The following is a 57,671-nucleotide window of genomic DNA, read 5'->3' as shown; positions in this document are numbered from 1 at the left end:
TCGAGATCGGCCTCGACATGCGTGATGCACATCCGGTCGGCAAGGCCGATCGCCTGGGCATAGACCTGCCCGCCGCCCAGAATGCAGATTTCGTCGACGCCGGTTTCGAGCGCCAGCCTTTCGGCCGCCGTCATCGCCTCCGGCAGCGAATGGGCCATGGAGACATCAGGATGGTCTATCGCCGCCTGTCGCGAGATGACGACGTTCGGCCGTCCCGGCAGCGGCTTGCCGATCGAATCGTAGGTCTTGCGGCCCATCACCACAGGCTTGCCCAATGTCAGCGCCTTGAAGCGCTTGAGGTCGCTCGAAAGCCGCCACGGCATGTCGCCGTCGCGGCCGATAATGCCGTTGCGGGCAACGGCGGCGATAATGGTCCTGCGGATGTCGGCCATGGAATATCCTGGATCAGACGGCGATCGGCGCCTTGATGCTGGCATCGGCCTCGTAGCCGATCAGCTCGAAATCGTCGAAGGTGAAGCCGAAAATGTCCTTCACCTCAGGATTGATGCGCATGAACGGCAGCGGCTTCGGCCGGCGTGCAAGCTGCAGTTTCGCCTGGTCGAAATGGTTGTGATAGAGATGGGTGTCGCCGAGCGTGTGGACGAAATCGCCAGGCTTCAGTCCGGTCACCTGAGCCACCATCATCGTCAGCAGCGCATAGGAAGCGATATTGAACGGCACGCCGAGGAAGATATCGGCCGAGCGCTGGTAAAGCTGGCAGGAAAGCTTGCCATCAGCCACATAGAACTGGAACAGGCAATGGCAGGGCGGCAGCGCCATTTCGTCCACTTCGGCCGGATTCCAGGCCGAGACGATGTGGCGGCGCGAATTCGGATTGTTGACGATGCCTTTGACGAGATTGGCGATCTGGTCGATATGGCCGCCGTCGGGCGCTGGCCAGGAGCGCCACTGGGCGCCGTAAACAGGCCCGAGATCGCCGTTTTCATCGGCCCATTCGTCCCAGATCGAAACGCCGTTCTCCTTGAGATAGCGGATATTCGTCTCGCCCTTCAGGAACCAGAGAAGCTCGTGGATGATCGAGCGCAGATGCAGCTTCTTCGTGGTGAGGACGGGGAAGCCCTCTTCCAGGTCGAAGCGCATCTGGTAGCCGAAGACTGAGCGTGTGCCGGTGCCGGTGCGGTCGCCCCGGTCGGAGCCCTTTTCCATCACATGATTCAAGAGATCGAGATATTGCTTCATGTCGCGCTGATTCCGTTTCGGCTAATTTAAGCCTTCAGAACCGGGAAACCAATCACCGCCGGGCATTTTCCCAATGTTTCTGATGGGTCGCATAACGCTTTTATGACGTTTGCCCTTTCCTTGGGCTGAGGAAACCACTATATCACCCATGCCGGCTTTCGGGCCGGCTATGGCGATAAACGAGCGGTGTAATAAACCTATTGGACCCGGGGGCGGTACCCGGCGCCTCCACCAAAAACCGGCGGTCTCGAAGGCCGGCTTTTGATGGGGGCGAAACAGGATCGACAAGGGTGTAAAGATCGTCTTTTTGCTCGGCATTGTACCGCCGTTATCGGGCTAAAATTGTAGTTGCAAACGACAACTATGCGGAAGCTCGTCTCGCTGCTTAATCGCGGTGTGACACTTCAATCAAAGTCCTAGTGGTTCGCACCTCTAGGCGGGGTCCGAAGGCACCTGGCAACAGAAGCCTTCACCTTCTCCCTGCCGCCGAAATCATGTATGCTGCTTAAAAACGTGACTCGGCTCCGGTCTTTCCCAAGGCGCCCGGACGTGGCATACAACCTTGTGAAAAGACTCCGAACCGACGAAAGACAGGAAAAGCATGGGGCAGGATCATATCCGCTACGACATTCTGGCACAGGATGCACTTCGCGGCGTCATCCGCAAGGTATTGGCGGAAGTCGCAGCCACGGGCCGCCTGCCCGGTGATCATCACTTCTTCATCACCTTCCTCACGGGCGCGACCGGGGTGCGCATCTCCCAGCATCTGAAGTCGAAATACCCCGAGCAGATGACCATCGTCATCCAACACCAGTTCTGGGACATGAAGATCACCGAAACGCATTTTGAGATCGGCCTTTCCTTCTCCGACGTCCCGGAAAAGCTGGTCATCCCATTCAATGCGATCCGCGGCTTCTACGATCCCTCCGTCAACTTCGAGCTCGAATTCGACGTGCCTCTCGCCGATGGCGAGGAATTGCCGTCCGGTGAAATCACCGCCTATCCGGTGGATGCGGCTGGAAAGTCCGATGACGCCGCGGGCGCAAAACCCGCCGACGGCGAGGAGAAGAAACCGGGCTCCGTCGTCTCACTCGACTCCTTCCGCAAGAAACAGTGATTTAAAGGGAGGCCAAGCCTCCCTTTTTGATAGGGAATTCAGGCAAACGCATGAGCGCCGAAATCATCAATCTGCGCCAGTTCCGCAAGAAGCAGGCTCGCTCCGAAAAGGAGAAGCAGGCCGAACAGAACCGTATTTCCTTCGGCCGCGCCAAGGCCGAAAAGCAACTGACCCGCAGCCTGAACGACAAGGCCGACAAGATCCATCGCGACGGCCGGATCGAGACTGATGACGACGGCGCGTGAGGGTTTCACGCAAAGCTTGAAAAGCTGGAATGGATTCTGCGATCAGCCACTTGCGCGGTTTCCTTGAATCGATCTGCCAACCCCACGCATGATTTGACAAAACGTCCTGAGCGCGTCCTCGCGGACGCTCGGCGCTATAACCGGGATGTGAAGGCGCTCCATGATCCGCAAGCATTCGGCGACATTGCACGGCCATCGCACCAGTTTTTCGCTTGAAGATGAGTTCTGGGCCGAGCTGAAGATGATTGCCGCGGGCCGTTCGATACCGCTCGCCGCCCTGATCTCCGAAATCGACGACCACCGCCCGCCGGACAGCAACCTGTCCTCGGCGCTGCGCTTGCATGTGCTTTCCTGGCTGAAGGCGGGGGGCGACCGCCAGCCGTGACCCGGGCCTGATGCACGCTGCACAAAACCGTGGGGCGATTTTGGAAGAAAAATCAATGAAAACAAAGATCTGATACGCCTTGCATGAATCAAATTCTATGCAATCTCACTGCGCCTGAACGCCCGGCAACTGGTCAAAATTGAGCGGACCCGGCTGTGCTTGCCCGCTGCGCCGTGCCGCTTCCGCCTCGGCGGCAGCCCTCGCTTGCGCATCCGCCTTCGCTTTGGCTTCCGCCGCGCGTGCAGCCTCTGCCTCGGCAGCAGCCTTCACAGCGGCTGCTTGCTGCGCCAGTGCACGCAGCCGCTCTTCCTCCGCCTGCCGTTGTTGCTCGATCTCGGCCGCCTTGATGCGCTCGGCGTCGTTGAACCGATAGAGCGCCACCTCGCGGCGCAGCCGTTGTTTTTCGAGCACGATCGCCTGCAGCCGTTCGACCCGCCGGCGCTCGCGCTCGAAAGCGCGCAGCGACAGATAGCTGGTGATATCGGTCACATCCATCGTCTTGCCGGGTGATGGCAGCATGCCGGAAAAATTCAGCCTGAGCGCCGGCTCCGCACCAGAAAGCGCTTCGGTGCCCGGATTGAACCCGACACCCAGCGTCGCGCTGACCCGCTCTTCCGGCAGCGCGATCTGCGCATCGGCGGTGATGCGGGCGAGATCGTTGGCGACGGTGACATTCTGCACCCTCAGCGTCCCGTCGGTGATGTTGAAGGGGACGCCGAGCGGCGGCAGCTTCGCCTCGCCGTTGCTGAGCAGCGTTTCGATGATCGGATGCACCTTGCCGGCATTGATCTGCTCCTGCATCGTATCGGTCGCGGCAAGCAGCGGCGGAAGGATGGCAAGATTCAGCCCGCGTATGCTGGTATCGCCAAGCCTCAGTTCGCCCGAACCATTGAGCGAGCTGGCAATTTCGCCGATCGTCTTGCCCGAGGCCTCCATCGACAGCGACAATCCGAACTTGCCGTTGGCGATCGGCGCGCCGTCGCGCAGCCAGACGACGCCGGAAAGATCGGAATCGGCAAGCGCAAGCTTCGTCTGCAGGAAGCCGGTGCCGTTGGCATTGGTGAAGAGCAGGTTGCCGGAAAGCTTTCCACCGTCCCAGTTGCCGGCCATGTCGTTGAGCTGCAACTCGTCGCCCTTGTAGGCGACGTTGCTGGTGAAGTCCGACACCGCCGTATCCGGCAGGCCCGGCCAGAACTGCTTGGCCATCAGCTTCACGTTGACGTCGAGATCCTTGAAGATGGGCAGCCCCAGCGGCGCCGTCGTCAGCTGACCGTTGGCGGGATCGACGATCTGGCCGAACACCGCCTCGCCGAGCCAGCCGGCATCGGCCTTGGTGAGTGTCAGCCCACCGCTCGCGGTCGTCTTCGCAGCCTTCCGGTCGAAGGTCAGCGCACCTGAAAATTCGTTATCGGCCGCATGCCCCTTGAGATCCGAAAAGACGATCTTGTCGCTGTCGACGGCGGCATTGACCTGCAGGCCGAGCGGCAACCCGGTTCCGGTCTGCGGCAGGGCGATGCCGTTCATGATGAGATAGGGGTCAATATCGGCACTGTCCAGCGAAAGCCCGATCTGGCCGTTCATGAAGGTCTCCGGCCGAACATCGACCTTGCCGTTGGCGGTGAACGAGGTCCGGTCGGTCGCAAAGCTCAGGGCCGCATCGGCGGGATCATTGCCCGATGCCTTAACCTTCAGCGTCAGGCGGCCATTGGCCCCGACATCGACCGGCAGCGGGTCGAGCCCGGCCTGGCCGAACAGGATGGACGGCACGGCGTTTTCGAGCGTTGCCTCAAGGCTCGTCGTGCCATTGCCGGCCAGCGCCAAGAGGTCGGACATGCGGTAGTCGAGATTGACGCGGCTGCCGTTCGAGACACCGGCAAGTGTCACCGTCAGCGCGTTGCCCTCGTCGCCGCCGAGCGTCAGCGCGCCGCGAAGCGCCGTATTGCCGTACCACCCGGCATTGCGCACCAGCCGGTCGAGCACCGGGTGATGCGGCAGGTGCTCGCGCAGCATGGTAAAGAAGCCGCCGGGATCGGCCGATTTGAAGGTGATTTCACCCGCGCCTTTGTAGTCGAGCAATGAGCCTTCCGCTCTGCCCGTCGCCGTCAGCTCGGCGCCTGCGATATCCTTGATCGACAGCCGGTCGACGGCAAGCGCGCCATCGGCGATCGTAAAGGTGGTCTCGACATTGTCGGCACTGACGCCGAAGGCGGTGAACTTGTCGGCCTTAAGCTGGGCGGCGATCTTGTGGTCCAGCACGTTGTCGCCGGCATCCTGGCCGGTCATGAGCCCGCTCAGCGCCTGCAGCGCGTCGAGATCGAGCGTATCGCCGTTTAGCGCCACCGACAGCGTCGGCGTCTGGCCGGAAATCGCCTGGCGCTCCAGCCGGCCCTTCAGCGTCGCCGGTCCGATGGCAATCTCGAGATTTTCGAAACGCTGCAATTCATGCGTCAGGCTGACATTGGCGGAAAAGCCCGCCTGCCGCAGTTGCCGGATGGCCGGATCGACCGAGCCGGCAAGCCAGGAGGCAAGCCCGGTCGGCTGGCTGGAAGCCACCACGATCTGGCCGTTGAACGAGGCCTCACCCTGAAGCAGGAGCTTGCCCTTGCCTTCCACCTGCGTGCGCCCCGGCAGCGTGCCGGTGGCGCTGTCGATCATCCAGCCGGTGCCGGCCGGCTCGAGCTCCAACTGCACGTCACGCAACGTCGTATCACCGGCGACGATCGCCGGCAGCTTGACGCTCGCCTTGCCCGGCACCTGCGGGATCGGCACCTGCCCGACGATATCGATCAGCGAATTCAGCCGTTGGCGCGCCGAAACAGCCGCATCGCGCGTCGTCTTGCCGGCAGTGCCCTGATTGCCGATACGGTTGACGTCGATCTGTTGCCCGTCGGCGGTCAGCAGGAATTCCGGTGCATTGCCGGTATCGAGCGTCGCCTCGCCGGTTATGACATAGGGATCGTCGGTCGGGCCGATCTCCATCCGGTATTCGGGAATGCGGATGCGTTCATTGGTGAGCTCGAAGCGGCCCTTGACGCGCGGCGGCTGCTCTTTTTTGTTGGCGGGCTTGGCGCTGTTGCGGATCTCGATCGCCGCCGAAAGCTGGCCCTGATAATTCGGCTTACTGTCGACGAGCTTCAGCTCGCCGTCGAGATCGACGCTGACAGGGTGCTTGTCCGGCGAAAGCCTCGTGCGCATGCGCAGCACGCCCTTGTCGTCCGGCTGGCTGCTCGAGATCGAGAAGCCGCCGTGCTCGCCGTCAAGCGCAGCGTCGCCCTCGATGCGCCAGGGGCCGGCCAGCGACTTTGCCGACATTTCCGCATTGAGTCCGGTGATGCGACGCGAGCGGCCCGACTGGTCGTCGATGAATTCGACCTCGCCGCCGCTGACATGCACGTTTTCGAGAACGACGGTCCTTGCCGGTATTTCCGCGCGGCTGCCGCGCATCCAGTCGAGCGTGCCGTCCTTGAGCAGTCTCAAGCGCACCTTCGGATTGACGATGCGCATGTCGAAGATCAGCGCTTCGCCGGACAGGAAAGGTGCGAGCTCCGCATCCATGGAAAACTGCTCGACCTTGACGATCGGCGTGCCGTCCGCTTCCTGGCCGACGCGCACATCATGCAGCGTCACCGATGGAAACGGCAGCAGGCGCGCATCTACCGTGCCGTAGACGGTGACTTTCTTACCGATAATGCGGCTTGCCTGATCCTCGAAATTCTTGCGGAAATCCGTCCAGTCGATGAACAGCGGCGCAAGCAGCGCCACAAACAGCGCTACGACGATCACTCCCCCCAGAAAGACGAGGAACCGGCCTACCAATGCAAAGCGTCTCCATTCGGGATTCTGTTGCCGACACTAGAGCATGATGCCGAAAAGTGTGAGCGGTTTTCGGACGACATCATGCTCTAACTCTTTATTTGAGAACAGGATTCAGATTTCAGGTTGAGCTGGCCCAACATCATTCTGTTCTAGCGCTATTCATGCCGGGGGCAAGGCCCAAGTTCATGAGAATATTCCGTTTTCAGCCATGGTGGAAAATCTTGCCGGGATTGAAGATATCGTCTGGATCGAGCGCCTGTTTCACCTGTCGCATCAGATCCACCGCGCCGCCGAGCTCCTGTTCCAGAAACGCCATCTTGCCTTGCCCGATCCCGTGTTCGCCGGTGCATGTCCCGTCCAGGTCGAGCGCTCGCTGGTTGAGCCGCTGCACGAAGCTCTCAGCCCTGGCGATGTCTTCGGCACTTTTGTCGTCGAACAACAGCAGCACATGGAAGTTCCCGTCGCCGGCATGGCCGACAATCGGCCCCAACAGCCCGTGCTCCTCGATATCCGCCTGCGTTTCGGAAACACAATCGGCGAGCCTCGATATCGGAACACAAACATCGGTCGAAAGTGCGGCAAGCCCAGGCGCCAGCGCCCTTGCGGCCCAATAGGCGTCGTGGCGCGCCTTCCAGAGCTTCGTCCGTTCCTCGGCATTGGCCGTCCACAGGAATTCGCCGCCGCCGCATTCCGCCGCGATCTCGGCAAAGGCTGCCGATTGCAACGGCACCGTCTCGTCGGTGCCGTGAAATTCGAGGAACAGTGTCGGGCTTTCGGCATAGGAGAGCTTGGAATAGGCGTTGCAGGCCCGCATCTGTACCGTGTCGAGCAGCTCGATGCGCGCCACCGGAATGCCCATCTGGATCGTCATGATGACGGCATCACAAGCGGCCTTGATGCTCGGAAAGGCACAGGCCCCTCCGGCGATCTTCTGCGGAATCGCCTGCAAGCGCAGCGTTACCGAGGTCAGGATGCCGAGCGTGCCCTCGGCGCCGACGAAAAGCCGCGTCAGGTCGTAGCCGGCGGAAGATTTGCGGGCGCGCCGGGCCGTGCGGATCTCCTCGCCATTGGCGGTGACCGCGGTGACGGCAAGCACATTGTCCTTCATAGTTCCGTAGCGCACGGCATTGGTGCCGGAGGCCCGCGTCGAGGCCATGCCGCCGATCGAGGCGTTGGCGCCGGGATCGATCGGGAAGAACAGGCCGGTATCGCGCAGGTGGATGTTCAGCGCCTCGCGTGTCACACCCGGCTCGACGGTGCAGTCGAGATCTTCCGGATTGACCTCGAGCACCCGGTTCATGCGGCTGAAATCGATCGAAATACCGCCATTGGCGGCATTGACCTGGCCCTCCAGCGAGGTGCCGACACCGAAACCAATCACCGGCACCTTGTGGGTCGCACACGCCCTGACCGCCACCTTCACATCCTCGGCGCTCTCGGCGAAGAGCACACCGTCCGGGAGCTGCGGCGGGATGTAAGTGGTCGTATGGGCATGCTGTTCGCGGAAGGACTGGCCGGTCTGGAAACGCTCGCCGAAGCTCCGCTTGAGAATACCAAGCACCGCGGCAATTCCGGCCTCGTTGCGTGTGCCCGCCTTCGCGTCCTTCAGCGCCATCCCTTTGATCTCCCTGCCATTCCGCAGAAACCATATCGTGTTCCGCAGGTCAGGCTGGGTATGCGGCAAGTCAAAGCGGCTGTCCAGTTAAGATTGGCAGAAGATTTCATTCCTACTTTGTTATAGGCCGGTTGCTATAGCCAAGTCCGCAGTCCCCGCACCTCAGACAATAGGCGGATTGAGCCGCGCAAAACCCTCCTGCCTGCGATAGGGAAAATAGGGATAGGGCGCCGTGACAGTGCTTATGGCGTCGAGCCTTTCGATCTGCTCCCTCGACAGGCTCCAGCCGACCGCGTCGAGGTTCTGCCGGAGCTGTTCCTCGTTGCGGGCGCCAATGATGACGCTCGATACCGTCGGCCGGTTAAGCAGCCAGTTGATGGCGATCTGCGGCACCGTCCGGCCGGTTTCTAATGCGATGGTGTCCAGCACCTCGACGATGTCGAATAGCTTCTCGTCGTCGACAGGCGGACCGTATTGCGCCGTCTCATGCAGCCGGCTTGCCTTGGGCAGCGGCTGGCCGCGGCGGATCTTGCCGGTCAACCGTCCCCAGGCAAGCGGGCTCCAGACGAGGGCTCCCACACCCTGGTCGGCGCCAAGCGGCATCAGCTCCCATTCGTAATCGCGTCCTGCCAGCGAATAATAGGCCTGATGGGCGACATAACGCGGATAGCCGTGGCGCTCGGCGGCGGCGAGCGACTTCATCAGTTCCCAGCCGGCAAAATTGGAAACGCCGACATAACGGACCTTGCCTGCGGCGACGAGCCCGTCGAGCGTCGACAGCACCTCCTCGACCGGCGTCGAGGCATCGAAGGCGTGAAGCTGCAAGAGGTCGATATAGTCGGTTCCGAGCCTGCGCAGCGCATCCTCGGTCGCGCGGATCAGCCGCGCCCGCGACGTTCCCCAGTCCTGCGGCCCCTCGCCCATCGGCAGTGCTGTCTTCGTCGAGATCAGCACAGCGTCGCGCCGGCCGCGGATGGCCTGGCCGAGCACCTGTTCGGAGGCGCCGGCCGAATAGACGTCGGCAGTGTCGAAGAGATTGACACCGGCTTCAAGGCAGATGTCGACGAGCCGCCGCGCCTCTTCCGCATCGGTATTGCCCCAAGCGCCGAACAGGGGGCCACTGCCGCCGAATGTGCCCGCGCCGAAACTCAAGACCGGCACTCTGAGGCCGGAGGCGCCAAGATTTCTGTAGTCCATGGATCTGTCTCCTGTATTTCCTATGAGATAGACCTTGGTCGCTCGATGATATAGATTGCCTAAAAGCAAATCATTTGTGACTTGAATTCATCATGAGCCGTCAGGACATCAATCGCTCCGGCGAAATGGAAGTCTTCGTCAGCGTCGTCGAACGTGGCGGTTTTTCCGCCGCCGCTACGGCCCGGCGCATGACGCCGTCGGCTGTGAGCAAGCTCGTCGCCCGACTGGAGACACGCCTCGGCGCCCGCCTCGTCAACCGTTCGACCCGCAGGCTGCAACTGACGCCGGAAGGCTGCGCCTTCTACGAGCGCAGCATTGCCATCCTTGCCGATATCGCCGAAGCCGAACGTCAGGCCTCGACAGGCGAACAGGCCTCGGGCCGAATCCGCATCAACACCAGCGGCTCCTTCGGCAACCATGTGCTGGCGCCGCTCGTGCCTGCCTTCATGGCGCTTCATCCGGCCGTGACGCTGGATATTTCCCATACCGACAGGATAGTCGACTTGATGGAAGAACGCGCCGATGTCGCGATCCGCGCCGGCCCGTTGAAGAATTCCAGCCTGATCGCCCGCAAGCTTGGCGCCACCAGCAAGATCGTCGTCGCGTCGCCGGATTATCTATCGCGCCACGGCGAACCGCGCTCGGCTGCCGATCTCCGCCGCCATTGCCGCATCGGCTTTTCCTACGCCCGCGCCGTAGAGGGCTGGCCGCTGCGCGAGGACGGCGAAACGCTGATGATCCCGATCACCCCCGGCGTGCAGGTGGGAGACGGCGAAGCCATGCGCCACCTCGCTTTATCAGGCGCCGGCCTTGCCCGCCTTGCCGCCTTCACCGTGCGCGCCGATATCGATGCCGGGCGCCTGGTGCCGGTGCTCGAAGAGGCCAATCCCGGCGATCTCGAGGAGTTCTACGCCCTCTATATGGGCCAGGGCGGGCCACTGCCGGCGCGTGTACGCGCCCTTCGTGATTTTCTCGCCGGCCATGTGCGTTTGTGACGGTACCCCGCCCAAAACCGCGCAGTGACCCAAGAGGGAGACATACATAAAAACAATGAGTTAGCGCGGCAACATGAATCAAATTCGCATCTTAAGGCGCCGAGTAGCCAAATTTCGCAATTGACCGCTCGTCTTCCACCCGCCTATACCGGACCCGCGCCAGCCGGCTCTCGTAGCCGGCCTTTCTTCGTCATGCCGGAGCCCCTCCCATATTCAGCCTCAGGGCTTGGCGCCGGCCAGGAAAGACACGGGGATCATGTCACTCAGCGACGCAAGCCGCCTGCTGCGGGATGCCGGCCTGCCGAAATGGGCGCTGCTGCTCGCGCTTTCCTCAGCTCTTGTCGTCTTCCTCGAGCTCTTCGCCCTGCCGGCCTCGCTGCTGATCGGACCGATGGTCGCGGCAATCGCACTGGCGCTGACCGTCGGCAAGGGAAAGCTTCGCGTGCCCTTCTGGCCGCTGCAGTTCGGCCAGGTCCTCGTCGGCCTGATGATGGCGCGCACCATCACCCCTGACATTCTCGGCACCATGGCGAAGGACGCGCCGCTCTTCCTGCTGTTCATCTTCTCGGTCATCGCCATCGCCACCGGCCTCGGCTGGCTGCTGACGCGCTGGCAGGTGCTGCCGGGAACGACGGCGGTATGGGGCTCCTCGCCGGGCGGCGCCTCCGCCATGGTCATCATGTCAGAAGCCTATGGCGCCGATGGCCGTCTCGTCGCCTTCATGCAGTATCTGCGCGTCGTCTTCGTCGCCGTCGGCGCCTCGGTGATCTCGCGCCTGTGGGTGGCAGCCGACGGCGCCGAGCCGCCGCCGCTTGTCCTCTTTCCCGAGATCGACTGGCCGGACTTTGCAGCGACGATGGCTTTTGCGGCCTTTTGTGCCTATGGCGTTTGGCGCCTGCGCCTCCAGGGCGGCACGATCATCGTGCCGCTCTTTCTCGGCGCCTTGCTGCAGGGCACGGGCCTCCTGAAGATCGAGCTGCCGATGTGGCTGCTCGCCATCGCCTATGCGCTCGTCGGCTGGAGCATCGGCCTGCGTTTCACCCGCTCGATCCTCAAGCACGTGGCGCGCGCCCTGCCGAGGGTATCGGCCTGCATCGTGCTGCTGATGGCGCTCTGCGGCTGCATGGCGGTGGCGCTTCACGTCTTCGCCGGCATAGATCCGCTGACCGCCTATCTCGCTACCAGCCCCGGCGGCGCCGATTCCGTCGCTATTATCGCCGCCTCCAGCGATGTCGACGTGCCCTTCGTCATGGCGATGCAGACCGGTCGCTTCCTGGTGATCCTGATGATCGGCCCGATGCTCGCCCGTTTCATCGCGCGCCGTTCCGGCCTTGCGGAAAATCCCGCTTGATGCATATCGCACCAAAAGCGCGCAGCGGTTTTGGGATAACGACATGCATAAATCAAAGACTTAAAGCGCGTCGCATGAATCCGGATTGACGCGACGCGCTTTAGAGCGCGGCGCGGAGTTATGCGCGAGCGCTGCCCACTGACCGGGCGTCATGCCGTAGGCCTTCTTGAAATGGCGGTTGAGATGGCTCTGATCGGCAAAGCCGGTCGCCGCCGCCACATCGGAAATCTCTTCGCCCGTGCCGATCATCGCCCGCGCCCGCTGCAGCCGCCGCATCAAAAGGTAGCGATGCGGGCTGGTGGCAAAGGCCGCCCGGAAATGCCGCGACAGCGCGAAACGGTCGAGCCCCGTTACCGCTTCCAGCTCTAGGGAATGCACTGTCCTGCTCGCATGCGCCTCAAGATAATCTCGCGCCGCCTGCGCCTGCCGCCAGGCGACACCGCCGAGCGGCCGGCGCGGCATGCGCGCATGCCGTGACAGCCCGCCGGTCACCCGCGATACGAAATCGTCGACGAAAAGCTCGTCCAGTTCGCGGTCGAGTTCGCCGAGTGCTGCCAGCAGCACGCCCGCCAGCGCGGGATCGCCGATAACGGGTTCATCGACAAAAGGCAGGCCGACGCCATCGGCTTCCAGGCACTCAAGAAGCAGCGATGGCTCCAGATAGAGCATGCGGTACTGCAGCCCGTCCTCGGTCCCCGCCCCGCCGTCATGCTCCTCATCGGGATGCAGCACGATCACCTGCCCCGGCAGGCTGAAGCGCCGCTCGCCGCGATAGCGAAAGGTCTGAACCCCCTTCAGGGTCACGCCGAGTGCATAGGTATCGTGTCGGTGCGGCTCGAAGGCATTGCCTGAGAACTGCGCCGCGATGCGCTCGATGCCGGGAAAGGCCGGCGCAGCCAGGATGGCGTTGCCGGACGGTCCCGCGCACAAACGTTCAAGACCTTCGAAGACCTGCGGATGTAAATCCTGGTTCAACGCGCCCGATACTCCATAACCCGTAGTTAGGTGAAAGACCGTCCGATGTTTGATACCAAAATTGCCGTCGTCCTGCGAAACAATCTTGCCGGCTGGCAGAAGCTGAACGTTACCGCCTTCCTGATGACAGGCATCGCCGGCCGGCATCCGGAGATCATCGGCGAAGACTATAGGGACCGCGCTGGCAATCTCTACAATCCGCTATCGATCCAGCCGATCATCGTGCTCTCTGCCGACGAGGCGACGATGTCAGCCGTTCACCGCCGCGCGCTGGAGCGCGATATTGCCAGCTCGCTGTTCATCGAGGAGATGTTTGCGACCGGCCACGACGCAGCCAATCGCGCCGTCTTCGCCGAATTTGCTCCCGAAGACGCGAAGGTGGTCGGCATCGCGCTGCGCGCCGAAAAGAAGATCGTCGACAAGATCACCAAGGGTGCGACGATGCAGCATTAACAAAAACGGCCGGGCTGGGCCCGGCCGCTTCAAAGGTAGAAAATCCGGTTCAGCCCTGCGTGATCGGAGCGATCTGGATCTCGACGCGGCGGTTCTGCGCCCGGCCGGCCTCGCTCGCATTGGAGGCGACCGGCTGGGACGGGCCGAAACCGACGGCGGAGACGCGGCGCTGGTCGATGCCCTGGCCGCCGAGATAATCGGCAACCGACAGCGCACGGCGCTGCGACAGGTCCTGATTGTGCTGCAGGCTGCCGGTCGAATCCGTATGGCCATTGACGTCGATCAGCGTGCGGTTGAACTTGCGCAGCACGATCGCCACCGAATTCAGCGTCGGATAGAAGCCCGGCTTCACCGCGTCCTGGTCGACGTCGAAGGTGATGTTCGAGGGCATGTTGAGGATGATGTTGTCGCCGTTGCGTGTCACCGAAATGCCGGTGCCTTCGAGCTGCGCGCGAAGCTCGGATTCCTGCTGGTCCATGTAATTGCCGATCGCGCCGCCGGCGAGAGCGCCGACGCCTGCGCCGATCAACGCCGCATTGCGCTTGCCGTGGCCGCCGCCGCCGACAGCCACGCCGACGAGAGCGCCGCCGAGGGCGCCAAGCGCGGCGCCGCCCGCCGTATTGGAAACCTTCTGTTCACCGGTATAGGGGTCGGTCGTCGTGCAGGCACTGAGATAGCTTGCGGCAATAGCGAGAAGTACGAATTTTTTGATCATGGACAGGACGGTCTCCGTTCGACTGATCCGAGCAAATGGCAAGGATTGCGGCAAGAAAATGAAGATGTTCCCTTGATAGGGGAATTTCAGGCGCCGAAACAGAAGCGATGTTGCGGGAATGCGCAGATATCACCAGTTTTAGCGAGTAGTGCGCCTGCGCGACGGTATGGCAGAACGATAGCCTCTGCGGCCAGCGCGACAATCAGCCCTCATGGTCATGAGGCCGAAAGGCCGTCTCGAACCACGAGGGCGGATGGCTGGGTGACCGCACTCTTAGAAATTCTGGAACAACTGCCTGACCGTATCGTAGGTCGCGTTGGCGATATTCAGCGATTGCAGGCCGAGCTGTTGCTGCGTCTGCAGCGCCCTGAGCTTGCTGGACTCTTCCTCCATGTCCGCATCGACAAGCCGTCCGATGCCGGCGGTGATGTTGTCGTGGAGTTTCGTGGCGAAGTCGTTTTGCAGGTTGATGCGCTTCTCCAACGCGCCGAAGGCTGAACCGACTGTCGTCAGCTGCGTCAGTGCCGCATCGACGACACTGATCATTTCGCTGACCTGTCCTTTCGTCGTGACGTCCGAGAGCGAAATCACCACCTGCCCCGTGGTCGTGCCGTTCTTGCTCTCCATCAGCACATAATTCTGCGAGGCGCCGAGCTCGGTGGCGAAATAGGCCGATGTCAGCACGCCGTATTCGCCCGAACCGGTGGCGCGATCGTCGATCAGGTAGCGCGCGTCCTTGGAGGAGGTGCTCCCGGTCGGCGTCGTGTCGATATGGTAGCTCAGCATGCCGACCGAGATCGTGCCGTCGGCATTGCGGATGAAGGAGGCCGGGATCTGGCGCGGCTGGGTCGGCGTCGCGTTGTTGTCGAGAACCACCCAGTTGTCGCTGTTGAAAGTCGCCGCCTCGGAGACGCTGCGCAACTGCTCCTGCAACTGCTTGATCTCTTCGTTGACCTTGTTCTTGTCGATGCCATCTTCGGTCGCGGCAACCAGCTTGGCCTTGATCTCCGAGACGACATCGATGACGTTCTGAACGCCGGTATAGGCCGTTCCCATCGTCGCCGCCGCCATACCGAGCGCATCCTGGATTGCTGAAATCGCCTTGTTGTCGGTTCGCGCAGTGGTCGCGACAGACCAGTAGACGGAATTGTCTCTGGCCTCCGCGACGCGCTTGCCGGTGGTGATGTGGTTTTGCGTGACCGCCATATTGCGGTTGATATCGCGCAGCACATGAAGCGCCGCATCCACCGAGACGCGCTGGTAAATACTCACGGAACTAAACTCCAAAAACACAACAGGACGCAAACTGCACAAGAAATGAACCGTCCGCGCGGACTCTCATGTCCGGGGTCGCTGGAATTCCAGCGCGTTGCGGCCTCCAAGAAACGAAGAAGACCAGTCGGTTACTGATAACAATCATTGCCGTTTATGCTTAACAAACGACTAAACTTCAGAAGTAATTTATCTTATTTCGCAAGGTTTCATACACCATGAGGAGCGCCGCCGGATTACAGCGCCCCGCGTCTTTTCAGACCCGCAAAGGACGGTGTAGCACCTTGAATTGCTGCAAAATTTATCCTTAAATCCATTCCGATTTAAGGGGTTGTGCGGCAGTCCGGCGGCCTTCGAAATCGGATGAACGCCTTATTCGGCGGCCTGCAGCTGCTCGTCGTCGGGCGCAGCGCGCGGCCGCGTGGCGACCGACATCTCTTCGTGCAGGCGCGCCTCCTCATGGGCGTGCGGCTTGGCGAAGCGGGCAAGCAGCAGATAGGCGACCGGCGTGATGAACAGCGTCACCAGCGTCGCGAAACCGAGACCGCCGACGATCACCCAGCCGAGCGCAACGCGCGCTTCGGCGCCCGCGCCATGGGCAAAGACCAGCGGCACGCCGCCGAGGATGGTGGCGATCATCGTCATCATCACAGGGCGAAGGCGTAGCGCGCAGGCCTTCTCGATCGAGGACCGCACATCCTCGCCCCGGTCGCGGAGCTGATTGGCGAATTCGACGATCAGGATGCCGTTCTTCGCCATGACGCCGACCAGCAGCACCAGGCCGATCTGGCTGTAGATGTTGAGGCTGGAGCCGGTGATAACAAGCGCGAAGACGGCGCAGGCAACACCGAGCGGCACCGTCGACATGATGATCAGCGAGGACAGCACGCTTTCGAACTGCGCAGCCAGCACCAGGAAGATGATGACGATGGCGAAGCCGAAGGTCAGCGCCATGCCGCTCGAATTCTCTTCGAGAGTCGCCGCTTCCGCTAGCGGCAGCAAGCGAGAGCCTGGCGGCAGCAGCGGCTCGGCAAGAGCCGTCACTCGGCTGACGGCATCGCCGAGCGACATGCCGTTCCTGAGGCCGGCGGTGATCGCGACGGAGGCGAGCTGCTGCTCGCGGTTGAGCTGCGGCGCGACCGACCCTTCCTTCATCGTGGCAATGACCGACATCGGCACGATCTTTCCATCGCCGGTCTTCAGGAACACGTTCTCGAGGTCGGTCGGATCGTCGATCGGCCGCGTCGTCGAGGTCAGAAGCACGGGATAGGATTCGCCGTCGACGAAGACGTCGACCACCGAGCGCCCTTCGAGCAGCGATTGGATTGCCGTCGAAAGTCCGGTTATGTCGATGCCGAGATCCGAGGCGCGCTCGCGGTCGATTGTCACCGACACCTGCGCCTGGCTGGGCTCGTTAGTCAGGCGCGGCGTCTCGTATTGGCCAGTGGCCTCGAGCGCCTGCACCAGCTTGGCGGCCGCCGCCGTCAGCGCCTCGTGATCATTGCCGATCAGCGCCATCTGCACGCCGCTGCCTGCGCCGCGGATGCGCAGGCTGTTCGATGAGATGGCGTTGCCGCGCAGAGCCGGCACCCTTGAGGCCGCCTGGTTGATATCGCCGACGATCTCCGCCTGCGTCCTCTGGCGCTCTCCCCAGGGGGCAAGCGTCAGCACCATGAAGCCGCTGTTCAGCGAACCGCCCTGGCCGGAAATCGAGAAGACGTTGCGAATGTCGCCGCTGTCGACCAGCGGCTGCAGATATTCCTCGACGAGCTGCATCTTATCTCGTGTATATTCGAGGCTCGATCCCTGCGGCGTCGTCAGCCGCATCATCACCAACGACCGGTCCTCTTCGGGCGTCAGCTCGCTCTTGACCGTCGAGAAGGCGATGAGCGCCGCGCCGGCAAAGATCACCGAGAACAGGATGACGACGAAGGGCGCGTTGAGACAGCCGTGCAGAGCCCATTTGTAGAGATTGGCAAGCGCCCCGCCGAAGCGGCCGAGCACGCCGTGATCTTCGAGCATCGGCTTCGTCAGCATGCGCGAGGCAAGCATTGGACACAGCGTCAGCGCCACGATCGACGACAGCCCGACCGAGAAGGCGAGCACGAAGCCGAATTCGCGGAAGAGTCCACCGACCTGTCCCGGCAGGAAGGAGAGCGGAATGAACACCGCCGCCAACGTCGCCGTCGTGGCGATCACGGCGAAAAACACCTCACGCGTGCCAAGCACCGCGGCCGCGCGCGGTCCCATGCCCTCAGCGCGCCGGCGCACGATATTTTCGAGCACCACGATCGCATCGTCGACGACGAGACCGGTCGCCAGCACGATCGCGAGCAGCGTCAGGATGTTGATCGAGAAGCCGACCATATAGATCGCCGCCAGCGTGCCGATCAGCGCCACCGGCATGCTGACCGCCGGAATCAGCGTCGCCCGCCAATCGCGCAGGAAGAGATAGATGACGGCGGTGACGATGACGGCGGCGAGCACCAGCGCCAGCACCACCTCGTGGATCGCACCCTGGATGAAGACGGCGTCGTCGCTGGTGATGGCAATCGTCGTGCCCTCGGGTAGCGTCTTCGACAGCTGGTCGACGGCCGCCTTGATGCCGGTCGAGATGTTCAGCGTATTCGACTGCGCCTGGCGGATGATGCCGAGGCCGATGCCCGGTTTGCCGTTGGAGCGCAGCGCCGTTTCGCCGTCGCGCGGCCCGAGCATAACCGTCGCGACGTCGCCGAGCCTGACGCGGTCCTGGAGGATGACGTTGGAAAAATCCGCCGGCGTCTGCAGGTTGGCGGTGGCGCGCACCACGATATCCTGCGTATTGCTCTTCAGCGATCCGGCCGGCACGTCGAGTGCGGCATTGTCGAGCGCCTTCGTCAGGTCGCCGATGGTCAGCCCGCGGCTGGCGAGCGCGCCCTGGTCGACGTCGACGCGGAAGACCTTCTCCTGGTCGCCATATTCCTCGACGTCGGCAACGCCGTCGACGGAGGCGAGGCGATCGATCACCTCGTTTTCGACGAGCTGCGTCAGGTCGTCCATGTTGAGCTTGGTGGAGGTGACGGCAAGTCGCAAGATCGCCGAGGAATCCGAATCCGCCTTGACGATCTGCGGCGCGTCCGCTTCGTCGGGCAGGTTCTGGGTGATGCGGCCGATCGCGTCGCGCACGTCGTTGGCGGCGACCGCGAGATCGATCGCATCCGAGAATTCCAGCGTTACCCGGCTCTGGCCGAAGGAAGAGGTCGACGAAATCGACTTCAGGCCGCTGACGCGCGCGACCGCCCCCTCGATCACCTTGGTCAACTCCTGGTCGATCGTCTGCGGCGAAGCGCCGTCGAAGGTGGTGCGCACCGTGACGACGGGACGGTCGACATCCGGCAGTTCGCGCACCTCGACGCCGACATAGGCGGCAAGGCCGGCGACGACCATCAGCGTGTTGAACACCAGCGCCAGGATCGGCCGGCGAACGAAAAGTGCGGTGAAGCTCTGCTTGCCCGAGGCCCTGTCCTGATGAATCTCGGTCACGCTCATTGGGTGGCGACCTCCGCAGTCGCGGCGACATCGGCGCTCACACGCACAGCCCCGCCCTCACGCACACGCTGCAGGCCCTGCGTCACGATCATGTCGCCGTCCTTGAGGTCAGCTTTGACGAGCACGAAATCCGGGTTGCGCTGCACGATGCTGACCCGCACCTTGCGCGACTTGTCGTCATTGACCTGCCAGACGAATGACCCTTGTGAATCCCACTGCACGGAGACCGGATCGACCGCCGGATATTTGTCGCCGGCAAATTTCATGCTGACGCTGAAGGACATGCCGGCGCGCAACTCATCCGAACTATTGTCGATCTTGGCGCGCAGGCGAAGTGTGCGGCTTGCCGCGTCGATGCGGTTGTCGACGGCTTCGACCACGCCGGAAAAGACCTGTCCCGGCCGCGCCACCGACATCGCCTCGACCGGCTGACCGACCAACACAGTATTGGCGAAACGCTCCGGCACCCAATAATCGACGAGGATTTCCGAACGGTCGTCGAGCGTGACGATCGGGATGCTCGTCGTGACGTTGTCGCCGATATTAACCGGCACGATGCCGACGATGCCGTCGATCGGCGCGGTGATGTTGCGCCGTGCGAGATTGAGCTCGGCGGCCTGCAGTTGCAGCCGCGCGCCCTGCTCGGCAATCTCGGAATCGAAGACGTCCATGCGCGACACGCTGGACTTGATATTGTGATAGAGATTGGACTTCTCGACGGCGGCCTTGACCGCCACATCAGCCTGGCCGCGGGCGATCACCTGCTCCTCGCTGTCGAGCTTGGCGAGCACCTGCCCGGCCTTCACCCTGTCACCAGACTTGATGAGGATTTCGCGGATCGTGCCCGATGCCTGCGGCGTGACCGCCACCGAGCGGATCGCGTCCCCCGTGCCGATGGCGTTCAGCCGGTCGTTGACGACGCCCTGGACGACAGCCTGCGTCGCGACGAGAATGGCGCTGTTGCGCCCGCCGCCATTGCGGCGGTTCTGTCCCTGCCCTTGTCCGTCGCCGCGCTGCTGCCCTTGCGCCCGGGCAGGAGCGTCGGCATCCGCCGTCTCCTCAGCCTTCGGCGCGATCTTGGAAACGACGCTGTCTGGAATACCTGCACCGCGCATCGTATCGCCGGCGCCGGGCACAAAGAAAACCCACGCGGCAAAGCCGGCAACAATCACGATGAGCGACAGTATAAACTGCTTCCAAAAGGCCATTCACGTCTCCAGAGGGACTCGAGGTTGGACCTGGGTCGGTCGAAAGAGGCGCTGCGGGATCAAGATTCCCGTCTGATGCGACAATATCGCGCGTTTACAGCTTACCGGCAAGCATAAGCAGCCGGCATTACCGATTTGTAATATCAGCAAAGAATGGAAATAACCCGACCGCTCACTTTTGCTTGATCGAACACTCGCCGCTGTCTTTGACACCGCCGATTGTCGGGCGAAATATTGCACAAATCTCTGACGATGCAGATTGGATGTCTATCGGCGCATCGACCATCGCACGCCCATGACGGCCGCAATCCCCAGTATCGGCCACATCGCCCAGAACTGCCCCGTCCAGGTGAAGAGGTTGATGCCGGCAATGCCGAGCGCCACGATCGCCAGCGAGGTGATCTTGCGGTTGAACAGCGTCTGGTCGCGATTCCAGGCGAGCGCCGCGACGACGGCCAGCGCCAGCACGGGAAAGCGCGCCCAGAAAATGCCCTGCCATGACAGCAGATTGATGCAGATCAGGACAGCGGCGATGACGGCGAGCACGCCGTAGAGCCTACTCCCGCGCGGTGCCGGCCTTGCCTCGGAGATTGCCGCCGCCATAACCGCCGGCTGCGGCTGCGGACGCGCGGGGCCGGATCGTTCGGCAGGCGGCGTCTCGTCCCTGGCATCGCCGATCTTCACCGCGTAGCTCGGCACGCCTTCATCGACATTCTTCACCATCAACGGTCCGAGAAACTCGAAACCAACAGCCACCTTGTTGCGCACCTGATCGTAGACAGTGCTTGAAATGACGATGCCGCCGGCCGCAGCCGAAGCCTGCAGCCGCGCCGCAATATTGACGCCGTCACCATAGATGTCGTCGCCTTCGACGATCACGTCGCCGAGATTGATGCCGATGCGAAAGAGCATGCGCCCGTCGGCCGGACGGCGGGCGTTGAACCCCGCGAGTTCGTTCTGGGTGTCGACGGCCGCGCGCACCGCTTCGACCACGCTCGGGAAATCGGCGATCAGCCCATCGCCCCAGGTATTGATGACGCGGCCGCCATGGCTTTCGATGAGGCGCCCCATCGCTTCTCGGCAGCGCTTCAGGCTCGCAAGCGTGCCCTCCTCGTCAGCCCCCATCAGCCGCGTATAGTCCTGCACGTCAGCACAGAAGATCGTCGTCAGCTTGCGCCGCGTTTCACTCATGGTCTCTCGTCTCCGCGCCATCCGCCCCGGGAAAGATCGCTGCAAAGGCTGAAACTGGTCGAGATCAAGTGGGCGATTGCAACGGCGGTAAACTACTAAGGCTTTGTGTTTGTTGCCACCGATAATTGTTCACGTTATCGCCCGTCAGCACAACGAGTGATTATTGAACGATCTTGCGCGGGCTCGCCGTGTGTTCTCTCGCCACCGTGCTGGAACTGTCGATTTCCTGAAGCAATACGTCATAGCCCCAGAGATCGGCGAGATGCTGCAGGACGAGCTTCGTGTCATTTTCCTGAAGATAGCAGCCATTCATCATGATGTGTTGCAGCAACAGCCGGCGGTCGCCGGCGAGATCGACATCGACGATATCGATTGCCGGATCGGTCCAGCCGATATCATATTCGCGGGAGAGCTGGCGGCGGATGCGCAAGTATCCACGCTCATTATGGATCGCCGAAACCAGCACTCCCTCGGTCTGTTCAGGATCGTCGTAGAGATGGAACAGCCGCAACTGCCGGATCAGGTTCGGGCTCAGAAACTGGCTGATAAAGCTCTCGTCCCGGTAATTGGCCCAGATGTCGCGCAGGACCGCCATCGCATCGCCTCGTCCAGCGATATCGGAAAACCATGTGCGGTCCTCTTCCGTCGGCTTCGTGACGATCCGCTCGATATCCTGCATCATCGCAAAACCAAGCGCATAGGGGTTGAAGCCCGAGAACCGCCGGTCGTCGTAGCTCGGCTGGAACACGACGTTGGCGTGCGACTTCAGGAATTCGAGGAAGTTTCCGTCGCTGATCTGCCCCCGCTCGTGAAGCCGGTTCATGATCTGGTAGTGGACGAAAGTGGCGGTTCCCTCGTTCATCACCTTGGTCTGCCGCTGGGGATGGAAATATTGCGCGACGTGGCGGACGATGCGGAGGATCTCGCGCTGCCACGGCTGCAGCCGCGGCGCCGATTTTTCAAGGAAGTAAAGGATGTTGTCCTGCGGAAGACCGAGGGCGGCGCGGCGCTTTTCCAGGCCGATGTCACCCGCCTTCCGGGCCTTGCCGACCGGAACCGTGCGCCATAGGTCGTTGAACATCTGCTCCTCGTGGGCGCGGCGCTCCTGCTGCCGCTTCTCCTCCTGGCGAAGATCGATGGTGGTCTTGCCCGCGTATCGATGTACGCCGTGCGACATCAGCGCATGGGCTGCGTCGAGCGTACGCTCGACGGCCGTCTCGCCGTAACGCTCCTCACAGCGGGTGATATAACCCTTGGCGAAATCGAGGTAATCGAGGATACCCTCCGCATCGGTCCAGAGCTTGAAGAGATAGTTGTTCTTGAAGAAGTGGTTGTGGCCGAAGGCCGCATGCGCGGTGACGAGCGTCTGCATCGTCGCCGTGTTCTCTTCCATCAGGTAGGAGATGCATGGAGAGCTGTTGATGACGATTTCATAGGCAAGGTCACGCATCCCGCGGCGGTAGAAGGTTTCGTGATGCGCGAAGTGCTTGCCGAAAGACCAATGGCGGTAAAAGAGCGGCATGCCGGTGGAGGAATAGGCATCGAGCATCTGCTCCGAGGTGATGACTTCGATCTGGTTCGGATAGACGTCGAGGCCGAGTTCGTTAAGCGCGATCTCCTCGCAGGCGTCGTGGATGCGCTGGAGCGTTGCGAAATCCCAGTCGGCTCCCTGGAACAAAAGCCGCTCTCTTGGTCTCATCGTCGTGGTCATGGCGTCACCCTCGACTGTGCGTCACGTTTCTGGAAGAGATCATGGAAAACAGGGAATATTTCGCTCCGCCGGCAGACCTTGCGCATCGAAAGCGATAGCTCGGAACGGATCCCGTCATAGAGCATCCAAAGCGGTGAACGGGATATTGAGGAGTCGCCGCCCTCTTCGCCGACCTCGATATAGGCGAAATACTGGCACAGCGGCAAAATCTCGCGCAGCAGTTGCCCGGTCAGGTTTCCGTCCGAATGGGCGTTGTCGCCGTCCGAAGCCTGGGCGCCGTAGATATTCCACTCTGCCGGATCGAAACGCGCCGCGATGATCCCGCGCATCGCCGCAAGAGCGCTGGATACCAGCGTCCCGCCCGTCGCCGGACCATAGAAGAAGGTTTCCTCGTCGACCTCCTCGGCCTTGTCGGTATGACGGATGAAGACGATCTCCACTTTCTTGTATCGCTTCGACAGGAAAAGGTAGAGCAGCAGGTAGAACCGCTTCGCAAGGTCCTTCATGTGTTCCGACATGGAGCCTGAGACGTCCATCAGGCAGAACATCACGGCCTTCGCTACAGGCTTCGGCTCGTTTTCGAAGCGGCGATAGCGCACGTCGAGCGGATCGATATAGGGAATGCGCCGGCTTTTTTCCGTCAGGGATTTGAGTTTTGCCTCAAGCGTCAGGCGGCTTTCGTCGTCCTCGCATTCCTCGATCTGTCGCTGCAGGGCTTCGATCTCTTCGCGACGCGGACGGTGAAGCGCGACGCGGCGCATCATCGCGAGCCTCGTCGTGCGACCGACGGCGATGTTGGACGGCGATCCCGATACGGAATAGCCGGCCCGCGACGGAGTTTCCTCCTCGGTTTCGGTCAGACGCCGCTTGGCAAGGTCGGGCAGTTCCAGGTCATCCAGAAACACATCGAGGAATTCCTCGCGCGTCAGCACGAAACGGAAGCCGTCCTCGCCATCGCCTTCGCCTGCATCTTTTGGTTTTCCACCCTTCCTGCCCGGCGGCCGTGGAATGATATCGCCTTCGACGAAGGCCCTGTTTCCCGGCAGGATGTGATCGGCGACGCCGCCGTCGCCCCTTCGAAGGCTCGGTTCGGCCATTCCATCGATCGGCAGGCTGATCTCACCGCCGTCGAGCACATCGCGAATGTTCCGGTTTTGCAGAGAACGCTTTACCGCCTGCTGCACGGCGCCTTTCATGCGCCGAAGAAACCGTTGCCGATTTTCCAGACTTTTACCGCGCGGATTCAGCCGACGGTCGACAATGTGCATATTGGCTCCACATTAACTTGCCTGTTTGACGCGCATGTACCATTCGACGAGGCGCCGAACCTGCCTCTCCGTGTAGCCCCGCGCAGCCATGCGCGAGACGAACTCGCTGTGTTTCTTTTCTGTTTCCGAATCCTTCTTCGAACCGAAGGAAATGACCGGCAAAAGATCCTCGACCTGCGAGAACATTCGCTTCTCGATGACTTCCCGGATCTTCTCGTAGCTCGTCCATGACGGATTCTTTCCGCCGTTGGCTGCCCGCGATCTCAAGCAGAACTTGACGATTTCGTTGCGGAAATCCTTCGGATTGGCGATTCCCGCCGGCTTTTCGATTTTCGTCAGTTCCTGGTTGAGGAGCTCGCGATCGAGAAGCTGGCCGGTATCGGGATCCTTGAAGTCCACGTCTTCGATCCAGGCATCGGCATAATCCACGTAGCGGTCGAACAGATTCTGCCCGTAATCCGCATAGGACTCAAGATAGGCCTTCTGAATCTCATTGCCAATGAACTCTGCGTAACGTGGCGCAAGATCGGCCTTGATGAACTCCAGATACCGCTTCTCGACATCGTCGGAAAACTGCTCGCGGCGGATCGACTGCTCCAGCACATACATCAGATGAACCGGATCGGCGCCAATATCCGTGGTGTCGTGATTGAAGGTGGAGGCGAGCACCTTGAAGGCGAAGCGGGTCGAGATGCCGTCCATGCCTTCGTCGATGCCGGCCGCATCCCGATATTCCTGGACACTGCGGGCGCGCGGATCCGTCTCCTTCAGGCTCTCGCCGTCATAGGTACGCATCTTCGAGAAGTACGTCGAATTCTCATGTTTGCGCAGACGTGAAAGCACGGAGAAGCGGGCCAGCATTTCGAGCGTCGCGGGGGCGCATGGCGCATCGGCCAGTTCCGATCCCTCGATCAGCTTTTCGTAGATCTTCTGCTCTTCCGTGACGCGCAGGCAATAGGGCACCTTGATCACGCAAATACGGTCGATGAAGGCCTCGTTATTCTTGTTGGCCTTGAAGGTTTGCCATTCCGCTTCGTTCGAATGCGCAAGGACGATGCCGGAGAACGGTATGGCGCCGATATTCTCGGAGCCGATATAGTTCCCCTCCTGCGTCGCCGTCAGCAGCGGATGCAGCATCTTGATCGGCGCCTTGAACATCTCGACGAATTCGAGCACGCCCTGATTGGCGCGGTTGAGGCCGCCCGAATAGCTGTAGGCATCGGGATCGTTCTGGGAATAGGTCTCCAGCTTGCGGATATCCACCTTGCCGACCAGCGACGAGATATCCTGATTGTTCTCGTCTCCAGGCTCGGTCTTGGCGATGGCGATCTGGCGCAACCGCGAAGGCTGTACCCTGACGACACGGAAGCGGGAAATATCACCCCCGAAATCATCGAGCCGCTTCAGGCACCACGGGCTCATCAGTCCGCTCAGGCGTCGCAGGGGAATGCCGTATTGCTCCTGCAGGAGCGATCCCATCGTGTCCGGGTCGAACAGATTGAGCGGACTTTCGAAAACGGGGCTGATCTCGTCACCCGCCTTCAGCACATAGATCGGATGCAGCTCCATCAGCAGCTTCAGCCGCTCCGCCAGCGATGACTTGCCGCCGCCGACCGGGCCGAGCAGATAAAGGATCTGCTTGCGCTCCTCGAGCCCCTGCGCCGCGTGCCGGAAGAAGGAAACGATGCGTTCGATTGTCTCTTCCATGCCGTGGAAGCCGACAAAGGCCGGATAGATCCGGATGGTCCGGTTCATGAATATCCGACCGAGGCGCGTGTCCCTGGCGGTGTCGACCATCTGCGGTTCGCCTATCGCGGCGAGCAGGCGCTCGGTCGCATTGGCATAGGCAAGTGGTTCCTTTTTGCAAAGGTCGAGATACTCCGCGATCGACATATCGGTTTCGCGACGCGCATCATAGGTGCGGGTGAACGCATCAAATACGGATTCACTCAGCATGGGCCCTCCATTCAAGGTTAATGCCACAGGCTCTAGGTCGTCATACCAAGGAGATGGACACGACATTCCTAAGAATCAATAGTTTCGCAGGTATATTCCACGCTCACCGGCTGTTTCTGGCAATGCACAAAAACGTGCATGCACCGGTTATTTTTTTACTCTACGAAACTGTTCCTTATTGTAGTGGAGAAGGGTGCCATCGCGGTATCAGCACATTTCGCGACGTGACAGAAAGATGAAAAAGGTGTGCAATGTCGCCCGTGATTCGAGCACTGGAGAAATCGACGATTGGCAGCCAATCTGCGCAAAGTCGATGCAGGACAGCGTGTGCCGATCCGCTTCAGACATGATGGAAACGGACGCATCGCGACTATGCGCCCGTCATCGTGATCATACGCTAACCGCGCGACTCAGCCATTGAATGCCTTCTCCAGCGCGGCGACATCGATCTTGACCATGCCGAGCATCACTTCGGTTACGCGCCTGGCCCGCTCGCGGTTGCTGTCGGCGATCATTTCCGACAGCATGCGCGGCACGATCTGCCAGGAAAGACCCCAGCGGTCCTTCAGCCAGCCGCAGGCCTCCGGCGTGCCGCCATTGGCGAGAAATGCCTCCCATATCCGATCGATCTCGGCCTGGCTTTCCACAAGAATCGCGATCGAGAAGGAATGATTGAAGCTATCGAGCGGGCCGGCCTTCATCGCCAGGAAGGCCTGGTCGGCGAGCGTGAACTCGATCAGTTCGACACTGCCGGGAGGCCCGCTCGGCGTTTCCGCCGGCAAAATGGTGGTGCGACCGATCCTGGAGTCCGGGATAACAGACACATAGAATTCGACGGCTTCGCGTGCTTCCTCGGCGAACCAGAGATTTGAAACGACCTTCGGCATGAAACGGCCTCCTTGTTGACGGTGTTGATCCGGACTGCTGTCCGATGACCCAAGGACGCCCCATCGGCGCCGGTTCCGACAGGCCGCGAACCGAATTTTAGCCCCGCTCGCCCGCGTGACCACCATGGCCGCGCTCTGCGGCGGCATTGCTGCCCGCAACCCACCGCCCGGGATAGCGGCGGCTCGGGAATGAAAGCAGAACATCTTTTCTGGTCTTTCCTTCCCGAATCACTACATTACGCGCCATGAGCAATAGTTTCGACGATATGCCCTTCTTCGACGAAGAGCCGGGCGAGATGGCGCGCAAGCCGCAGCCGCCTGCCGCACCCGCCGAAAGGGCGCCCGTCGCCGGCGGCGGCATCGCGGCGCGCGCCATGGCGGCTCGCGACGGTGGCAAGCGGCCGGATTACCTCGCCGGGCTGAACCCCGAGCAGACCGAAGCCGTCGAAACGTTGGAAGGCCCCGTCCTCGTGCTGGCCGGCGCCGGCACCGGCAAGACGCGCGTACTGACGACCCGCATTGCCCATATCCTCAACACCGGCCGTGCCTTCCCCTCGCAGATCCTCGCCGTCACCTTCACCAACAAGGCGGCCCGCGAGATGAAGGAGCGCATCGCGCTGCTCGTCGGTGGCGCCGTCGAAGGCATGCCCTGGCTCGGCACCTTCCACTCGATCGGCGTCAAACTTCTGCGCCGCCACGGCGAGCTCGTCGGCCTGCGCTCCGATTTCACCATTCTCGATACCGACGACGTCGTCCGCCTGATCAAGCAGTTGATCCAGGCCGAAGGCCTCGACGACAAGCGCTGGCCGGCCAAGCAGTTCGCCGGCATGATCGACACCTGGAAGAACAAGGGTCTCGGCCCCGCCGATATCCCCGAGGGCGACGCCCGCGCCTTTGCCAATGGCCGCGGCCGCGATCTCTATTTTGCCTATCAGGCGCGCCTGACGACGCTGAACGCCTGCGACTTCGGCGACCTGCTGATGCATCCGATTGCGATCTTCCGCAAGAACCCAGATCTCTTGAAGGAATATCACGGCCGCTTCCGCTATATCCTCGTCGACGAGTATCAGGACACCAACACCGCCCAGTACATGTGGCTCAGGCTTCTCGCCCAGCGCCCCAAGGGCGAGCCGCAGAACGTCTGCTGCGTCGGCGACGACGATCAGTCGATCTATGGCTGGCGCGGCGCGGAGGTCGACAATATCCTGCGCTTCGAAAAGGATTTCCCCGGCGCCAAGGTGATTAAGCTCGAGCGCAATTACCGCTCGACCGAACATATCCTCGGCGCCGCTGCCCATCTGATCGCCCATAATGAGGGCCGCCTCGGCAAGACGCTGTTCACCGACCGCTCCGATCCCGACGACGTCAAGGTGCAGGTCCACGCCTCCTGGGATTCGGAGGAGGAAGCCCGCGCCATCGGCGAGGAGATCGAGCAGCTCCAGCGCGGCAAGCATCTGCTGAACGACATGGCGATCCTCGTGCGCGCCTCCTTCCAGATGCGCGAATTCGAAGACCGCTTCGTCACCCTCGGCCTCAACTACCGTGTCATCGGCGGCCCGCGCTTCTACGAGCGCCTGGAAATCCGCGATGCCATGGCCTATTTTCGCTTGGTCGCTCAAGCCTCCGACGACCTCGCCTTCGAACGCATCATCAACACGCCGAAGCGCGGCCTCGGCGACACGACGGTACGTGCGCTGCACGACTATGCCCGCGCCCGCGATATACCAATGCTTGCGGCGGCGGCCGACATTATCGAGACGGACGAGCTGAAGCCGAAGGCGCGAAAGGCGCTCTTCGACGTGATTCAATCTTTCCGCCGATGGCAGGAACTGCTTGAAAACACACCGCATACCGAACTTGCCGAGCAGATCCTCGAAGAGTCCGGCTATACCGACATGTGGAAGAACGACAAGAGCGCCGAAGCCCCCGGCCGCCTTGAGAACCTCAAGGAACTGATCCGCTCGATGGAAAGCTTCGAGTCGATGCGCGGCTTCCTCGAACACGTCTCGCTGGTGATGGATGCCGAGACCAACGAGAACCTCGACGCCGTGTCGATCATGACGCTGCATTCGGCCAAGGGCCTGGAATTCGACACCGTCTTCCTGCCCGGCTGGGAGGAAGGCCTCTTCCCGCACCAGCGCTCGCTGGATGAGAGCGGCCGCGCCGGCTTGGAGGAGGAACGCCGCCTCGCCTATGTCGGCATCACCCGCGCCAAGCACCGCTGCCATATCTGGTTCGTCTCCAACCGCCGCATCCATGGTCTCTGGCAATCGACCCTGCCCTCGCGTTTCCTCGATGAACTGCCGGAAACCCATGTCGAGGTCGCCGAAATGGAGCAGAGCTACGGCGGTTACGGTCGCGGCGGCTACGGCCAGTCCCGCTTCGACAAGGCCGAACCCTTCGCCAACTCCTATTCCACTCCCGGCTGGAAACGCGCCCAGGCCAACAAGACCGATGCCACGCGCGACAATTGGGGCACCCGCTCCGGCCACGCCGTCGAACGCATCGGCTACGGCGAGAGCGGCCCCAAGGGGCGCACGATCGAAGGCGAGCTGGTGGCGAAATCGACCTCATCGGAACCGTCGAGGTTCACGCTCGGCGACCGCGTGTTCCACCTGAAATTCGGCAACGGCAACATCACCGGCATCGAAGGCAACAAGCTGACGATCGAGTTCGACCGGGCCGGACAGAAGCGGGTATTGGACGGGTTCGTCGAGCGCGTTTGACCTGGCATCAACACGGCGCGAAAACCTTCACCCGAGCATCCGCATCCTTCCGAGCCCGAGAATATCGTTGATCAGGGCAATGCCGATTCCGGCGGCGACGATTCCCAATCCAATCAGGAAGAGCCGGCGAGACCGATCATATTTGACGGCAAAGAGAGAGTCGCGCGCGAGCAGATCGGCAAAGACCTTCACCTGGACGGCGATGCCGATGGTCAGAAACAGCATCGGCGGAATATCGATGCGGCTCCAGTCGTTGGGATTGGAAACCCAGACACTAATAAAATTAAGGGAGAAGCCGAGGATGATCCCGGCCGCCGTCAGCGATCCGTTGCGGAACGTCGCATCGATCTTTTCGTCTGGATCGGGCTCGGACATGGCTTCGCTCCGGCTTGCTGCTGAGGCAAGAAAGGCAGAAATCGCGGCAGGGAGCAAGATCGACCTGGCGTAGCGCTTCGAGAAGGCGGACGAAATGCCGCAGCGGCGGAGAGCTGGTATATCGCCCATCGCCCCTTCCGCAAGCCGCACCGGCGCGATCTCCTGCTATCGCACGCATGTGCTTCCGCTCGCCGGAACCCATGGGCCGCCAAAAAAAGCCAATAATTCCAATGAGACAGTTTTGGTAACCGAAAGGTTAACGTGCGTCGCCCCGCGCCGTCAATCGCACTTCTACCCTGTCAAAACGTCGCTTTGACGCTTTGCGCAAATCAGCTTAGCCCAAAGGCTGCCCGCCCATGAAAGGCAGGCTTCACGACGAACTTTTCAAAGGAGGTTCAAGTGACCAGTGTTTCATCTCTCGGCAGCACAGTGACCCAGTACCAGTCTCCACTTTCCAGCCTCGACAAGAATGGCGACGGTGTCATTTCGGCGGACGAGTTGGCCGCCGCCTCGCCGTCATCGACATCGGGCACGACGTCGACCGACAGCGACGACAGCAGCACCGATATCGTCAAGAAGATCACCGCCGATATCCTGTCGCTGATGCTGTCCATGCAGAAGACCGACGGCAGCGACGATCAGGGCGACGGCAGCGATCAGAGCGACGACGATTCCAAGGGCGTCTTCGCAGCGATGGATACGAATGGCGACGGCAAGTTGACTGAGTCCGAATTCCTCGCCGCCGATCCGAACAGCATCAAGACTTCAGGTGATAGCGATCCGCTCCTCACCAAGGTGTTGAGCGACATGCAGACGGCCCTTCAGGCCTACCGCAATACCTACGGCGCTTCCGCCGCAGCAGGTGATTCCGCAGCCGATGACGTGGCGGCGGTCTAGCTGGCCAAGATCCGGGCTCTGCCGGGGGAGCCTCGATCCATCGATGCCGCACAAAGGCGTCCTACGCAGGCAGATCGATTTGCCGGCAATTGCCACCGTCGCGGGCTGCGATCCGGAAATCATGCACGAGCCGTCCTCATCCCTCCGCTCCATTTCAACACGAGAACCGCCGCCAGCTAACGCAATGATTGCATTAGAGCATTCTGTTTCGACGACTTACTACCGCTAGTGCCAGAATTAACACTTGCGCGTCCGCGCCTGGAAATCCACTAGTTGATCCATTCAGTGTGCTTGGCGTCTTGCACTGCAATAAAGCGAAGGGATTGGCCTTGATGAAAGCGCTGCTGCTCGTCGATATTCAGAACGGCTTCTGTCCGGGCGGCAATCTGCCGGTGCCGGAGGGCGACAAGGTGGTTCCCGTCGCAAACAGACTGATCGATAGCGGCAAATACGATTTGATCGTCGCCTCGCAGGACTGGCATCCGTCTGGCCATGGCAGCTTTGCCTCCGCCCATCCGGGTGCCGCCCCCTTCGAGATGGGGGAACTGTCGGGCAAACCGCAGATGATGTGGCCCGACCACTGTATTCAGGGTACGCTTGATGCCGAACTGCATCCCGAGCTCAAATCCGAAGAGATCGACCTGATCCAGCAGAAGGGCGAGAATCCCTATATCGACAGCTATTCGGCCTTCCGCGACAATGACCGCGACGCCTCGACCGGCCTTTCCGATTTCCTCGAGGACCAGGGCGTCACCGACCTAGACGTCTGCGGACTGGCAACCGACTATTGCGTCAAATTCTCTGCGCTCGACGCGCTGGAGATGATGCCTGGTGTCCGCGTGCGCTTCATCAAGGATGCAAGCCGCGGCATCACCCCCGAAGGCGTCGCCGCCGCCATCGAGGAAATGCGGGCGCATGGCATCGCGATCATCGACAGCGCCAAGGTCCTAGCCGGCTAGTTTAGCTCGGATAACGCCCGAAAAAATCGCATCGAATGTCGGATCGGTGCAAGTCAATCCGTCCTTGGCTCTGAACGCACCAACAATGGGAGTTGAGAGATGAGAAAGTTAGTTGCTGCCGCCTTCGTGAGTTTGGACGGCGTCATGCAGGCGCCCGGTGGGCCGCGGGAGGATCCGACCGGCGGCTTCACTCAGGGCGGCTGGACCGTCAACTATTGGGACGAGCCGATGGGCCAGTTCATGGGCGGGATCTTTACCGATCCCTTCGAACTGCTGCTCGGCCGCAAGACCTACGAAATCTTCGCCGCGCACTGGCCCTTCGTCGGGAAAGACGATCCGATCGGCAAAGTCTTCAACGCCGTGACCAAATATGTCGCGACCACTTCCGCAGAGCCGCTCACCTGGGCAAATTCCGTCGCCCTGCGCGGCGATGCAGCTGCCGAAATCGCCCGGTTGAAGCAGCTGGATGGCCCCGTGCTCCTGACACAGGGCAGCAGCGGCCTGTTGCAGACCCTGTTGGCGCATGACCTGATCGACGAGTTGCGGCTTCTGACTTTCCCGCTCGTGCTTGGCCCGGGCAAACGCCTGTTCGGTCAAGGCGCCAAGCCGGAGGCGCTGAAGCTCACCGCCAACACGGTATCGACGACAGGCGTCATCATGAGCGTCTACGAGCGTGCTGGCGCAATCAAGACAGGCACGTTCGAACTGGCGCAGCCCTCGGAGGCCGAAATCGCCCGCCGGGAGAGGATGAAGCGCGAGGGCTGATGCCTTCTGCCTTCCGCAATCTTTGCCGGGCGCGGCGCCGCCGCGTCCCGTTATCGGCTGCAGCGCAGCGCGTCCCTTCAAATGCGCAAGGAACGCCTTAAAACTATGCAGCAGTGCCTTTGCTCTTGTCGTCTCGCTCCAGCAGATAGATGTCCTCGGCCAGGTCCTCCATCTTCCTCAGAAGCGCCGCATGCGCATCACGAAGGCCCTGGTTGTAATAATGGGCGCCGATCTCGTCCGCGAAGAAATCGAGCAGGAATTCCGCCGGCAGCACACCGATCGGCTGGTCGAGCTCGGCCTCGAAATAGCGGCGAATGCTGGCAACGATCGTCGCCTTCGCCTCCTTCGAAAATTCGATCTTCTTCATCATTGCCTCTTTGCCGAATGCGATCGGGACTTTGATGGTTCAGCAAAATCGATTGGTCAATCAAGGAAATTCAATTGCTGTTGCAAGCCATAGACCATAAGGGAAAACTTGTATTCCAACTGGACAAGATCGCATGAATCGCGCCGACTTTGTTGAAGGTTTGCGGGGTGGCTCCGCCGTTGCGCTGGCATCCGCGCCCTTTGGCGCTCTCTTCGGAGCGCTTGCGGTCGAAAACGGCTTGTCGCTCTCCGAAACCGCCTTCATGAGCGCCACCGTCTACGCCGGCGCTAGCCAGATGGTCGGTATCGAACTCTTCGGTCACAATGTCCACGCCTGGCTGATCGTGCTGTCGATCCTCGCCGTCAATTTCCGCCACGTGCTCTATTCGGCGGCCCTGGCGCGCTACATCGGCCATTTCACGCCGGTGCAGAAATTCTTCACCTTTTTCCTGCTCGTCGATCCGCAATTCGCCGAAGCGGTCAAGCGCGGCGAGGCCGGCCGGCAACTCACCTTCGCCTGGTATTTCGGCTTCGCCATCATCATCTACGTCCCCTGGGTGCTGATCAGCGTCGCCGGCGGCATGCTCGGCGGCTTCATTGGCGATCCCAAGGCCATCGGCCTCGACATCCTGCTGCCGGCTTATTTCCTTGGCATCGTCCTCGGCTTCCGCAAGCGAGACAATTTCCTGCCGGTGGCGCTCGTCAGCGCGGTGGCTTCCGTGCTCGCCTACCGCTATGTCGGCTCGCCCTGGCATGTCAGCCTCGGCGCCGCCGTCGGCATCGTGCTCGCCGCCGTGCTGCCTTTGCCGCAGCAAGAGCCTGATCTCGAAGCCGACGCCCTTCAATCCGAAGTGCACGAGGTCTGAGCCATGGAATTCGATCTTCACATGGCGCTCGTCATCCTGGCCGCAGCAGCTGCCACCTTCGCCACCCGCATCGGCGGATATATCCTCATCACCCGAATGAAGAGCATTCCGCCGCGCATGGAGGCGGCGCTGAATGCCGTGCCGGCCGCCGTGCTGACGACGCTGGTTGCACCCGCCTTCTTCATCGGCGGCTGGGAATCGAAGCTGGCGCTGATCGTCGCCCTCTTCATCGGCTTGCGCTTCACCCACACATGGATGCTGGTCGCCGCCTGGATCGTCGTGATGATCTGGCGCCATGCCGGCGGGTTCTGAGCACCGGCCCGGGGCCGGCGCCGAGACATCTTAGTATTCCAGCGGCAGCGTCGCGTTTTCGAGCCACGCCCTGACATCGTGATCATGGATGAGCGGCATCAGCGCCTCGCAGGTGCGGCGATGATAGTCGTTGAACCAGTGCAGTTCGTCATGGGTCAGCAGCTCGGGAATGACGAGGCTGCGGTCGATCGGGCAGAAAGTCAGCGTCTCGAATCCGAGCATAGGCGCATCGCCGCCCTCGATCTCTTCGGCCCCGCGCACGTAGATCAGGTTCTCGATGCGGATGCCGAAGCTGCCGGGCCGGTAATAGCCCGGCTCGTTTGAAAGGATCATGCCGGGCAGCAGTTCCTGCGTCGAAAGCCTGGAGATGCGCTGCGGCCCCTCATGCACCGAAAGATAGGAGCCGACGCCGTGGCCTGTGCCGTGAGCGAAATCGGCGCCGGCCCGCCACAGCGCGATGCGCGCCAGCGGATCGAGATCGCAGCCGCGCGTGCCCTTCGGGAAACGCGCGGTGCTGATGTCTATCATCCCTTTCAGCACCAGCGTGAAGAAGCGCCGATGCTCTTCTGATGCCGCGCCGATGCCGACGGTGCGGGTGATGTCGGTCGTGCCGTTGATATATTGCGCGCCGGAATCGATCAGGAAGAGTTCGCCGGCCTCGATCATCCGGTTGGTCTCGGTCGTCACACGGTAATGCATGATCGCCGCATGTTCGCCGGCTCCCGAAATCGTGTCGAAGGAAATGTCCTTCAGCGGGTTCTGCATGCTCTGGCCGACGCGGGCGCGCGCCGCTTCGAGATGCTCGGCAGCAGCGATCTCGCTGACCGTCCCGGGTTTTGTCTGCGACAGCCAATAGAGGAACTCCACCATCGCCGCACCGTCCTGCAGATGCGCGGCGGCCGAGCCGTTGATCTCGACGTCGTTCTTCACTGCGCGCGGCAACTTGGCGGGATCGGCGCCCTCCACCACTTCGCCGCCCGCCTTGCGGATGATCTCCGCCAGCGCATAGGAGGCGATATCCGGGTCGATCAGCACGCGGCCGCCATCCCTCGAAACGGCAGCCAACCTCTCCTCCAGCGCCGAGGGCGGCAGCTGCGTGCAGATCTGCGCAAGATAGGCCTCCGGCTCGATGCCGGTCTTGCGCTTGTCGAGGAAGATCTCGGCCCGGCCGTCAGCATGGATGATGGCGCGCGCCAGCGGATGCGGCGTGTGCGGCACGTCGGCGCCACGAATATTGAAGGTCCAGGCGACAGAAGAGGGATCGGCGATCAAAACCGCCGCAAGATTCTTCTTCGAAAGATCGGCGGCGATCGTCGCGATCTTCTCTCTCGCCAGCACGCCGGCCTGCGCGACGTTCTGGATGCTGACCGCGCCGAGCGGCTCGGCCGGCCGGTCGCTCCAAAGCCTGTCGAGCGGATTGTGCGGCAGGAAGACCAGCGTGCCGCCGATCTGCGAAAGGGCTCTTTCCAGACGGCGCACCTCGGCACCCGCATGCAGCCAGGGGTCGATGCCGAGCCGCAGGCCGTTGCTGCCGTTTGCCGCAAGCCAGACATGCGGCGGCTCATTGACGAGATCGCCGCCCGAAAAGACCGAACCGTCGACCTGTTCGGCAAGCTGCGTCACATAGCGCCCGTCGACGAAGACGATCGCCTGCGTGCGCAGGATGAGCGCAATGCCTGCGGAACCGGTAAAGCCCGTCAGCCACGCGAGACGCTCGGAACCTGCAGGAACATATTCGCCGTTGAACTCGTCGGCGCGCGGCACGAGGAAGGCGTCGATGCCGAGCGAATCGAAACCGGCCCGCAGCGCCGATACACGATCCCTGCCGAATTGCGGCGTGGAGGAAACCTCGAAAGACTGGAACATGCTGGAAACCCGAATAATTGAGACGAATCCGGTTAATGGGATGCTGGCCATGTTAGCGAAATTTCAACCGATGGGGAGAAAAAGCGACCAAACGAGTCGAAACCTCTGGGGCCGCTCAACATTTTGACAGAACTGTGACGCCAAAAGTTAATTTGGCACGCTTTATGCATTGGCCGCATGGCTCCCATGAGCGAAACCCTCTGCCTCCGCATTTCAGAATAGCTATATAGGCGTCATCGAACGCTTCGCGATGAACCTATAAACAAAGGAATTCTTGAAATGACCGCCTCTCTCTCGCGCTTCGCATATAGCAGCCCGGTGCAGGCTGGCGAACGCCAGACCGTGCGTCACGTGATCGGCGCCCGCCGCCCGCAGAACGAGGACAGCCTCAAGCTGCTCGGCGCCGGCCAGCGGGCCACGCGCCACAAGGGCGCCCTCAGCTACGCGTTCTAAGCCTGAAAGCCAGTCCGTCTCCTCCCTCCCGGACCGGCCTATTGGAATGCAGTAGAGCCCGCTCGAGCGCTCCTCCCCTTGAGCTCGCGGGCATTGACCGGATAGACCGGTCCAAGGCGGTGCCATCGGCACCGCCTTTTTCTTTTGCCGTTTCGGGATGCGACGCATGCCGCCCAAACCGTGCAGCAGTTTGGGGATCACGACATTGCATAAAAACAAGGATCTAACCGCGTCGCATGAATCAAATTCTATGCGACGCGCATTAGGGTCGGTCGAAGTGGATGGTCACCCAGCCGTTGCGCCAGATGGTTCTGACATGGCGAAGCTTCGCGCCGCTATAGGCGGCAATCACCTTCCAGCGTTGCCCGGCAAGGATGCCGGAGAGAATGACCGATCCGCCAGGCGCAAGATGCGTCGCAAGCTTCGGCGCCATGCGGATCAGCGGCCGGGCGAGAATGTTGGCGATGATGAGATCGAAGGGACCGTGCTCGGAAAAGGCCGTTGAATGAAAGCCCGGCGCGGTCCTGGTGACGATGCCCGAGGCGATGCCGTTGCGGCGCACGTTCTCAGCCGCCACCTTCGTCGCGATCGGATCGATGTCGGTCGCAAGCACTGGTATGTTCCTGAGCTTGCGCACCGCAATCGCCAGTACGCCGCTGCCGGTGCCGAGATCGAGCGCGTTGCGGACCGGGCGCGAGCGCACCACGGCATCGATCACCTCGAGGCAGCCCGCCGTCGTGCCATGATGACCGGTACCGAAGGCCTGGCCGGCATCGATCTCGATGGCGATGTCGCCGGAGCGAACCTTGTCGCGGTCATGCGAACCATGCACCAGGAAGCGCCCTGCCCTGACGGGTTTCAGCCCCTCCAGCGATTTCACCACCCAGTCGACATCCGGGATGACTTCCCGCTGCAGCCGGGCATCAGGGAAAGAGGTCCTCAATGCCTCCTCGACGCGGGAATGCACCTCCGCCTCGTCCTCGGCCATCATATAGATCGAGGCTTCCCAGATATCCTTCTTCTCATCGATCTCGGTGGTGCCGATGGCAAAGTCTTCTTCACCGAAGACCGCACTCAGAAGGTCGAGGATCTCTTCGGCCTTGCTTTCGGTCGTCGTCACGTAAAGGCGGATTTCACTCACGATAGGCGGTCTTTCCCGTTTCCGTTGCCCGCCATCGGTCGAGCCAACGCCCCATCACGCTGAAACCATCACCCCTTGCTGACGAGATTCTCCAGCTTCTTTACCGCCGTGTCCGGGTTTTCGCCATAGGCGATCGTTCCGGAAAAGCGCCCGGCCGAATCGAGCAAGAAGACCGAAGCGGTGTGATCCATCGTATAGTCGCCGTTCGGATCCTTCTCGTCGACTGGCACCTTCTTGGCGTAGACGCGGAACCCCTTGATAACCTCGGCGATCTTGTCAGGCGCGCCGGAAATGCCGGTGATGCGCTTGGAAACGTTGGAGACGTATTCGTTCATGATCTCGGGCGTGTCGCGCTCCGGATCGACGGTCACGAAATAGGCCTGCAGCTTGTCGCCCTTCGGATCGACCTTCTCCATCCAGCCGTTCAGCTCGAAAAGCGTCGTCGGGCAGACTTCCGGGCAATGGGTAAAGCCGAAAAACAACGCCGTCGGCTTGCCGCGCAGCGCCTGCTCGGTGATCGGCTGCCCGCTTTGGGAGACCAGGGTGAAGGGAACGCCGAAGGGAGCCTCCGCCACCACATTCCCCGATCTGTTGAGATAGTACGTGAACCCGCCAAGAAACCCGGCAAGTATCAGGACACCGATCCAGACGGCGATGCGGAATGTCTTCATTGGCATGATCCTCGATCCAGGCGGATATGTACCGCCCGCCCCTTGCCCCGCGTGATTATAGGCTCGACCGGACGGGCGCAATTCAACAATATGTTTTCTAACCCGCGATCGATTGTCTCACCGGAGACGACGCCGTGCCCTCGGTCGGATCGGCTAAAAATCGAAAGCAACACGTTTTGATGATGTGTTCTCAGCCGAACAAGCAGTTTCGAGATAGATATCGTTAGCAAAGGCTTAAGCCGTTGTATCTATATTAGCAATCGCGTGCGGCGCTCTTCTGCCGTTCTGACATGATGTCTGCCGCGTGGCGAAAACCCCGGACTCCGCATGAGGGAAGACAAACACGAATCCGAGCGGTTTTCGGAAGGGGTATTTCGTGACCAACTCAGCGGCGCACAAGAGCCTGTCGGCCAGCCAGCGGCTTTCGACGCTCGACGGCGCGGCGTTTCCAGGTTTCGGAACAATGATCGGCGCCGGCTGGTACGAAGCGCTTCGCCAGATCGGCGAAGATGTTTTGCGCATCCATGAACATGTTAAATCAATCGTAACCTCTGCACGCGAACAATCCGTGGGACTGAACGAAATCAATACATCCATCAGCCAGATGGATCAGGTCACGCAGACGAACGCGGTAGGCCATAGGCTCGCCATCGACGCGGCAAACCTGATGCAACTGGTCATGCAGTTCAAGACTGGCGAGGGCATGAGCGCCCGGCAAACGCCGCGAGAGGGACCTGCCGCCTCGCATTCGAGACAATCACCCGCGCGCAGCCTGATCGGTAAAATCGCGGTCGCATTCAACGGCGGCACTGCCGCCAAAGTCATCGCTTCTCCCGTCGGGGACAACTGGGAAGAATTCTGACCATGAACAACAACGCCATCAAGCAGTCGGGCGCTTATCTCGAAATCGTTTCGTTCCACCTGGGCGACCAGGAGTTCTGCATCGACATCATGGCCATCCGCGAAATCCGCGGCTGGGCGCCGGTGACGCCGATGCCGCACACCCCGCCCTATGTGCTGGGTCTCATCAACCTGCGCGGTGCGGTGATCCCCGTCATCGACATGGCCTGCCGCCTCGGCATGAAGATGACCGAGCCCTCCGAGCGCTCGGCGATCATCGTCACCGACATTGCGGGCAAGCTGGTCGGTCTGCTGGTCGAGCAGGTTTCCGACATGATGACCATCAAGAGCGAAGATCTGCAGCCGCCGCCGGAAATCATCCCGGAAGCCCAGCGCGCCTTCTGCCGCGGCATCGTCGCGCTCGAAAAGACCATGGTCTGCTTCTTGAATCTCGACACGGTCATTGCCGACGAACTGACGCAGGCCGCCTGAGGGCTATCCATATCTGGAATTCGAAGGCCCGGCTCGTCCGGGCCTATTTGATTTTGCAATGAGAGAAAAAGGGAAGCAGCGCTCCTTCCAAAAATCTCACCGCAGAAGCCCTATTGCGGCTTCCCATTCTTCCAGACAACGTTCTGCCCATAGAGCGGAATGGTCGAGATCGACATCTTCGCCGAGCCGTCGGTCAGTTCGCGCGAATGGGCGAGATAGATCAGCGTGTCGTTCGTCTTATCGTAGATGCGGTTGACGACCAGCGTCTTCCAGATCAGCGACATGCCCTGGCGGAACACCTCGCTGCCATCCTTGGACAGATCGACACTACCGATCTCGATCGGCCCGGTCTGCCGGCAGGCGATGGAATTATTGGACGGGTCCTCGAACCAGTTGCCGTTCTTGAACCGGTCGATCAAGCTGCGATCGAAATAGGTGACGTGACAGGTGATGCCCTTGACCTCAGGGTCGGAGACCGCCTCGACAATGATGTCGTTGCCGATCCAGTCGACCCCGACCTTGCCGACGACTTCGGCTGAGGCAGCGCCTGCGGAAAGGACGGAGAAGGAAAAGGCGGCGAGGAGAAGATTGCGCAGTCTGGACATGGCGGCTCCCTGAATAATCCACATTTTAGATAAGCATGCACCCATGCTTTGCAAGAAATGGGGCTCGTGGAAGGGATCAGCCTTTCCGGCAGGTACAGGGCTCGTAGGCCCGCGCCGTCAGCCGGCCGGGCCTCATGCCGATCAGCGCCGGTATGGCGTGAACGGCGTTGGCCTTGACGGCTTTCGCCATCTCGATCGCCGCGGCCGCGCAGACCACAGCATCCTCGGCAGCGTTGTGGTGCACGAAACGCAGGCCGAGATGCTCGGCGATCAGGTTCAAACGGTGCGAGAGGAAATGCGGCCAGATTCGCTGGGCCATCTTCAGGCTGCAGAGATAGGTAAGCTCCGGATAGGATTGCCGGTAGAGATCGAGGCTCGCCCGCCAGACGCTGAAATCGAAGGAAGCATTGTGCGCGATCATCGTCGCGCCGCGAAAATCCTCCTCGAACTCGTCCATCACCTCGGGAAACTCGGGCGCGTCCTCGACATGCTCCGGCCGGATGCCATGGATTGCGATGTTCATCCCGGAAAAGCGCATGTCCCGCGGTCGGATCAGTCGCTCTTCGACGCGCGTCACCCTGCCCTCCTCGATCCAGGCAAGGCCGACGGAACAGGCGCTGCCGCGCTGTTCGTTCGCCGTCTCGAAGTCAATCGCGATGGTCTTCAAATCAGCAACCCGAATCGTTTCTTCAGGCACAGGAATACCGCCCCGCTTCCGGCCGCGCAAATTCGACACGACGCATGGTTGACTTTTTAACCCGCATATCGAAACTTGCCGCCATGATCGGTTCCGTGACCATGGCAGCGCTTATCCATCACACCACGACCCTTGAAGGGTACGCGGGAGCGATGGCGCGTTAGCTGCGATCCGATCATCATCCCGAAACCCTGCCGAGGCGAGCAGGGTTTTCGGAAACCGGCTCTCCTCCTGACACCGATGGAGAGCATGAATGTCCGAAAACGAAGAGAATGAACCTCGCGGCCGAGCGCGCCTGCCGGATGGCGTCCTGGTGCGCGCCGTCCGCCTGTCCGATGCGGAGGAGATCACGGATCTCATAAATCTGCCGGGCTACAGGGCCGGCACCTTGAGGCCGCCCTACCAGCGGGTCGAGGAGGTTCGCAAGCACATGGAAAACCCGTCGCCAGGCGCGCTCAACCTCGTCGTCACCCAAAATGGCAAGATCGTCGGCAATGGCGGCCTCAACCGCCTCTCCGGCCGTCGGCAGCACGTCGCCAGTATCGGCATGGGCGTGCATGACGATTTCACCGGCCGCGGCTTCGGACGGATCCTGCTCGGCGCGATGGTCGACGCCGCCGACGACTGGCTTGATATCAAACGGCTGGAACTGACCGTCTACACCGACAACGATGTCGCCATCGGCCTCTACCGGAAATTCGGCTTCGAACGGGAAGGCCTGCTAAGGGCCTTCGGCTTTCGATCCGGGGAGTATGTCGACGCCTATACGATGGCGCGGCTCAGGCTATGAGCAAACGGGCTGGCGGCTTGCCGTCAGCCCCTCACCCGCTGATCAGTGCCAGCCATTCGTCCTCGTCCATCGTCTGCACGCCAAGCTCGCGTGCCTTGTCGAGCTTGGAGCCAGCACCTGGGCCGGCGACGACGATGTCGGTCTTCTTGGAGACCGATCCCGCCACCTTGGCGCCGAGGCTTTCCGCCCTCGCCTTCGCCTCGTCGCGGGTAAACTTTTCCAGCGAGCCGGTGAAAACCACGGTCTTGCCGGCGACCGGGCTGCCCGCCGTCACCGGCTGCTCGGCCTCCTCGGGCGTCACCTCCTCGATAAGCCGGGTGATCACCTCGACATTGCGCGGCTCCTTGTAGAATTCGACGATAGCCCGTGCCACGACCTCGCCGATGCCCTCTATGGCGTTGAGATCGTTCCATGCGTCGCCGGCAAGCGTCTCGGCCTCCCTCATCGCCGTCTCAAAGGCGGCATAGGTGCCATAGGAGCGCGCCAGCAGCTTCGCCGTGGTCTCGCCGACATGACGGATGCCGAGCGCGTAGATGAAGCGGTGGAGCGCAATGCTGCGCCGTTCGTTGATCGCCGCATAGAGCTTGCCGACGCTGACCTTGCCGAAACCGTCAATATTCTCCAGCTTGGTCAGCGATTGCTGCTGACGCTTCTCCAGCGTGAAGATATCGGGCGCGGTGCGGATCTGCAGCGACGCGTCCTCGTTTTCGAAGAAGAAGTCGATCTGCTTCGAACCGAGCCCTTCAATATCGAAAGCGTTGCGCGAAACGAAGTGCTTCAAATGCTCCGTCGCCTGCGCCCGGCAGATGAAGCCACCGGTGCAGCGGCGCACCGAATCCATCTTGCCGGTCTTCTCGTTGACCTCGCGCACGGCATGCGAACCGCAGACCGGGCATGTCTTCGGGAATTCATATGGCCGGGCGTCGGCCGCGCGTTTTTCCATCACCACATCGAGGATCTGCGGAATGACGTCGCCGGCGCGCTGGACGATGACGGTATCGCCTTCGCGGATATCGTGTTCCTCCGGTCGGATGCGCTCGCCGCTATTGCCGATACCCTTGATGTAATCCTCGTTGTGCAGCGTCGCATTGGTGACGACGACGCCGCCAACCGTGATCGGCTTCAGCCGCGCCACCGGCGTCAACGCCCCGGTGCGGCCGACTTGGATCTCGACCTTCTCGACCTCGGTGAAGGCCTGCTCCGCCGGAAACTTGTGCGCCGTCGCCCAGCGCGGCGAACGCGAGCGGAAGCCGAGACGAGCCTGCAGCTCGAGACTGTCGACCTTATAAACGACGCCGTCGATGTCGTAGTCGAGATCGGGGCGCTCGAGGCCGATCTCGTCATAATGCGCCAGGATGTCGGCGACCGAGTTCAACCGCTTCATCAGCGGATTGACCGGAAAACCCCAGTCCTTGAAGGTCTGAACCATACTGAACTGTGTGTCGGCGGGCATCTCCGACATCTCGCCCCAGGCATAAGCGAAGAATTTCAGCTTGCGGCTCGCCGTCACCTTGGCGTCGAGTTGGCGCAACGATCCGGCCGCGGTGTTGCGCGGATTGACATAGGTCTGCTTGCCCTCCGCCTCCATCTGCCGGTTCAGCGCCAGGAAATCGCTCTTGGCCATATAGACTTCACCGCGGATCTCCACGACCGCGGGCACGCCCTTCGGCAGCTCGTTGGGGATCTCGGCGATAGTCCGGATGTTGGCGGTGACGTTCTCCCCCGTCGTGCCGTCGCCACGCGTTGCAGCCGTCACCAGCCTGCCGTTCTCGTAACGGATCGACATTGAGAGACCGTCGATCTTCGGCTCGGCGGTAAAGGCGATCGACTGGTCGGGCAGCCGGCCGAGGAAGCGATAGACGCCGGCGACGAAATCCTGCACGTCCTCCTGCGAGAAAGTGTTGTCGAGCGACAGCATCGGCCGCGCGTGGATGACGGGCGAGAAGGTGACGGAGGGCGCTGCACCGACATGCCGCGATGGGCTGTCTTCGCGGATCAACTCGGGAAAGCGCGCCTCGAGCGCATCATTGCGGCGCTTCAGCGCGTCGTAATCGGCATCCGAAATCTCCGGCCGGTCCTTGCCGTGATAGAGCGCATCGTGATGTGCGATCTCCTTTGCCAGCCGTTCGAGCTCGGCGGCAGCCTCTTCGATCGTCAACGTGTCGACGGCGGAACCTTCGGTGGACATGGAACATCACTCCAGAGAATCTGGTCAGAAATCTGGATTGTTTTTAGAGCAAAATTTCTGGATGAAAAGGGAGACCACATATCCTGCGAAAGGAAGGTCGGCTGCCCGGCCTATTCCCAATCCCTGGCATTGCGCAGCCGGATGCCGCTGACATGCAGGCCGGTGTTCCGGAGGCTCTTCAACGGCTGCAAGCTATCGACCACCCTGAGCTCCACGCCGCGCGGCGCAAACTCCCGGTCGAGCCGCGAGATGGCGGCGCGCTCGGTGGGAACAACGCGTCTGCGGGCCACCCACATGCCCGCATCATCCAGATTCTCGAAGCCCTCAGTCGGCAGCTCATAACGGTGGATCGTCTCCGCTTCGAGCCTTTCCAGCCAATGACGCTCGGCGTAGGCGACGGCGCGCCAGTCGCCGAGCCAGTGCCGCCGCTCCGTCTCCAGCGTCTCGGGTTTCGCCCATATCAGGATGCGGGGGCAGTCACGCGGAAAGAGATACATAAAGTCATGATCGGCATCGATCGCCCAGACGAGCGGACCGTTCAGCCATTCCCGGCCGGGCGCGCGGGCGGAGGGAATGCGAACCGGGCGCGGTTCGAACGCTACTATACCGGGATCGTCGCTGAAATGGAAAAGTCGCATGGCTTGAGCTCGCCGCCGATCCGGAAGCTTCAGCGCATATCGCTATGCGCGGTGATTGTCATCCCGCCGGCCCGGGCAGAAAGAACGTCGGAAGAAAAATCAGCCGTTGCCGGCAAGCAGCCGCTTCGCCGCCGCCCTCGCCTCTTCGGTCACCGAAGCCCCGGCCAGCATACGGGCGATCTCCTCCGTGCGGTCCTTCTGCGCCATCGTCGCGACGCGCGTGGCGATCTTTTCCGAACCGTCGGCCACCGGCCCCTTGGAGATTAAGAGATGCGTGGCGGCCCGTGCCGCGACCTGCGGCGCATGCGTAACCGACAGCACCTGCACCCGCTCAGAGAGCCGCTTCAGTCGCTGGCCGATCGCATCGGCCACCGCACCGCCGACGCCGGTATCGATTTCGTCGAAGACCAGCGTCGGGGCCGATCCGCGATCGGCGAGCGCCACCTTCAGCGCCAGCAGGAAACGCGAGAGTTCGCCGCCCGAAGCGACCTTCATGATCGAGCCCGGCCGCGTGCCCGGATTGGTCTGAACATGGAACTCGACGACGTCGATGCCTTCGGCCGCCGCCTCCCCCGCATCCGTGCTGATCTCGACCATGAAACGGGCCCGTTCGAGCTTCAGCGCCGGCAGCTCGGCCATGACAGCCGCAGCCAGTGCGGTGCCGGCATGATGACGCTTGTCGGATAGCGAGCGTGCCGCCGCATCGTAATTTTCCCGCGCCAGGCCAACCTCGGCTTCGAGCCGCGCAAGCCGCTCCTCGCCCGCGTCGAGATCGGCAAGATCGGCGATCATGCGCACGGCAAGCGCCGGCAGTTCGGTGACGGGAACGGAATATTTGCGCGAGGCGGCCCTGAGCGCGAAAAGCCGCTCTTCCACCCGCTCCAGCTCTCTCGGATCGTATTCGGTCTTGCGGAGTGCCGTCTCGACTTCCATCTGCGCGTTGGAAAGCTGATCGAGCGCGGCATCGAGCAGCGTCACGGTGTCTTCGAGCAGTCCCGGCGCCTCATGGCTCTTACGCTCCAGCCGGCGCACCAGCGAGGCGATATGGGGCACCGGCGAGGCATTGCCGTTCAGGAATTCGGACGCCTCGGCGATATCGCCGGCGATTCGCTCGGCCTTCATCATCTTCTGCCGGCGATCGGCGAGCTCTTCCTCCTCGCCATCCTGCGGCGAGAGCTTCTCGAGTTCCTCGACCGACGAGCGCAGGTAGTCGGCTTCGCGCGCCGCGCTTTCCACCTTCTCCCGGTGCTTCTTCAGCGTCCGCTCGCTGTCGCGCCACAGCCGATAGAGCCTGGAGACCTCTGAAACCTCGTCGGTGAGGCCGGCGAAGGCATCGAGCAGGGTGCGGTGGGCATTGGTGTCGACAAGGGCGCGATCGTCGTGCTGTCCATGGATTTCAACCAGCATCTGCCCGGCCTGGCGCATCAGCTGCACGCTGACCGGCTGGTCGTTGACATAGGCTTTGGTGCGCCCGTCCGCCGATTGCTGGCGGCGGAAAATCAGGTCGCCCTCGTCGTCGATGCCATTTTCACGCAGGAGTATGCGGGCGCCATGTTCCATGCCAACGTCGAACACCGCCGTCACCTGGCCCTTATCCTCGCCATGGCGCACCAGGTCGCCGTCGCCGCGCCCACCGAGCGCCAACGACAGGCTGTCGAGCAGGATGGATTTGCCCGCCCCGGTCTCGCCCGTCAGCACGGAGAGGCCGGTCTCGAAGGCAAGATCCAGCCGCTCGATCAGGACGATATCGCGGATCGAAAGCTGGATCAGCATTGGCCTCAGGAACCGAGAAGAAGTTTCTTGCCCGCTGCTGCGATCCACGAGCCCTTGTTTTCACGCGGCTCGGCACCGCCGCTCTGCAGCAGCTTGTAGGAATCAGCATACCACTGGCTGTCGGGGTAATTGTGACCGAGAACGGCAGCGGCTGTCTGCGCCTCGTCGACGATGCCCATGGAGTAATAAGCTTCGACGAGACGCGCTAAGGCCTCTTCGATCTGGTTCGTATTCGGATATTTCTCGACGACGATGCGGAAGCGCGAGATCGCGGCGAGATATTCCTTCCGCTCCATGTAGTAGCGGCCGATCTGCATTTCCTTGCCGGCGAGCTGGTCGCGCGCAAAGCGGATCTTGGCCTGTGCGTCGTCGACATATTCGGAGTTCGGATAGTTGTCGATGACGGCCTGCATCGCCTCGATCGTCTTGGCCGAGGCGCGCTGGTCTTGCGTCACGTCGACGATCTGCTTGGAATAGGTGAGACCGATGAGATACTGCACATAGGCAGCGTCCTGGGACTTCGGATATTGCGACATGTAGCGGTTGCCTGATGCAAGCGCATCGTCCAAACGGCCTTGGCGGTATTTGACGAAGGTGCTCATCACAAGCGCCTTGCGCGCCCATTCGGAGAACGGGTTTTCGCGGTCGATCGCGTCGAACTTGCGCGCCGCTTCCGCCATGTTGCCGGCCTTCATATTGGCAAGACCCTGGGTGTAGAGCACGTCAGGCGGATCGGTTTCGAGACCGAGCTTGGTGATGTCGATGTCGGGATCCGACTGGCAACCGGAGATCGAGGCGCCTGCGCTGAGCACCAGAAGCGATGCGAACAAAGCGCGCGCTGTCTTCATCATACCTTCAGATCCTGCATAACCCATTCGAAAGAACCCCACTGCTGCCGCTCTCTCCACGGCAGCCACGCCTCGCTGGCGTTTCTAGCCACAAATGTGCATCAAGAGCAACGCAATGATAAGGCATTAACGCATTTTTGTGGCAGCAGCCGCAGAATGATCGGCTTTTCAACTTCTTCCCGACCTGTGGCGGCCAAGCATCGGTCTATTGCCGCAGACATGGCCGGACATAAAAAAACCGCCTCCGGGAAAGAGGCGGCCTGGTCTTGAGAATATGCTGGAGGTCATGCCGACCAGGGAGCGAATTCCGCAGCGCTGACTGCAATCAGTTCGCGGGCAGCGACACGCTGGCGCGGCGTCGACGTCTCCACAACCTCGTAGGCGGAGGGATCGGCGAGCAGCGCCTTCAGCGCATTGGCATTCATCTTGTGACCGCCGCGATAGGAACGGTAGCAACCGATGAACTGGACACCGGCAAGCGACAGATCGCCGACGGCATCGAGCGTCTTGTGGCGGACGAATTCATCCTTGGCGTAACGCAGCCCTTCGACGTTGATGACGGTGTTGTCGTCCGAGATGACGACGGAATTTTCAAGCGAGGAGCCGAGCGCATGGCCCGACGCCCAGAGGCGCTCGACATCGCGCATGAACCCGAAGGTGCGGGCGCGGGAAAGCTCGGCCTTGAAGACGGCGGCGGTCATGTCACCGGCCCACTTCTGCCGGCCGATCAGCGGGCAGTCGAAATCGATCTCGACTTCGAAGCGCGTACCGTCATAGGGGCGGAATTCGCTCCAGGAGCCGCCATGCTCGATCCGCACCGGCTTGGTGATACGGATATAGCGGCGCTTGACGCCGAGCGAGACGAGACCGACCTGCTCGATCGCCTCAACGAAGGGCAGCGAGCTGCCGTCCATGATCGGCATTTCGGAGCCCTGCACTTCGATCACCACATTGTCGAGGCCGAGCGCATAGACGGCGGCCATGACATGCTCGATCGTCGCGACCGAATGGGCGGGAGAGAAGCCGAGGACTGTGCAGAGGTCGGTATTGCCGACCTGCGAGGAGACGGCCTTCAGTTCGGTGATGTCGCCATTGTCATGCAGGCGCTGGAAAATGACGCCGGTGTCCGATTCGGCCGGGTTCAGGGTGATCGAGACGTTAGCGCCCGAATGCACCCCGATGCCCGAAAGCGTCACCGGACGCGATACCGTCGTTTGAAAACCCAGCAAGCCAATTGCCATAAATTCTGCCTTTATTCTTCCGTACCGGCGGTCTGTCCGATCGGCACGGTCATCGTTCATTCTGCACAAGGAGCCTGTCGAAAGGTCTCCTAGTGCAGTTTCCTTGCACCATACTTACGTGCGCCGGCGCTCCAATCCAAATCACTGTTTCTTTCGCTTTGTTACGAAGTCACGCAATTGAAATTGCTCGCGAATCACGGGCTGAAAAACAGCAATGCCCGGGACCTTGATCCCGGGCATGAACGGTGCCGAAGCACGCACTCAATTCGACTGGCGACGCAGGAATGCCGGGATTTCCAGCTGGTCGTCTTCCTGCATCATCCGGGCCTGCGGAACTGCCCGGCCCTGGTCGTCGAGATTGCCGCGACGCGGTGCGTAGAGGCTTGCCTCAGGCGACAGCGGACGGCGTTGCTGCGAAGCGGCCGGCGGTGCGGCGGTCATATCGGCGGCAACGGCGTCGTCGTCGCGGCGGCCAAGCGAATTGGTGATTCGCTTGAGCAGGCCCATCGGACCGCGCTCCTCCGCCGCATGCGCGGAAGCCGGCTGCGTGCGGTGGTCGAGTTCGGCCTGGACGACCGGCGGGAAATCCTCGACCTTCGGCATGCGCACCGGTTCGGGCGCCTGGCGGATGGTCGGCTCCTGCCGGACCGGCTGCTGCTGAACCGGCTGGCTTATGACAGGGCTCATGACAGGCGCCGGAGCCTGCTGCTGCACCGGGGCCGGACGCATTGCCGGAGCTTCCGGTGCAGGCGCGAAGATCTTGCTCTGCGGACGGAAGGTTTCCTGCTGTACTACGGGCTGCTGCAGCGGTGCGGCAGCCCGCGGGGCCGGAATTTCGAGCTCGCGTTCCATCTCGGCTTCGCGGATGGTCTGCGCGATCGGATCCATGGCCTTCGGTGCCTGCATCACGGGGGCAGGCTGAACTGCGGCCGCTGCCGGAGCAACAGCCGCGGAGGGACGGATAGCGGGCCTTGCTGCCGGCTGGAGGTTCCGCTCGGCGGCTTCGTTCATCGCCCGGTCGATGCCGGTTGCGACGACCGAGACACGGATGATGCCTTCGAGCGATTCGTCGAAGGTGGCGCCGAGGATGATGTTGGCGTCAGGATCGACTTCCTCGCGGATGCGGGTCGCGGCTTCGTCGACTTCGAAGAGGGTGAGGTCGCGACCGCCGGTGATGGAGATCAGCAACCCTTGGGCGCCCTTCATCGAGGTTTCGTCGAGCAGCGGGTTGGCGATCGCAGCCTCTGCTGCCTGCAGCGCTCGGCCGGAGCCGGAGGCTTCGCCGGTGCCCATCATCGCGCGGCCCATTTCGCGCATCACCGAGCGGACGTCGGCGAAGTCGAGGTTGATCAGGCCTTCCTTAACCATCAGGTCGGTGATGCAGGCAACGCCCGAATAGAGAACCTGGTCGGCCATGGCGAAGGCATCGGCGAAGGTCGTCTTGTCGTTGGCAATGCGGAAGAGGTTCTGGTTCGGAATGACGATCAGCGTATCGACAGACTTCTGCAGTTCCTGGATGCCCATCTCGGCCAGACGCATGCGGCGCCCGCCTTCGAAATGGAACGGCTTGGTGACGACGCCGACCGTCAGGATGCCCTTGTTGCGGGCCGCCTGCGCGACAACGGGCGCAGCGCCCGTGCCGGTGCCGCCGCCCATGCCGGCGGTGACGAAGCACATATGCGTGCCGCTCAGGTGATCGACGATCTCGTCGATGCACTCCTCGGCGGCCGCGCGGCCGACTTCCGGCTGCGAGCCGGCACCGAGGCCTTCGGTGACGTTGACGCCGAGCTGGATGATGCGCTCAGCCTTCGTCATCGTCAGCGCCTGCGCATCCGTGTTGGCGACGACGAAGTCGACGCCCTGGAGGCCGGCGGTGATCATGTTGTTGACGGCATTGCCGCCACCGCCGCCAACGCCGAACACGGTGATGCGCGGCTTCAGCTCTGTGATGTCAGGCTTTTGCAGCTTGATGGTCATGGTACCTGTTCCTTCTCTCTCTGGCCGCATCGCCACGCCGGCCAATTACTCAATTTCAGAAACTTTCCTTCAGCCACTGGCCCATGCGGGCTATGCGGCTGTTATTTCCTCCAAGCGACATGAGCAGACCGCTCTGTGACGCATGTGTCTCCATGTCCGCGACCTGCGGATAAATCATCAGGCCGACGGCCGTCGAAAAGGCCGGACCCTTGGCAGCCGTCGGCAGCCCCGAGACGCCCATCGGACGGCCGATGCGGACGTTGCGGGCAAGGATGCGCCGCGCCACGTCGGCAAGGCCGGTCAACTGGCTCGCCCCGCCGGTCAGCACGACACGCTTGCCGACGATCGGGCTGAAGCCTGAGCGCTGGATACGGTCGCGGATCAGTTCCATCGTCTCCTCGATTCGGGCCGACACGATGCGCGAAACCAGTGCCCGCGGCACCTGCGACGGCTGGTCGCGATCGTCCTCGCCGATCGGCGGGATCGAGATCAGCTCGCGCTCGTCGGAGGAATTCGAAAGCGCCGAGGCATGCACGACCTTCAGCCGCTCCGCATCCTCGATGCGGGTCGAAAGGCCGCGCGCCAGGTCGGTGGTGACGTGATGGCCGCCGAGGCCGACGGCGTCCGTATGAACGAGCTTGCCCTCGGCAAAGACCGAGATCGTCGTCGTGCCGCCGCCCATGTCGATCGCCGCGCAGCCGAGTTCGACCTCGTCGTCGACGAGAGCTGCAAGACCCGATGCATAGGGCGTGGCGACGATGCCCTCGACCGACAGATGCGCACGATTGACGCTGAGTTCGAGGTTCTTCAGCGCCGAGCGCTCCGCCGTCACCACATGCATGTCGACGCCGAGCGCATCGCCATACATCGCCAGCGGATCGCGGATGCCGCGCTCGCCGTCGAGCGAGAAGCCGGTCGCCAGCGAATGCAGCACCGAACGGTCCTGGCGCAGCGACTGCTGGCAAGCGGCCGACAGCACCTTCTTCAGATCGTTGAGCTCTACTTCCTGGCCGCCGAGATCGATCGTCGCGGTGTAGATGTCGCTGCCAAGCCGGCCAGCCGTCAGGTTGACGATCAGGCTCTCGACGGTCAGTCCCGCCATGCGCTCCGCCGCGTCGACTGCAAGGCGGATGACGCCTTCCAGCGCGTCGAGATCGGCAATCACGCCGGTCTTGATGCCGCGGGAACGCTGGTGGCCGATGCCGATGATCTCGATATTGTGCGTGCGACCCGGCAGGATCTGGCTTTCCTCGCGCGGCGTCAGCCGGCCGATCATGCAGACGACTTTGGTCGAGCCGATGTCGAGCACCGAAACGACATGTGACCGCTTCGACGAAAGCGGCTTCAGGCGCGGTAATCCGAAATGGGATGAACCGAACAAGCTCATATATTTTGCCCCGCCTTCTTCAATTCTTTCGTACGCTCCGTCACCGCCGTCTGCCTGCGGACCGCCGCCTCCGGCGTCAGCTGGATGGCGGTTCTGTCGGACAGTCGGAGATCGACTGCGGCAATGTCCCGCTCCAGGAGTTGGTGCTCCTTGTCGAACTTCGAAAGCGTCGCCAGTGCCTGGTCGATGCCATCTTCCGGCAGCTTGACGACGACGCCATTGTCCATGTGCAGGTCCCAGCGACGGCCTGATATCCAGACATAGGCCTTCACGCGGGCCTTCACGTCGGGCCACTTCGAGAAGGCGTCGTCGAGCGAAGCCGCCGCCGTTTCGGCATCGCGGCCGACGACGAGCGGCAGCGCCGAAAACTTGTTGTCGCGCAGCGGCGCAATGACGCTGCCGTTCTTCTCGATCAGGGAAAGCTCCTGCCCGTGCTGCCAGATCGCATAGGCCTGGCGCTCCTTGAGCTTCACCTCGATCGTTTTCGGATAGATCTTGCGGACCTCGACACTTTCGACCCAGGGAAGATGCGCGATCTTCCGGCGGGCGGCATCGACGTCGAGGGCCACCAGCGAGGTCGTGCCGTCAAGGCCGATCAGCTGCAGGATCTCGATTTCGGAGGTCTCCGAATTGCCGGAGACCTTGACGTCCTCGATCGCAAAACCCGCCGCCGTCGTCGTCGCCTGCGCGACAGCTTCGGTGTGGCCGCCAAGCGACATACCGTAAAACCCCGTCGCAGCCAGGAAGGCGAGCGCCGAGACCGTGCCCGTATGAACAGGAATATGGATACGGCCGCTGCAGAGGCTGATCAGGAAGCGCGTGACGCGGCGCAGTGGACGCGGCAGCACGAACCGCTCTTCGGCTTCCATGATCGGAAGCACGGCATGATGGCTGGGGCGCCCAATCCTCTTGACTGTCAACGCAAACAAGACGCGTCCTCCACCATCCACCGGAGAAACTGACCAAACGAATAGCCGGCATGACCGGCCATTTCGGGCACGAGCGAGGTTGGGGTCATACCTGGCTGGGTATTGACCTCCAGCCAGATGATTTCGCCGTCTTCGGAGAAACGATCGTCGTAACGAAAGTCGGACCGACTGACGCCGCGACAACCGATTGCCTGATGCGCCCTTAGGGACAATGTTTGTATTTTTTGGTAAATATTCGGTGAAATTTTCGCCGGGATGACGTGTTTTGAACCGCCCGCCGCATACTTGGAGTCGTAATCATAAAAATTGTGTCCCTGCGGCACCACTTCCGTGACGCCGAGCGGCGTTTCGCCCATGACACCGCAGGTGAGCTCGCGACCGTAAACATAGCGCTCGACGATCACCTCCTCGCCGTAACGCCACTCGGGCGAGCTGACGATCTGTGGCGGATGCGCCTGATCTTCCGTGACGATGACGACGCCGAAGCTCGACCCCTCGCGGACGGGCTTCACCACATAGGGCGGCTTCATCGGATGCGTCGAGGGAAAGGCGAAACGGTTGACCACCTGCGATTCGGCGACCGGAATGCCGGCGGCAGCAGCGACACGCTTCGCCTTGGCCTTGTCCATCGCCAGCGCCGAGGCAAGCACGCCCGAATGCGTATAGGGGATTTCGAGATATTCGAGGATGCCCTGAATAGTGCCGTCCTCGCCGAACGGGCCGTGAAGCGCATTGAAGACGACATCGGGTTTCAGCGCGGCAAGTTTCTCGGAAACGTCGCGCGCCACGTCGATGCGCGTCACGTCGAAGCCTTCCGCCTCGAGGGCTTCTGCGCAAGCCTTTCCCGAGGAAAGGCTGACGGGCCTTTCCGAGGAAAATCCGCCCATCAGGACAGCGACATGCTTGCGACTCATCAACACCCCCAAAAATAACTTTCATTTTCGAAATCGACGCTTGCGCGAAGCTGTCTGCGCCGTTTCAGGCCTTTGTCCGACCTGGGTGCATTAGAGCATCATTATGGTTAATGAAGTGTTTACTTTCGTTAACTCCATGTTGCCGCGCCCATGATTTTTTAACCTTCGCGTCTTCGGGAGTGTCGGAGCGAAGGTGCCCATCGTTCCGTGGAAACAGAAATGCCCGCGCGGAAAAACCGCGCGGGCTCAATGGGATAGTTCGATGTCCTGTAGTCAGTCGGCGTCGTCGAGGAATTTCCAGACGAGTCCGCCAAGCGCCCCACCCGCAAGCGGCGCAATCCAGAACAGCCAGAGCTGCTGCAGCGCCCAGCCGCCGACGAAAAGCGCCTGGCCGGTGGAACGCGCCGGATTGACCGAGGTGTTCGTCACGGGGACAGAAACGAGATGGATCAGCGTCAGTCCGAGGCCGATAGCAAGCGGCGCGAAGCCGGCAGGCACCCGGCTGCTGGTCGATCCCAGGATGATGATCAGGAAGAACATGGTCAGCAGCACTTCGATCAGCAGCGCCGAAAGCAGTGAATAACCGCCCGGAGAATGATCGCCATATCCGTTGGCGGCAAAGCCGCCGAGTTCGAAACCCGCCTTGCCGCTGGCGATGAGATAAAGCAGCGCCGCCGCGGCGACGGCGCCGACAACCTGCGCGACGACATAGGGAACGAGACGCGCCGCCGGAAACCGGCCGGCAACCGTAAGGCCAAGCGAGACGGCGGGATTGAAATGACCGCCTGAGATGCCGCCCACGGCATAGGCCATGGTGAGCACCGTCAGACCGAACGCAAAGGCCACGCCGACAAAACCGATCCCAAGCTCGGGATAGGCCGCGGCCAGCACGGCGCTGCCGCATCCGCCGAAGACCAGCCAGAACGTGCCGAGAAACTCGGCAACTAGACTCTTTTGCATGCGCGCCTCCTTAACCTCAACCAAGAGTTTAAGTGAATCCGTTACAATTCGATTCCGGTCAAGCGCGCGGACATTGCCGCGGCAAGCTTCACGCAAGGATCGAGAAGCGGGTGGAGATGCGGTACCTGCGGCGCAAGGAGACGTTTTCTCAGGCCTGAAATTGCGTTAAGACCCGCCGGCCTCCCAAGGCGATTCATAAAAATACTGATTGGATTGAAAATGACAGACGCGATCTCCGCATCGCCGACTCCTGCCTCGAACAGCGCGCAAGTCAATTCCCCGGCTCGCGTCCTCATCGCCAGCCTTGTCGGCACCACCATCGAATTCTTTGACTTCTACGTCTATGCGACGGCAGCCGTCCTCGTCTTCCCGCATCTCTTCTTCCCGGCAAGCGATTCGAACGCCGCAACGCTGCAGTCGCTCGTCACTTTCTCGATCGCCTTCTTCGCCCGCCCCATCGGCGCCGTGGTGTTCGGTCATTTCGGCGATCGCATCGGCCGTAAGGCGACGCTCGTCGCCGCGCTGATGACGATGGGGCTTTCGACCGTCTTGATCGGCATGCTGCCAGGCTATGATGCGATCGGCATCGCCGCGCCGCTATTGCTGGCGCTTTGCCGCTTCGGTCAGGGCCTCGGCCTCGGCGGCGAATGGGGCGGCGCCGTCCTGCTTGCCACCGAAAACGCTCCTCCCGGCAAGCGCAGCTGGTACGCCATGTTCCCGCAGCTCGGCGCGCCGATCGGCTTCATCCTTTCCTCCGGCTTCTTCCTCATCCTGGCGGAAACGATGAGCAACGAGGATTTCCTCGACTATGGATGGCGCATTCCCTTCATCGCCAGCCTCGCCCTCGTCGCCGTCGGCCTCTATGTCCGGCTGAAGATTGCCGAGACGCCGGAATTCCGCAAAGCCGTCGAAAAGCACGAGCGCGTCGCCGTGCCGATCGAGGTGGTCTTCCGCGGTCATCTGCGCAGCCTGATCCTCGGCACCTTCATTGCCGTCGCGACCTTCGTGCTGTTCTACCTCATGACGGTCTTCACGCTCTCCTGGGGAACGACACCCTTGGAAAGGGGTGGGCTCGGTTATACGAGAGAACAGTTTCTGGTCGTCCAGCTTGTCGGCGTCGTCTTCTTCGGCCTGACGATCCCGCTCTCCGGCTGGCTCTCCGATCTCTATTCGCGCCGCACCATCCTGACGCTGACGACGATTGCCATCGCGATCTTCGGCTTCTTCTACGCAACGCTGTTGACCAGCGGTCTCACAGGCGCCTTCCTGTGCTCGATCATCGGCCTCGCCTTGATGGGCTTCACCTACGGTCCGATCGGCGCTGCCCTTGCCGCGCCCTTCCCGACCATGGTGCGCTACACCGGCGCCTCTATGACCTTCAATCTGGGTGGCATCTTCGGCGCCTCGCTCGCTCCTTATATCGCCACCTGGCTCGCCACCCATTACAGCCTCGACTATGTCGGCTACTACCTCGCCGCCTCGGCGGTGATCTCGCTGGTCTGCATCCGGCTGTCGGGCCGCGAGGAAGTCTGAACCTCGAGTAGCAAGTCAACAACAAGCCGCGACGGCCACCGTCGCGGCTTTTTTATTGATGCCGTGAGCACTTCCGGTTAACCGGAACACTCACGGCAAAACGGGGAACAGATCATGCGATGCCTCATTACCGGCGCAGCCGGCTTTGTCGGTGGGCCTCTCGTCGAAAGACTGCACGGAGAGCGGATATGCGAGCTTGTGGTGACGACGCGATCTGCAACCGCCAGCTTCCCGACATCTGTGCGGCATTTCCCCATTGAGATAACAAGCGAAACCGATTGGACAGCGGCTCTCGAGGGTATTGATGTCATCGTCCATCTCGCCGCTCGTGTTCACATCATGAACGACCGCGCAGCCGATCCGCTTGCGGAATTTCGTCGGATCAACACCGCCGCCACCTTGAACCTCGCCGAGCAGGCCGCCCGCGCGGGCGTAAAAAGGTTCGTCTTCATCAGCAGCATCAAGGTCAATGGTGAGGAGAACGATCGGCCCTTCCGGCACGACGATACGCCAATGCCGATCGATCCCTATGGCATCTCGAAGCTGGAAACTGAAATCGGGCTGCGTGAAATCGCCGCCCGAACAGGCATGGAGGTCGTCGTCATTCGCCCGCCGCTCGTCTATGGACCCGGTGCGAGGGGCAATTTCGCCCTGCTCGTCGGACTTGTCCGGAAGAGGATACCGCTCCCCTTCGCGTCGCTGAAGAACCGCCGAACACTGGTCGCGCTTCCAAATCTCATCGATCTGATCATCACCGCGATGAAGCATCCCGGCGCAGCCGGCGAGACCTTTCTCGCAGGCGATGGAGAAGACCTTTCGACTCCAGGGCTTATTGAAGGGATTGCCGCAGGGCTGGGTGTCAAACCGATGCTGCTCCCCTTTCCCCCCGCCTTGTTGCAGATGGGCGCGAGAGTCACGGGAAAGGACGCCGTCTTCCAACGTCTTTGTGGCTCCCTCCAGGTCGACATATCCCGTGCCCGCGACGTGCTTGGCTGGTCGCCCCTGGTCACGCCGCGCGAAGGCCTGAAGCTTGCGGTGAAGTAACCGTTACTCGCTCGTCACACCCTGAAACGGGTGCACCTCACGGCCGGGCATGAAGACGCCGAGACGTTTGATTTCCCATTCGAGCTTGATGCCGTCTTTTTCGAAGACCTCGCGGCGCACCTGTTCGCCGAGATATTCGAGGTCGTAGCCGGTCGCCTGCCCCATGTTGATCATGAAATTGCAGTGCAGCGACGACATCTGCGCTCCGCCGATGACGAGGCCGCGGCAGCCTGCCTCGTCGATCAGTTTCCAGGCCGAATGGCCGGCGGGGTTCTTGAAGGTCGACCCGCCGGTCTTTTCACGCACCGGCTGCACCGTCTCGCGATGATTGCG

50 protein-coding genes, 1 other RNA gene and 1 pseudogene (2 of these 52 only partly in view) are annotated in these 57,671 nt (G+C 61.7%); 19 read left to right on the top strand and 33 right to left on the bottom strand.

Annotated features, from left to right (window positions below; translation table 11 throughout):
- On the bottom strand, positions 1-392 hold the 5' portion of the coding sequence (locus BS629_RS18200) for a dihydrofolate reductase (protein ID WP_018242814.1). Its footprint begins 127 nt before the window's first position; 392 of the gene's 519 nt are visible here — the first part of the coding sequence; its start codon is at positions 390-392; the stop codon falls past the left edge of the window.
- Positions 393-405: 13 nt separating this feature from the next.
- The gene (locus tag BS629_RS18195) at positions 406-1,200 is read right to left on the bottom strand and encodes a thymidylate synthase (protein WP_018242815.1); all 795 of its coding nucleotides are present in this window, start codon (positions 1,198-1,200) and stop codon (positions 406-408) included.
- A gap of 111 nt (positions 1,201-1,311) precedes the next feature.
- On the opposite strand from BS629_RS18195, the gene ssrA reads away from it, so the two are divergent.
- The 4 genes from ssrA to BS629_RS18175 all read left to right on the top strand — a co-directional run bounded on the left by ssrA (position 1,312) and on the right by BS629_RS18175 (position 2,947).
- Positions 1,312-1,674, top strand: a transfer-messenger RNA (tmRNA) gene (ssrA, locus tag BS629_RS18190).
- Positions 1,675-1,801: 127 nt separating this feature from the next.
- Positions 1,802-2,317, top strand: a complete 516-nt coding sequence (locus BS629_RS18185) for an SspB family protein (RefSeq protein WP_018242816.1) — start codon at positions 1,802-1,804, stop codon at positions 2,315-2,317.
- A 50-nt stretch (positions 2,318-2,367) separates the two neighbouring features.
- Positions 2,368-2,562 carry a DUF4169 family protein gene (locus tag BS629_RS18180; protein WP_018242817.1) on the top strand — a complete coding sequence of 65 codons (195 nt, stop codon included), beginning with the start codon at positions 2,368-2,370 and terminating at the stop codon, positions 2,560-2,562.
- A 160-nt stretch (positions 2,563-2,722) separates the two neighbouring features.
- On the top strand, positions 2,723-2,947 hold the full coding sequence (locus tag BS629_RS18175) for a ribbon-helix-helix domain-containing protein (RefSeq protein WP_018242818.1): 225 nt from the start codon (positions 2,723-2,725) through the stop codon (positions 2,945-2,947).
- Between the two features lie 105 nt (positions 2,948-3,052).
- Here BS629_RS18175 and BS629_RS18170 read toward each other — a convergent pair whose 3' ends face one another.
- The 3 genes from BS629_RS18170 to BS629_RS18160 form a co-directional block, all read right to left on the bottom strand.
- Entirely contained in the window at positions 3,053-6,763 is a 3,711-nt protein-coding gene (locus BS629_RS18170) for an AsmA family protein (protein WP_018242819.1), read from the bottom strand.
- Positions 6,764-6,965: 202 nt separating this feature from the next.
- Positions 6,966-8,378 (bottom strand): FAD-binding oxidoreductase, encoded by a 1,413-nt coding sequence (locus BS629_RS18165; protein WP_077988335.1) that lies wholly within the window; start codon positions 8,376-8,378, stop codon positions 6,966-6,968.
- A 162-nt stretch (positions 8,379-8,540) separates the two neighbouring features.
- Positions 8,541-9,575 (bottom strand): aldo/keto reductase, encoded by a 1,035-nt coding sequence (locus tag BS629_RS18160; RefSeq protein ID WP_018242821.1) that lies wholly within the window; start codon positions 9,573-9,575, stop codon positions 8,541-8,543.
- Between the two features lie 92 nt (positions 9,576-9,667).
- On the opposite strand from BS629_RS18160, the gene BS629_RS18155 reads away from it, so the two are divergent.
- Positions 9,668-10,570 (top strand): LysR family transcriptional regulator, encoded by a 903-nt coding sequence (locus BS629_RS18155; protein ID WP_018242822.1) that lies wholly within the window; start codon positions 9,668-9,670, stop codon positions 10,568-10,570.
- Between the two features lie 256 nt (positions 10,571-10,826).
- Positions 10,827-11,921: an AbrB family transcriptional regulator gene (locus tag BS629_RS18150; protein ID WP_018242823.1), complete on the top strand. Its 1,095-nt coding sequence runs from the start codon at positions 10,827-10,829 to the stop codon at positions 11,919-11,921.
- Between the two features lie 60 nt (positions 11,922-11,981).
- Here the strand turns inward: BS629_RS18150 and BS629_RS18145 are convergent, their stop codons facing one another.
- Positions 11,982-12,896 (bottom strand): AraC family transcriptional regulator, encoded by a 915-nt coding sequence (locus BS629_RS18145; protein ID WP_018242824.1) that lies wholly within the window; start codon positions 12,894-12,896, stop codon positions 11,982-11,984.
- A 45-nt stretch (positions 12,897-12,941) separates the two neighbouring features.
- Between BS629_RS18145 and BS629_RS18140 the strand changes: the two genes are divergently transcribed.
- Positions 12,942-13,349: a DUF2000 family protein gene (locus BS629_RS18140; protein ID WP_018242825.1), complete on the top strand. Its 408-nt coding sequence runs from the start codon at positions 12,942-12,944 to the stop codon at positions 13,347-13,349.
- Positions 13,350-13,398: 49 nt separating this feature from the next.
- Here the strand turns inward: BS629_RS18140 and BS629_RS18135 are convergent, their stop codons facing one another.
- From BS629_RS18135 to BS629_RS18095, 9 genes are all read right to left on the bottom strand, one after another.
- Complete coding sequence (locus tag BS629_RS18135; protein ID WP_012758248.1) at positions 13,399-14,064, bottom strand: YiaD family glycine zipper/OmpA-like lipoprotein; 666 nt, start codon at positions 14,062-14,064, stop codon at positions 13,399-13,401.
- Between the two features lie 273 nt (positions 14,065-14,337).
- Entirely contained in the window at positions 14,338-15,336 is a 999-nt protein-coding gene (locus BS629_RS18130; RefSeq protein ID WP_018242826.1) for a flagellin N-terminal helical domain-containing protein, read from the bottom strand.
- A gap of 372 nt (positions 15,337-15,708) precedes the next feature.
- Positions 15,709-18,864, bottom strand: a complete 3,156-nt coding sequence (locus BS629_RS18125; protein WP_018517475.1) for an efflux RND transporter permease subunit — start codon at positions 18,862-18,864, stop codon at positions 15,709-15,711.
- Complete coding sequence (locus BS629_RS18120) at positions 18,861-20,072, bottom strand: efflux RND transporter periplasmic adaptor subunit (RefSeq protein ID WP_018242827.1); 1,212 nt, start codon at positions 20,070-20,072, stop codon at positions 18,861-18,863. The genes BS629_RS18125 and BS629_RS18120 overlap by 4 nt, the downstream gene beginning before the upstream one ends.
- 267 nt (positions 20,073-20,339) lie before the next feature.
- A complete protein-coding gene (locus BS629_RS18115; RefSeq protein ID WP_018242828.1) occupies positions 20,340-21,263 on the bottom strand; it encodes an adenylate/guanylate cyclase domain-containing protein in 924 nt (307 codons plus the stop codon).
- A gap of 160 nt (positions 21,264-21,423) precedes the next feature.
- Positions 21,424-22,974, bottom strand: coding sequence for a SpoVR family protein (locus BS629_RS18110; protein ID WP_018242829.1), 1,551 nt, complete (start codon positions 22,972-22,974; stop codon positions 21,424-21,426).
- The gene (locus BS629_RS18105; RefSeq protein ID WP_018242830.1) at positions 22,971-24,242 is read right to left on the bottom strand and encodes a YeaH/YhbH family protein; all 1,272 of its coding nucleotides are present in this window, start codon (positions 24,240-24,242) and stop codon (positions 22,971-22,973) included. Before BS629_RS18105 ends, BS629_RS18110 begins: the two co-directional genes overlap by 4 nt.
- Before the next feature lie 12 nt (positions 24,243-24,254).
- On the bottom strand, positions 24,255-26,198 hold the full coding sequence (locus BS629_RS18100) for a PrkA family serine protein kinase (protein ID WP_018242831.1): 1,944 nt from the start codon (positions 26,196-26,198) through the stop codon (positions 24,255-24,257).
- Between the two features lie 410 nt (positions 26,199-26,608).
- Positions 26,609-27,085, bottom strand: a complete 477-nt coding sequence (locus BS629_RS18095; RefSeq protein ID WP_018242832.1) for a VOC family protein — start codon at positions 27,083-27,085, stop codon at positions 26,609-26,611.
- Between the two features lie 245 nt (positions 27,086-27,330).
- On the opposite strand from BS629_RS18095, the gene BS629_RS18090 reads away from it, so the two are divergent.
- Positions 27,331-29,811, top strand: coding sequence for an ATP-dependent helicase (locus BS629_RS18090; protein ID WP_018242833.1), 2,481 nt, complete (start codon positions 27,331-27,333; stop codon positions 29,809-29,811).
- Positions 29,812-29,838: 27 nt separating this feature from the next.
- Here BS629_RS18090 and BS629_RS18085 read toward each other — a convergent pair whose 3' ends face one another.
- A complete protein-coding gene (locus BS629_RS18085; protein ID WP_026188466.1) occupies positions 29,839-30,186 on the bottom strand; it encodes a hypothetical protein in 348 nt (115 codons plus the stop codon).
- A 399-nt stretch (positions 30,187-30,585) separates the two neighbouring features.
- On the opposite strand from BS629_RS18085, the gene BS629_RS18080 reads away from it, so the two are divergent.
- The 3 genes from BS629_RS18080 (at position 30,586) to BS629_RS18070 (ending at position 32,807) form a co-directional block, all read left to right on the top strand.
- Positions 30,586-31,083, top strand: coding sequence for an EF-hand domain-containing protein (locus BS629_RS18080; protein ID WP_018242835.1), 498 nt, complete (start codon positions 30,586-30,588; stop codon positions 31,081-31,083).
- Between the two features lie 332 nt (positions 31,084-31,415).
- The gene (gene pncA, locus BS629_RS18075; RefSeq protein WP_026188467.1) at positions 31,416-32,042 is read left to right on the top strand and encodes a bifunctional nicotinamidase/pyrazinamidase; all 627 of its coding nucleotides are present in this window, start codon (positions 31,416-31,418) and stop codon (positions 32,040-32,042) included.
- Between the two features lie 99 nt (positions 32,043-32,141).
- The gene (locus BS629_RS18070) at positions 32,142-32,807 is read left to right on the top strand and encodes a dihydrofolate reductase family protein (RefSeq protein ID WP_018242837.1); all 666 of its coding nucleotides are present in this window, start codon (positions 32,142-32,144) and stop codon (positions 32,805-32,807) included.
- Between the two features lie 103 nt (positions 32,808-32,910).
- On the opposite strand, the gene BS629_RS18065 is transcribed toward BS629_RS18070, so the two are convergent.
- Positions 32,911-33,174 carry a DUF2164 domain-containing protein gene (locus BS629_RS18065; RefSeq protein WP_026188468.1) on the bottom strand — a complete coding sequence of 88 codons (264 nt, stop codon included), beginning with the start codon at positions 33,172-33,174 and terminating at the stop codon, positions 32,911-32,913.
- A 133-nt stretch (positions 33,175-33,307) separates the two neighbouring features.
- Between BS629_RS18065 and BS629_RS18060 the strand changes: the two genes are divergently transcribed.
- Positions 33,308-34,039 carry an AzlC family ABC transporter permease gene (locus BS629_RS18060; RefSeq protein WP_018242839.1) on the top strand — a complete coding sequence of 244 codons (732 nt, stop codon included), beginning with the start codon at positions 33,308-33,310 and terminating at the stop codon, positions 34,037-34,039.
- A gap of 3 nt (positions 34,040-34,042) precedes the next feature.
- Positions 34,043-34,351: an AzlD family protein gene (locus tag BS629_RS18055; RefSeq protein ID WP_018242840.1), complete on the top strand. Its 309-nt coding sequence runs from the start codon at positions 34,043-34,045 to the stop codon at positions 34,349-34,351.
- A gap of 30 nt (positions 34,352-34,381) precedes the next feature.
- On the opposite strand, the gene BS629_RS18050 is transcribed toward BS629_RS18055, so the two are convergent.
- Entirely contained in the window at positions 34,382-36,217 is a 1,836-nt protein-coding gene (locus BS629_RS18050) for an aminopeptidase P family protein (RefSeq protein WP_018242841.1), read from the bottom strand.
- A 279-nt stretch (positions 36,218-36,496) separates the two neighbouring features.
- On the opposite strand from BS629_RS18050, the gene BS629_RS39245 reads away from it, so the two are divergent.
- On the top strand, positions 36,497-36,670 hold the full coding sequence (locus tag BS629_RS39245; RefSeq protein ID WP_012758267.1) for a hypothetical protein: 174 nt from the start codon (positions 36,497-36,499) through the stop codon (positions 36,668-36,670).
- Positions 36,671-36,932: 262 nt separating this feature from the next.
- Here the strand turns inward: BS629_RS39245 and BS629_RS18045 are convergent, their stop codons facing one another.
- On the bottom strand, positions 36,933-37,811 hold the full coding sequence (locus BS629_RS18045) for a 50S ribosomal protein L11 methyltransferase (protein ID WP_018242842.1): 879 nt from the start codon (positions 37,809-37,811) through the stop codon (positions 36,933-36,935).
- Positions 37,812-37,879: 68 nt separating this feature from the next.
- Positions 37,880-38,482 (bottom strand): SCO family protein, encoded by a 603-nt coding sequence (locus tag BS629_RS18040; RefSeq protein WP_026188469.1) that lies wholly within the window; start codon positions 38,480-38,482, stop codon positions 37,880-37,882.
- A gap of 484 nt (positions 38,483-38,966) precedes the next feature.
- Between BS629_RS18040 and BS629_RS18035 the strand changes: the two are divergent.
- Both BS629_RS18035 and BS629_RS18030 read left to right on the top strand, forming a co-directional pair.
- Positions 38,967-39,344 (top strand): annotated as a pseudogene (locus BS629_RS18035) (methyl-accepting chemotaxis protein); the annotation flags it as partial.
- A 2-nt stretch (positions 39,345-39,346) separates the two neighbouring features.
- Positions 39,347-39,814 carry a chemotaxis protein CheW gene (locus BS629_RS18030; protein WP_017965084.1) on the top strand — a complete coding sequence of 156 codons (468 nt, stop codon included), beginning with the start codon at positions 39,347-39,349 and terminating at the stop codon, positions 39,812-39,814.
- A gap of 110 nt (positions 39,815-39,924) precedes the next feature.
- On the opposite strand, the gene BS629_RS18025 is transcribed toward BS629_RS18030, so the two are convergent.
- Positions 39,925-40,419 carry a CreA family protein gene (locus BS629_RS18025; protein ID WP_018242845.1) on the bottom strand — a complete coding sequence of 165 codons (495 nt, stop codon included), beginning with the start codon at positions 40,417-40,419 and terminating at the stop codon, positions 39,925-39,927.
- 76 nt (positions 40,420-40,495) lie between these two features.
- On the bottom strand, positions 40,496-41,086 hold the full coding sequence (locus BS629_RS18020; protein WP_018517477.1) for a 3'-5' exonuclease: 591 nt from the start codon (positions 41,084-41,086) through the stop codon (positions 40,496-40,498).
- Positions 41,087-41,369: 283 nt separating this feature from the next.
- On the opposite strand from BS629_RS18020, the gene BS629_RS18015 reads away from it, so the two are divergent.
- A complete protein-coding gene (locus BS629_RS18015) occupies positions 41,370-41,906 on the top strand; it encodes a GNAT family N-acetyltransferase (protein ID WP_018242847.1) in 537 nt (178 codons plus the stop codon).
- Positions 41,907-41,937: 31 nt separating this feature from the next.
- Here BS629_RS18015 and ligA read toward each other — a convergent pair whose 3' ends face one another.
- From ligA to aqpZ, 10 genes are all read right to left on the bottom strand, one after another.
- On the bottom strand, positions 41,938-44,094 hold the full coding sequence (gene ligA, locus BS629_RS18010; RefSeq protein WP_018242848.1) for an NAD-dependent DNA ligase LigA: 2,157 nt from the start codon (positions 44,092-44,094) through the stop codon (positions 41,938-41,940).
- Between the two features lie 110 nt (positions 44,095-44,204).
- Positions 44,205-44,732 (bottom strand): DUF6886 family protein, encoded by a 528-nt coding sequence (locus BS629_RS18005; protein ID WP_018242849.1) that lies wholly within the window; start codon positions 44,730-44,732, stop codon positions 44,205-44,207.
- A 99-nt stretch (positions 44,733-44,831) separates the two neighbouring features.
- Positions 44,832-46,505, bottom strand: coding sequence for a DNA repair protein RecN (recN, locus tag BS629_RS18000; RefSeq protein WP_018242850.1), 1,674 nt, complete (start codon positions 46,503-46,505; stop codon positions 44,832-44,834).
- A 5-nt stretch (positions 46,506-46,510) separates the two neighbouring features.
- Positions 46,511-47,380, bottom strand: a complete 870-nt coding sequence (locus BS629_RS17995) for an outer membrane protein assembly factor BamD (protein ID WP_018242851.1) — start codon at positions 47,378-47,380, stop codon at positions 46,511-46,513.
- Positions 47,381-47,637: 257 nt separating this feature from the next.
- Complete coding sequence (lpxC, locus tag BS629_RS17990; RefSeq protein WP_018242852.1) at positions 47,638-48,594, bottom strand: UDP-3-O-acyl-N-acetylglucosamine deacetylase; 957 nt, start codon at positions 48,592-48,594, stop codon at positions 47,638-47,640.
- Between the two features lie 261 nt (positions 48,595-48,855).
- The gene (gene ftsZ / locus BS629_RS17985; RefSeq protein WP_018242853.1) at positions 48,856-50,571 is read right to left on the bottom strand and encodes a cell division protein FtsZ; all 1,716 of its coding nucleotides are present in this window, start codon (positions 50,569-50,571) and stop codon (positions 48,856-48,858) included.
- Between the two features lie 55 nt (positions 50,572-50,626).
- Positions 50,627-51,958 carry a cell division protein FtsA gene (ftsA, locus tag BS629_RS17980; RefSeq protein ID WP_003561012.1) on the bottom strand — a complete coding sequence of 444 codons (1,332 nt, stop codon included), beginning with the start codon at positions 51,956-51,958 and terminating at the stop codon, positions 50,627-50,629.
- The gene (locus BS629_RS17975; RefSeq protein WP_018242854.1) at positions 51,955-52,887 is read right to left on the bottom strand and encodes a cell division protein FtsQ/DivIB; all 933 of its coding nucleotides are present in this window, start codon (positions 52,885-52,887) and stop codon (positions 51,955-51,957) included. Before BS629_RS17975 ends, ftsA begins: the two co-directional genes overlap by 4 nt.
- A complete protein-coding gene (locus BS629_RS17970) occupies positions 52,875-53,801 on the bottom strand; it encodes a D-alanine--D-alanine ligase (RefSeq protein ID WP_018242855.1) in 927 nt (308 codons plus the stop codon). Before BS629_RS17970 ends, BS629_RS17975 begins: the two co-directional genes overlap by 13 nt.
- Positions 53,802-54,074: 273 nt before the next feature.
- A complete protein-coding gene (gene aqpZ, locus BS629_RS17965; protein WP_261315896.1) occupies positions 54,075-54,785 on the bottom strand; it encodes an aquaporin Z in 711 nt (236 codons plus the stop codon).
- 195 nt (positions 54,786-54,980) lie between these two features.
- Here aqpZ and BS629_RS17960 point away from each other — a divergent pair, with 195 nt between their 5' ends.
- Positions 54,981-56,294, top strand: coding sequence for an MFS transporter (locus tag BS629_RS17960; protein ID WP_026188470.1), 1,314 nt, complete (start codon positions 54,981-54,983; stop codon positions 56,292-56,294).
- A 114-nt stretch (positions 56,295-56,408) separates the two neighbouring features.
- Positions 56,409-57,338 carry a UDP-glucose 4-epimerase family protein gene (locus BS629_RS17955; RefSeq protein ID WP_018242858.1) on the top strand — a complete coding sequence of 310 codons (930 nt, stop codon included), beginning with the start codon at positions 56,409-56,411 and terminating at the stop codon, positions 57,336-57,338.
- Between the two features lie 3 nt (positions 57,339-57,341).
- Here BS629_RS17955 and murB read toward each other — a convergent pair whose 3' ends face one another.
- Positions 57,342-57,671 carry the end of a UDP-N-acetylmuramate dehydrogenase gene (gene murB, locus BS629_RS17950; protein WP_018242859.1) on the bottom strand. It continues 645 nt past the right edge of the window, so the window shows 330 of its 975 coding nt (coding positions 646-975); its start codon lies beyond the right edge, outside the window; it ends in the stop codon at positions 57,342-57,344.

This window comes from Rhizobium leguminosarum bv. viciae USDA 2370, from assembly GCF_002008365.1.
GTDB lineage: Bacteria > Pseudomonadota > Alphaproteobacteria > Rhizobiales > Rhizobiaceae > Rhizobium > Rhizobium leguminosarum.
This window is presented reverse-complemented; position numbering and strand designations above follow the sequence as displayed.

What these genes read in the sequence shown, in the direction of transcription:
- BS629_RS18110 (WP_018242829.1), bottom strand. Translation starts at nt 22,974, where the DNA reads ATGACCACGACGATGAGACCAAGAGAGCGGCTTTTGTTCCAGGGAGCC.
- BS629_RS18060 (WP_018242839.1), top strand. Translation starts at nt 33,308, where the DNA reads ATGAATCGCGCCGACTTTGTTGAAGGTTTGCGGGGTGGCTCCGCCGTT.
- BS629_RS18055 (WP_018242840.1), top strand. Translation starts at nt 34,043, where the DNA reads ATGGAATTCGATCTTCACATGGCGCTCGTCATCCTGGCCGCAGCAGCT.
- BS629_RS18120 (WP_018242827.1), bottom strand. Translation starts at nt 20,072, where the DNA reads ATGGCCTTTTGGAAGCAGTTTATACTGTCGCTCATCGTGATTGTTGCC.
- BS629_RS18065 (WP_026188468.1), bottom strand. Translation starts at nt 33,174, where the DNA reads ATGAAGAAGATCGAATTTTCGAAGGAGGCGAAGGCGACGATCGTTGCC.
- ftsA (WP_003561012.1), bottom strand. Translation starts at nt 51,958, where the DNA reads ATGAGCTTGTTCGGTTCATCCCATTTCGGATTACCGCGCCTGAAGCCG.
- BS629_RS18100 (WP_018242831.1), bottom strand. Translation starts at nt 26,198, where the DNA reads ATGCTGAGTGAATCCGTATTTGATGCGTTCACCCGCACCTATGATGCG.
- BS629_RS18115 (WP_018242828.1), bottom strand. Translation starts at nt 21,263, where the DNA reads ATGAGTGAAACGCGGCGCAAGCTGACGACGATCTTCTGTGCTGACGTG.
- pncA (WP_026188467.1), top strand. Translation starts at nt 31,416, where the DNA reads ATGAAAGCGCTGCTGCTCGTCGATATTCAGAACGGCTTCTGTCCGGGC.
- BS629_RS18050 (WP_018242841.1), bottom strand. Translation starts at nt 36,217, where the DNA reads ATGTTCCAGTCTTTCGAGGTTTCCTCCACGCCGCAATTCGGCAGGGAT.
- BS629_RS18135 (WP_012758248.1), bottom strand. Translation starts at nt 14,064, where the DNA reads ATGATCAAAAAATTCGTACTTCTCGCTATTGCCGCAAGCTATCTCAGT.
- BS629_RS18195 (WP_018242815.1), bottom strand. Translation starts at nt 1,200, where the DNA reads ATGAAGCAATATCTCGATCTCTTGAATCATGTGATGGAAAAGGGCTCC.
- BS629_RS18025 (WP_018242845.1), bottom strand. Translation starts at nt 40,419, where the DNA reads ATGTCCAGACTGCGCAATCTTCTCCTCGCCGCCTTTTCCTTCTCCGTC.
- BS629_RS17955 (WP_018242858.1), top strand. Translation starts at nt 56,409, where the DNA reads ATGCGATGCCTCATTACCGGCGCAGCCGGCTTTGTCGGTGGGCCTCTC.
- BS629_RS18095 (WP_018242832.1), bottom strand. Translation starts at nt 27,085, where the DNA reads ATGCCGAAGGTCGTTTCAAATCTCTGGTTCGCCGAGGAAGCACGCGAA.
- recN (WP_018242850.1), bottom strand. Translation starts at nt 46,505, where the DNA reads ATGCTGATCCAGCTTTCGATCCGCGATATCGTCCTGATCGAGCGGCTG.
- BS629_RS17960 (WP_026188470.1), top strand. Translation starts at nt 54,981, where the DNA reads ATGACAGACGCGATCTCCGCATCGCCGACTCCTGCCTCGAACAGCGCG.
- BS629_RS18015 (WP_018242847.1), top strand. Translation starts at nt 41,370, where the DNA reads ATGTCCGAAAACGAAGAGAATGAACCTCGCGGCCGAGCGCGCCTGCCG.
- BS629_RS18150 (WP_018242823.1), top strand. Translation starts at nt 10,827, where the DNA reads ATGTCACTCAGCGACGCAAGCCGCCTGCTGCGGGATGCCGGCCTGCCG.
- BS629_RS18040 (WP_026188469.1), bottom strand. Translation starts at nt 38,482, where the DNA reads ATGAAGACATTCCGCATCGCCGTCTGGATCGGTGTCCTGATACTTGCC.
- BS629_RS18175 (WP_018242818.1), top strand. Translation starts at nt 2,723, where the DNA reads ATGATCCGCAAGCATTCGGCGACATTGCACGGCCATCGCACCAGTTTT.
- BS629_RS18125 (WP_018517475.1), bottom strand. Translation starts at nt 18,864, where the DNA reads ATGAGCGTGACCGAGATTCATCAGGACAGGGCCTCGGGCAAGCAGAGC.
- BS629_RS18140 (WP_018242825.1), top strand. Translation starts at nt 12,942, where the DNA reads ATGTTTGATACCAAAATTGCCGTCGTCCTGCGAAACAATCTTGCCGGC.
- BS629_RS18085 (WP_026188466.1), bottom strand. Translation starts at nt 30,186, where the DNA reads ATGTCCGAGCCCGATCCAGACGAAAAGATCGATGCGACGTTCCGCAAC.
- BS629_RS18165 (WP_077988335.1), bottom strand. Translation starts at nt 8,378, where the DNA reads ATGGCGCTGAAGGACGCGAAGGCGGGCACACGCAACGAGGCCGGAATT.
- BS629_RS18155 (WP_018242822.1), top strand. Translation starts at nt 9,668, where the DNA reads ATGAGCCGTCAGGACATCAATCGCTCCGGCGAAATGGAAGTCTTCGTC.
- BS629_RS18070 (WP_018242837.1), top strand. Translation starts at nt 32,142, where the DNA reads ATGAGAAAGTTAGTTGCTGCCGCCTTCGTGAGTTTGGACGGCGTCATG.
- BS629_RS18185 (WP_018242816.1), top strand. Translation starts at nt 1,802, where the DNA reads ATGGGGCAGGATCATATCCGCTACGACATTCTGGCACAGGATGCACTT.
- BS629_RS18005 (WP_018242849.1), bottom strand. Translation starts at nt 44,732, where the DNA reads ATGCGACTTTTCCATTTCAGCGACGATCCCGGTATAGTAGCGTTCGAA.
- BS629_RS18030 (WP_017965084.1), top strand. Translation starts at nt 39,347, where the DNA reads ATGAACAACAACGCCATCAAGCAGTCGGGCGCTTATCTCGAAATCGTT.
- BS629_RS18105 (WP_018242830.1), bottom strand. Translation starts at nt 24,242, where the DNA reads ATGCACATTGTCGACCGTCGGCTGAATCCGCGCGGTAAAAGTCTGGAA.
- BS629_RS17970 (WP_018242855.1), bottom strand. Translation starts at nt 53,801, where the DNA reads ATGAGTCGCAAGCATGTCGCTGTCCTGATGGGCGGATTTTCCTCGGAA.
- BS629_RS17995 (WP_018242851.1), bottom strand. Translation starts at nt 47,380, where the DNA reads ATGGGTTATGCAGGATCTGAAGGTATGATGAAGACAGCGCGCGCTTTG.
- BS629_RS18180 (WP_018242817.1), top strand. Translation starts at nt 2,368, where the DNA reads ATGAGCGCCGAAATCATCAATCTGCGCCAGTTCCGCAAGAAGCAGGCT.
- ftsZ (WP_018242853.1), bottom strand. Translation starts at nt 50,571, where the DNA reads ATGACCATCAAGCTGCAAAAGCCTGACATCACAGAGCTGAAGCCGCGC.
- ligA (WP_018242848.1), bottom strand. Translation starts at nt 44,094, where the DNA reads ATGTCCACCGAAGGTTCCGCCGTCGACACGTTGACGATCGAAGAGGCT.
- BS629_RS18160 (WP_018242821.1), bottom strand. Translation starts at nt 9,575, where the DNA reads ATGGACTACAGAAATCTTGGCGCCTCCGGCCTCAGAGTGCCGGTCTTG.
- BS629_RS39245 (WP_012758267.1), top strand. Translation starts at nt 36,497, where the DNA reads ATGACCGCCTCTCTCTCGCGCTTCGCATATAGCAGCCCGGTGCAGGCT.
- BS629_RS18090 (WP_018242833.1), top strand. Translation starts at nt 27,331, where the DNA reads ATGAGCAATAGTTTCGACGATATGCCCTTCTTCGACGAAGAGCCGGGC.
- lpxC (WP_018242852.1), bottom strand. Translation starts at nt 48,594, where the DNA reads ATGGCAATTGGCTTGCTGGGTTTTCAAACGACGGTATCGCGTCCGGTG.